Annotated in this window: 56 protein-coding genes and 8 pseudogenes (1 of these 64 running past the window's edge); 20 read left to right on the top strand and 44 right to left on the bottom strand. The window is 44.7% G+C overall.

All coding sequences use genetic code 11. The annotated features are described in order from the left end of the window. Positions 1 to 570, bottom strand: the beginning of a protein-coding gene (gene rlmD / locus JCM19039_RS11235) for a 23S rRNA (uracil(1939)-C(5))-methyltransferase RlmD (RefSeq protein WP_042427138.1). It extends 819 nt beyond the left edge of the window; the window shows 570 of its 1389 coding nt (coding positions 1–570); the start codon lies at positions 568 to 570; its stop codon lies beyond the left edge, outside the window. A gap of 64 nt (positions 571 to 634) precedes the next feature. On the opposite strand from rlmD, the gene JCM19039_RS11230 reads away from it, so the two are divergent. Then, the gene (locus JCM19039_RS11230) at positions 635 to 919 is read left to right on the top strand and encodes a hypothetical protein (RefSeq protein ID WP_052363722.1); all 285 of its coding nucleotides are present in this window, start codon (positions 635 to 637) and stop codon (positions 917 to 919) included. A 58-nt stretch (positions 920 to 977) separates the two neighbouring features. On the opposite strand, the pseudogene JCM19039_RS11225 reads toward JCM19039_RS11230, so the two are convergent. Continuing rightward, a pseudogene (locus JCM19039_RS11225) lies at positions 978 to 2107 on the bottom strand (glycerate kinase). 291 nt (positions 2108 to 2398) lie between these two features. Further along, positions 2399 to 3298 (bottom strand): diacylglycerol kinase, encoded by a 900-nt coding sequence (locus JCM19039_RS11220; RefSeq protein ID WP_042427135.1) that lies wholly within the window; start codon positions 3296 to 3298, stop codon positions 2399 to 2401. A 162-nt stretch (positions 3299 to 3460) separates the two neighbouring features. On the opposite strand from JCM19039_RS11220, the gene JCM19039_RS22005 reads away from it, so the two are divergent. Together JCM19039_RS22005 and JCM19039_RS11210 are read left to right on the top strand one after the other, a co-directional pair. Next, entirely contained in the window at positions 3461 to 4027 is a 567-nt protein-coding gene (locus tag JCM19039_RS22005; RefSeq protein ID WP_052398715.1) for a copper resistance protein CopC, read from the top strand. Then, positions 4027 to 5130 carry a copper resistance D family protein gene (locus tag JCM19039_RS11210; protein WP_042427133.1) on the top strand — a complete coding sequence of 368 codons (1104 nt, stop codon included), beginning with the start codon at positions 4027 to 4029 and terminating at the stop codon, positions 5128 to 5130. The genes JCM19039_RS22005 and JCM19039_RS11210 overlap by 1 nt, the downstream gene beginning before the upstream one ends. 85 nt (positions 5131 to 5215) lie before the next feature. Here JCM19039_RS11210 and gatB read toward each other — a convergent pair whose 3' ends face one another. The 7 genes and pseudogenes from gatB to JCM19039_RS11175 form a co-directional block, all read right to left on the bottom strand. Further along, a complete protein-coding gene (gene gatB / locus JCM19039_RS11205) occupies positions 5216 to 6649 on the bottom strand; it encodes an Asp-tRNA(Asn)/Glu-tRNA(Gln) amidotransferase subunit GatB (protein ID WP_042400087.1) in 1434 nt (477 codons plus the stop codon). A 13-nt stretch (positions 6650 to 6662) separates the two neighbouring features. Then, positions 6663 to 8101 (bottom strand): annotated as a pseudogene (gene gatA, locus JCM19039_RS11200) (Asp-tRNA(Asn)/Glu-tRNA(Gln) amidotransferase subunit GatA). A gap of 14 nt (positions 8102 to 8115) precedes the next feature. Beyond that, positions 8116 to 8406 carry an Asp-tRNA(Asn)/Glu-tRNA(Gln) amidotransferase subunit GatC gene (gene gatC, locus JCM19039_RS11195; RefSeq protein WP_042400082.1) on the bottom strand — a complete coding sequence of 97 codons (291 nt, stop codon included), beginning with the start codon at positions 8404 to 8406 and terminating at the stop codon, positions 8116 to 8118. A gap of 120 nt (positions 8407 to 8526) precedes the next feature. Continuing rightward, the gene (locus tag JCM19039_RS11190; RefSeq protein WP_042427130.1) at positions 8527 to 9726 is read right to left on the bottom strand and encodes a CamS family sex pheromone protein; all 1200 of its coding nucleotides are present in this window, start codon (positions 9724 to 9726) and stop codon (positions 8527 to 8529) included. A gap of 35 nt (positions 9727 to 9761) precedes the next feature. Then, positions 9762 to 11772, bottom strand: a pseudogene (ligA, locus tag JCM19039_RS11185) (NAD-dependent DNA ligase LigA). Positions 11773 to 11786: 14 nt separating this feature from the next. Next, entirely contained in the window at positions 11787 to 13985 is a 2199-nt protein-coding gene (pcrA, locus tag JCM19039_RS11180; protein ID WP_042427127.1) for a DNA helicase PcrA, read from the bottom strand. Positions 13986 to 13999: 14 nt separating this feature from the next. Continuing rightward, positions 14000 to 14701, bottom strand: coding sequence for a heptaprenylglyceryl phosphate synthase (locus JCM19039_RS11175; protein WP_042427123.1), 702 nt, complete (start codon positions 14699 to 14701; stop codon positions 14000 to 14002). 286 nt (positions 14702 to 14987) lie between these two features. On the opposite strand from JCM19039_RS11175, the gene JCM19039_RS11170 reads away from it, so the two are divergent. From JCM19039_RS11170 to JCM19039_RS27950, 9 genes and pseudogenes are all read left to right on the top strand, one after another. Then, a complete protein-coding gene (locus tag JCM19039_RS11170) occupies positions 14988 to 15347 on the top strand; it encodes a cupin domain-containing protein (RefSeq protein WP_042400074.1) in 360 nt (119 codons plus the stop codon). A gap of 114 nt (positions 15348 to 15461) precedes the next feature. After that, positions 15462 to 16013 (top strand): NADPH-dependent FMN reductase, encoded by a 552-nt coding sequence (locus JCM19039_RS11165; RefSeq protein ID WP_042427120.1) that lies wholly within the window; start codon positions 15462 to 15464, stop codon positions 16011 to 16013. A gap of 1328 nt (positions 16014 to 17341) precedes the next feature. Continuing rightward, positions 17342 to 18001: an MFS transporter gene (locus tag JCM19039_RS25510; RefSeq protein WP_052398714.1), complete on the top strand. Its 660-nt coding sequence runs from the start codon at positions 17342 to 17344 to the stop codon at positions 17999 to 18001. Continuing rightward, on the top strand, positions 17991 to 18530 hold the full coding sequence (locus JCM19039_RS25505; RefSeq protein WP_238545013.1) for a hypothetical protein: 540 nt from the start codon (positions 17991 to 17993) through the stop codon (positions 18528 to 18530). Before JCM19039_RS25510 ends, JCM19039_RS25505 begins: the two co-directional genes overlap by 11 nt. A gap of 296 nt (positions 18531 to 18826) precedes the next feature. Further along, entirely contained in the window at positions 18827 to 19531 is a 705-nt protein-coding gene (locus JCM19039_RS11150; RefSeq protein WP_042427114.1) for an MIP/aquaporin family protein, read from the top strand. Positions 19532 to 19558: 27 nt separating this feature from the next. Then, a pseudogene (gene glpK, locus JCM19039_RS11145) lies at positions 19559 to 21054 on the top strand (glycerol kinase GlpK). 153 nt (positions 21055 to 21207) lie between these two features. Beyond that, positions 21208 to 21498 (top strand): FAD-dependent oxidoreductase, encoded by a 291-nt coding sequence (locus JCM19039_RS27295; protein WP_307190229.1) that lies wholly within the window; start codon positions 21208 to 21210, stop codon positions 21496 to 21498. Continuing rightward, positions 21495 to 22862 carry a glycerol-3-phosphate dehydrogenase/oxidase gene (locus tag JCM19039_RS26510; RefSeq protein WP_307190228.1) on the top strand — a complete coding sequence of 456 codons (1368 nt, stop codon included), beginning with the start codon at positions 21495 to 21497 and terminating at the stop codon, positions 22860 to 22862. The genes JCM19039_RS27295 and JCM19039_RS26510 overlap by 4 nt, the downstream gene beginning before the upstream one ends. Then, positions 22862 to 23337, top strand: a pseudogene (locus tag JCM19039_RS27950) (glycerol-3-phosphate responsive antiterminator); the annotation flags it as partial. The gene JCM19039_RS26510 and the pseudogene JCM19039_RS27950, both read left to right, overlap by 1 nt. 107 nt (positions 23338 to 23444) lie before the next feature. Here the strand turns inward: JCM19039_RS27950 and JCM19039_RS11130 are convergent. Then, positions 23445 to 24931: pseudogene (locus JCM19039_RS11130) on the bottom strand (carboxypeptidase M32). Positions 24932 to 25078: 147 nt separating this feature from the next. On the opposite strand from JCM19039_RS11130, the gene JCM19039_RS11125 reads away from it, so the two are divergent. After that, the gene (locus JCM19039_RS11125) at positions 25079 to 26011 is read left to right on the top strand and encodes a Gfo/Idh/MocA family protein (RefSeq protein WP_042427111.1); all 933 of its coding nucleotides are present in this window, start codon (positions 25079 to 25081) and stop codon (positions 26009 to 26011) included. 912 nt (positions 26012 to 26923) lie between these two features. Here JCM19039_RS11125 and JCM19039_RS11120 read toward each other — a convergent pair. After that, positions 26924 to 27133, bottom strand: a complete 210-nt coding sequence (locus JCM19039_RS11120; RefSeq protein ID WP_042427108.1) for a hypothetical protein — start codon at positions 27131 to 27133, stop codon at positions 26924 to 26926. 14 nt (positions 27134 to 27147) lie between these two features. Further along, on the bottom strand, positions 27148 to 27363 hold the full coding sequence (locus tag JCM19039_RS11115) for a DUF2642 domain-containing protein (RefSeq protein WP_042427106.1): 216 nt from the start codon (positions 27361 to 27363) through the stop codon (positions 27148 to 27150). A gap of 179 nt (positions 27364 to 27542) precedes the next feature. Here JCM19039_RS11115 and JCM19039_RS11110 point away from each other — a divergent pair, with 179 nt between their 5' ends. Then, positions 27543 to 28019 carry a hypothetical protein gene (locus JCM19039_RS11110; RefSeq protein WP_042427103.1) on the top strand — a complete coding sequence of 159 codons (477 nt, stop codon included), beginning with the start codon at positions 27543 to 27545 and terminating at the stop codon, positions 28017 to 28019. Further along, the gene (locus JCM19039_RS11105; RefSeq protein WP_052398712.1) at positions 27982 to 28662 is read left to right on the top strand and encodes a glycosyltransferase family A protein; all 681 of its coding nucleotides are present in this window, start codon (positions 27982 to 27984) and stop codon (positions 28660 to 28662) included. Before JCM19039_RS11110 ends, JCM19039_RS11105 begins: the two co-directional genes overlap by 38 nt. Here the strand turns inward: JCM19039_RS11105 and JCM19039_RS11100 are convergent. From JCM19039_RS11100 to JCM19039_RS11000, 20 genes are all read right to left on the bottom strand, one after another. Beyond that, positions 28631 to 29719 carry a DegT/DnrJ/EryC1/StrS aminotransferase family protein gene (locus JCM19039_RS11100; protein ID WP_042427100.1) on the bottom strand — a complete coding sequence of 363 codons (1089 nt, stop codon included), beginning with the start codon at positions 29717 to 29719 and terminating at the stop codon, positions 28631 to 28633. The genes JCM19039_RS11105 and JCM19039_RS11100 overlap by 32 nt on opposite strands. Beyond that, positions 29716 to 31008 (bottom strand): nucleotide sugar dehydrogenase, encoded by a 1293-nt coding sequence (locus JCM19039_RS11095; RefSeq protein ID WP_042427097.1) that lies wholly within the window; start codon positions 31006 to 31008, stop codon positions 29716 to 29718. Before JCM19039_RS11095 ends, JCM19039_RS11100 begins: the two co-directional genes overlap by 4 nt. Before the next feature lie 72 nt (positions 31009 to 31080). Continuing rightward, positions 31081 to 31992 (bottom strand): glycosyltransferase, encoded by a 912-nt coding sequence (locus JCM19039_RS11090; protein WP_255343655.1) that lies wholly within the window; start codon positions 31990 to 31992, stop codon positions 31081 to 31083. A 25-nt stretch (positions 31993 to 32017) separates the two neighbouring features. Continuing rightward, entirely contained in the window at positions 32018 to 32209 is a 192-nt protein-coding gene (locus JCM19039_RS11085; RefSeq protein ID WP_042427092.1) for a hypothetical protein, read from the bottom strand. Between the two features lie 90 nt (positions 32210 to 32299). Then, the gene (locus JCM19039_RS11080; protein WP_052398711.1) at positions 32300 to 33070 is read right to left on the bottom strand and encodes an STAS domain-containing protein; all 771 of its coding nucleotides are present in this window, start codon (positions 33068 to 33070) and stop codon (positions 32300 to 32302) included. After that, entirely contained in the window at positions 33045 to 33710 is a 666-nt protein-coding gene (locus tag JCM19039_RS11075) for a B12-binding domain-containing protein (protein WP_042427089.1), read from the bottom strand. The genes JCM19039_RS11080 and JCM19039_RS11075 overlap by 26 nt, the downstream gene beginning before the upstream one ends. A 9-nt stretch (positions 33711 to 33719) precedes the next feature. Further along, the gene (locus JCM19039_RS11070; RefSeq protein WP_042427086.1) at positions 33720 to 34067 is read right to left on the bottom strand and encodes a hypothetical protein; all 348 of its coding nucleotides are present in this window, start codon (positions 34065 to 34067) and stop codon (positions 33720 to 33722) included. Further along, the gene (locus tag JCM19039_RS11065; protein ID WP_042400045.1) at positions 34064 to 34369 is read right to left on the bottom strand and encodes an antibiotic biosynthesis monooxygenase; all 306 of its coding nucleotides are present in this window, start codon (positions 34367 to 34369) and stop codon (positions 34064 to 34066) included. Before JCM19039_RS11065 ends, JCM19039_RS11070 begins: the two co-directional genes overlap by 4 nt. 151 nt (positions 34370 to 34520) lie before the next feature. Then, entirely contained in the window at positions 34521 to 35180 is a 660-nt protein-coding gene (locus JCM19039_RS11060) for an acyltransferase (RefSeq protein ID WP_042427083.1), read from the bottom strand. Further along, entirely contained in the window at positions 35173 to 36078 is a 906-nt protein-coding gene (locus JCM19039_RS11055) for a glycosyltransferase (RefSeq protein ID WP_052398710.1), read from the bottom strand. The genes JCM19039_RS11060 and JCM19039_RS11055 overlap by 8 nt, the downstream gene beginning before the upstream one ends. 73 nt (positions 36079 to 36151) lie before the next feature. Then, entirely contained in the window at positions 36152 to 36403 is a 252-nt protein-coding gene (locus tag JCM19039_RS11050; RefSeq protein ID WP_042427077.1) for a CotD family spore coat protein, read from the bottom strand. A gap of 66 nt (positions 36404 to 36469) precedes the next feature. Continuing rightward, positions 36470 to 37093 (bottom strand): serine hydrolase, encoded by a 624-nt coding sequence (locus tag JCM19039_RS11045; RefSeq protein WP_042427074.1) that lies wholly within the window; start codon positions 37091 to 37093, stop codon positions 36470 to 36472. Next, a complete protein-coding gene (locus JCM19039_RS26505) occupies positions 37090 to 37416 on the bottom strand; it encodes a serine hydrolase (RefSeq protein WP_081834468.1) in 327 nt (108 codons plus the stop codon). Before JCM19039_RS26505 ends, JCM19039_RS11045 begins: the two co-directional genes overlap by 4 nt. A 14-nt stretch (positions 37417 to 37430) precedes the next feature. Beyond that, positions 37431 to 38459 carry a hypothetical protein gene (locus JCM19039_RS11035; protein WP_042427069.1) on the bottom strand — a complete coding sequence of 343 codons (1029 nt, stop codon included), beginning with the start codon at positions 38457 to 38459 and terminating at the stop codon, positions 37431 to 37433. Positions 38460 to 38469: 10 nt separating this feature from the next. Next, positions 38470 to 39261, bottom strand: a complete 792-nt coding sequence (locus tag JCM19039_RS11030; protein WP_042427067.1) for a hypothetical protein — start codon at positions 39259 to 39261, stop codon at positions 38470 to 38472. Further along, on the bottom strand, positions 39258 to 39941 hold the full coding sequence (locus JCM19039_RS11025) for an ATP-binding cassette domain-containing protein (RefSeq protein ID WP_042427065.1): 684 nt from the start codon (positions 39939 to 39941) through the stop codon (positions 39258 to 39260). The genes JCM19039_RS11030 and JCM19039_RS11025 overlap by 4 nt, the downstream gene beginning before the upstream one ends. Beyond that, positions 39934 to 40320, bottom strand: coding sequence for a GntR family transcriptional regulator (locus tag JCM19039_RS11020; RefSeq protein ID WP_042427064.1), 387 nt, complete (start codon positions 40318 to 40320; stop codon positions 39934 to 39936). The genes JCM19039_RS11025 and JCM19039_RS11020 overlap by 8 nt, the downstream gene beginning before the upstream one ends. A 1278-nt stretch (positions 40321 to 41598) precedes the next feature. Next, positions 41599 to 41901 carry a YerC/YecD family TrpR-related protein gene (locus JCM19039_RS11010; RefSeq protein ID WP_042400019.1) on the bottom strand — a complete coding sequence of 101 codons (303 nt, stop codon included), beginning with the start codon at positions 41899 to 41901 and terminating at the stop codon, positions 41599 to 41601. Between the two features lie 51 nt (positions 41902 to 41952). After that, on the bottom strand, positions 41953 to 42981 hold the full coding sequence (locus JCM19039_RS11005) for a DUF3048 domain-containing protein (RefSeq protein WP_052398709.1): 1029 nt from the start codon (positions 42979 to 42981) through the stop codon (positions 41953 to 41955). Between the two features lie 49 nt (positions 42982 to 43030). Beyond that, a complete protein-coding gene (locus tag JCM19039_RS11000) occupies positions 43031 to 44773 on the bottom strand; it encodes an adenine deaminase C-terminal domain-containing protein (protein ID WP_042427056.1) in 1743 nt (580 codons plus the stop codon). 319 nt (positions 44774 to 45092) lie between these two features. Between JCM19039_RS11000 and JCM19039_RS10995 the strand changes: the two genes are divergently transcribed. Next, complete coding sequence (locus JCM19039_RS10995) at positions 45093 to 46487, top strand: hypothetical protein (protein WP_042427053.1); 1395 nt, start codon at positions 45093 to 45095, stop codon at positions 46485 to 46487. A gap of 137 nt (positions 46488 to 46624) precedes the next feature. Then, on the top strand, positions 46625 to 47566 hold the full coding sequence (locus JCM19039_RS10990) for an aldo/keto reductase family protein (protein WP_042427050.1): 942 nt from the start codon (positions 46625 to 46627) through the stop codon (positions 47564 to 47566). Positions 47567 to 47637: 71 nt separating this feature from the next. On the opposite strand, the gene JCM19039_RS10985 is transcribed toward JCM19039_RS10990, so the two are convergent. Further along, positions 47638 to 48282, bottom strand: coding sequence for a GntR family transcriptional regulator (locus JCM19039_RS10985; RefSeq protein WP_152549006.1), 645 nt, complete (start codon positions 48280 to 48282; stop codon positions 47638 to 47640). A gap of 161 nt (positions 48283 to 48443) precedes the next feature. Between JCM19039_RS10985 and JCM19039_RS10980 the strand changes: the two genes are divergently transcribed. The 3 genes from JCM19039_RS10980 to JCM19039_RS10970 all read left to right on the top strand — a co-directional run bounded on the left by JCM19039_RS10980 (position 48444) and on the right by JCM19039_RS10970 (position 51433). Then, positions 48444 to 49646, top strand: coding sequence for a CaiB/BaiF CoA-transferase family protein (locus JCM19039_RS10980; protein ID WP_042427047.1), 1203 nt, complete (start codon positions 48444 to 48446; stop codon positions 49644 to 49646). A 28-nt stretch (positions 49647 to 49674) separates the two neighbouring features. Further along, complete coding sequence (locus tag JCM19039_RS10975) at positions 49675 to 49842, top strand: hypothetical protein (protein ID WP_238545012.1); 168 nt, start codon at positions 49675 to 49677, stop codon at positions 49840 to 49842. Positions 49843 to 49921: 79 nt separating this feature from the next. Next, entirely contained in the window at positions 49922 to 51433 is a 1512-nt protein-coding gene (locus tag JCM19039_RS10970; RefSeq protein ID WP_042427043.1) for a sodium:solute symporter, read from the top strand. Between the two features lie 40 nt (positions 51434 to 51473). Here the strand turns inward: JCM19039_RS10970 and JCM19039_RS10965 are convergent, their stop codons facing one another. From JCM19039_RS10965 to JCM19039_RS25490, 10 genes and pseudogenes are all read right to left on the bottom strand, one after another. Continuing rightward, the gene (locus JCM19039_RS10965) at positions 51474 to 52232 is read right to left on the bottom strand and encodes an ABC transporter permease subunit (RefSeq protein ID WP_042427040.1); all 759 of its coding nucleotides are present in this window, start codon (positions 52230 to 52232) and stop codon (positions 51474 to 51476) included. Positions 52233 to 52304: 72 nt separating this feature from the next. After that, positions 52305 to 53120: an ABC transporter ATP-binding protein gene (locus JCM19039_RS10960; RefSeq protein WP_052398708.1), complete on the bottom strand. Its 816-nt coding sequence runs from the start codon at positions 53118 to 53120 to the stop codon at positions 52305 to 52307. Then, positions 53117 to 53317, bottom strand: a complete 201-nt coding sequence (locus JCM19039_RS10955; RefSeq protein ID WP_042427036.1) for a PLD nuclease N-terminal domain-containing protein — start codon at positions 53315 to 53317, stop codon at positions 53117 to 53119. The genes JCM19039_RS10960 and JCM19039_RS10955 overlap by 4 nt, the downstream gene beginning before the upstream one ends. A gap of 74 nt (positions 53318 to 53391) precedes the next feature. Further along, the gene (locus JCM19039_RS24405) at positions 53392 to 53532 is read right to left on the bottom strand and encodes a hypothetical protein (RefSeq protein WP_193744209.1); all 141 of its coding nucleotides are present in this window, start codon (positions 53530 to 53532) and stop codon (positions 53392 to 53394) included. Further along, positions 53522 to 53803 (bottom strand): YxlC family protein, encoded by a 282-nt coding sequence (locus JCM19039_RS10950; protein ID WP_042427033.1) that lies wholly within the window; start codon positions 53801 to 53803, stop codon positions 53522 to 53524. The genes JCM19039_RS24405 and JCM19039_RS10950 overlap by 11 nt, the downstream gene beginning before the upstream one ends. Beyond that, entirely contained in the window at positions 53803 to 54300 is a 498-nt protein-coding gene (locus tag JCM19039_RS10945) for a sigma-70 family RNA polymerase sigma factor (RefSeq protein WP_042427030.1), read from the bottom strand. The genes JCM19039_RS10950 and JCM19039_RS10945 overlap by 1 nt, the downstream gene beginning before the upstream one ends. A gap of 225 nt (positions 54301 to 54525) precedes the next feature. Then, positions 54526 to 55541 (bottom strand): annotated as a pseudogene (gene dmpG, locus JCM19039_RS10940) (4-hydroxy-2-oxovalerate aldolase). Between the two features lie 4 nt (positions 55542 to 55545). Next, a pseudogene (locus tag JCM19039_RS10935) lies at positions 55546 to 56435 on the bottom strand (acetaldehyde dehydrogenase (acetylating)). Then, positions 56422 to 57084, bottom strand: coding sequence for a GntR family transcriptional regulator (locus JCM19039_RS10930; protein ID WP_042427028.1), 663 nt, complete (start codon positions 57082 to 57084; stop codon positions 56422 to 56424). Before JCM19039_RS10930 ends, JCM19039_RS10935 begins: the two are co-directional and overlap by 14 nt. 406 nt (positions 57085 to 57490) lie before the next feature. After that, positions 57491 to 57671, bottom strand: a 181-nt coding sequence (locus tag JCM19039_RS25490) for a hypothetical protein (protein ID WP_238545011.1), incomplete at its 5' end; no start/stop codon positions are given.

Below are 57671 nucleotides of genomic sequence, written 5' to 3'. Positions count from 1 at the left end.
TATGGTATACTTTTTGAGTAATGATTTGACAACTTGAATGGCTTCATCATTGGGCGCTCCTTGGATGAGGCAGTGGTCCATGTCGACGATCTGATGCGAGCGCTTCGCATAAAATCCGGCAATCAATTCGCCGTCACGATTCGCGGCGACGGGTACTTGTGCTTTGTTTCGATAGCTCCACGGCTCGTCCATCGCGAGCGTCGGATGTACTGGAATTGTACTGTTGCCCATATACTTATGCAGGGCGTTGACGATCTGCTGGCGCTTTAGGTCGTTTTGTGCCGCTTCGGACAAGTGCTGCAGCTGGCAGCCGCCACAACGGTCGTATATCGGGCACGGCGGTTCAATTCGATGTTCACTCGTTGTCAATCGGTTCATTAGCTTTCCGAAGCCGAAGCCTTTGCCTGCTTTTACGACTTTGATTTCTGCTTCTTCGCCGGGAAGTGCATTCGGCACGAAGAGTGGATAGCCGTCAATTTTAGCGACACCTGCCCCTTCGTGGGTCAGATCTTCAAAGGTTACGGTCAGGCTTTCATTTTTCTGGACAGGTGCTTGTGCTTTTTTTCCCAAAGGTTTCACTCCACTAACTTTACGTCTTAGAGTTTAATTGTACACAATGAAAGGGGGAATTTCTATGACAGAGCAGTATTCACAACCGCAAACGAACAGCAAAGCCGTTACTTCTCTCGTACTCGGGATTTTGGCCGTTGCGATTCCTTATGCCGGCCTTGTAATTGGAATCATCGGACTTTTCATCGTGCGAATGGCCAACCAAGAGATCGCTCATACGGGTGAGGGTGGCAGAAATCTCGTGCTTGCCGGAAAAATTTGTGCCATTGTCGGCGTAGCGCTTTATGGTGCGATTATTCTATTCTTTGTATTTTTTATGCTTCTAGGTATGCTTCTTTCTTTTTTATGAGAATGACAAAATCCTCTGAGCAATTAGGCTTAGAGATTTTGTATAGAAGTAGTTATGACTATTTATGCCACACTCTTGCAATATTTTCCGCGGCATCTTCTAAATAGGAGGCGCCATTTGCCATCGCGTCTTCGAGTGACACTGCCCCGGGCACAATGCTGAAAACGGCGTCGATGCCGTGCTCATAAACATCTTTGTATCCCGTACCGAGCGCTCCACAGACGGCAATGACTTGCTTTCCTTCTTGCTTCGCCGCTTTCGCTACACCGATCGGTGTTTTGCCGTAGACGGATTGACCGTCAATCTTCCCTTCGCCAGTAAAAACCAAATCTGCCTTCTGGACGCGCGTATGAAAATCGGTCTCGGCGAGGACGAGCTCGATGCCTGGTTGTAAGGTTGCATCGAGAAAGGCCAAAAGCCCAGCTCCTAGACCGCCAGCGGCTCCTGCGCCGGGAATGTTGCTCACATCTTTTCCGGTCGCTTCGATTGTTCGCTCATTAAATACATCTAGGGCGTGGTCAAGCTGCACTACGGCTCGTTCGTCCGCGCCTTTTTGCGGTCCGTAGACGGCACTTGCCCCTTCGGGACCGAGCAGTGGATTGGTCACGTCACAGGCGACAATAATTTCTGTTTTCGCAAGTCTTTCGTCAAGACCGGAGATGTCGATTTTCGCGAGCTTTGCGAGTGCCCCGCCTCCACGATTGATCGCGTTTCCGTTCTCATCCAAAAGTTTTGCCCCTAATGCTTCAATCATTCCGGCACCTGCGTCATTGGTCGCGCTACCGCCAATGCCAATAATGATTCTTGAAACACCTCGATCTAGTGCCGCGCTAATCATTTCACCGGTACCATACGTGGATGCTTCATAGACGTTGCGGTCGGCTTTCGCTGTAATATGAATCCCGCTTGCTGCAGCCATATCCATGACTGCGGTAATTCCGTCTTCTGAAAGTGCATAATGTGCGGTTACGCTTTTAATATTAGGGCCTTCAACCTGCAGTTCAATCCTTTCACCCCCGAGATTGGCGGTTAAGGCTTCCATCGTCCTTCTCCGCCGTCCCCCATTGGAATGACATCAAATGTCGCTTCAGGATCCGCTTTTTGGAATCCTCGTTGTATTGCTGTAGCCGCTTCAAATGCGCTCATACTTTCTTTAAAAGAATCGGGAGCGATGACAATGTGAACCATAGATATTCGCACCTTTCGAGTAGGATGGTTTGTCTTGACGGACCCACAAAAAACTCGTATGATTTCAAGTAAGAGCGTTTCCCTTCTTTGATGAACAGTGTCACGTACATACGCTGTTGCTTCTTAAGAATGAAACTGTTGCAGGAAGGATGAATGGTTACAATGGATATGCCACATTGGTTTGTCATCGTAACAGTAATCTATTCGGTTGCTGTACTTGCATGGTCAGTGTTTAATATCAGAGTCGCAAAGAACTAGGAATAAAACACGACGGAGAAATCCGGTCGTGTTTTATTTTTCTTCTTGTTCAGGAACGAGCATTTCAAAATGGTGATGAAGGTTCACGAACTCTTTCGGAATCGTGCCTCCGTGCTCCCCGTCTAAGTTCAGCTGCATCTCGCCTTCGATCTCCAACTTAATTCGGTTCGCTTGGATATAGACAACTTTGTCCTCGTGGATATGTTGACCGGTTAAGGCAAGACTACCGATGCGGACAAAATCAGGCAAATTCGTCTTTTTCAACAATAGCAAATCAAACAATCCATCATCCAATCTGGCTTCTGGACTTAACTTCTCAAACCCTCCTACAGAATTGGAGTTGGCAATTAAAAAGAGCATGATCTCTCCTTCGAACAATTTTCCGTCATACTCGACTCTCGCTTGCCTAGGCTTTAAAAAGAAAAGCTTCTCAAATCCTTTTACGTAATACGCCATCTGCCCGAGCATCGTTTTTAATCGGCTCGGTGTATCATACGTAAGCTCGGTCAGACTCCCACCAGCGGCAATGTTGACAAAGTATTGGTCTCCTGCCTTACCTACATCAAGTGGAGAGACATGAGCTCCGGTGAGCACGTCACAAATTTCTTCAATATCCAATTCATTCATATGAAACGCACGGGCAAGATCGTTCGTCGTTCCAGCAGGGATTAAACCGAGACGCGGGCGCGTCTCTAATTCAGCAAGTCCGTTAATGACCTCAAAGATCGTCCCGTCACCACCAGCTGCAATGACGAGGTCGTAGCCATTTTTTCCGGCTTCAAAAGCCGCGTCTTTCGCACACCCTTCTTTTTTTGTTTGGTGCGCGGAGGCGACATAACCTGCTTGTTCTAAACGATCAAGGATATACGGTAAATGTTTCTTTAATTGCTCTCGACCTGACGTCGGGTTATAAATGACTCTCGCATTTTTCAAGGTTCATTTCTCCCATACAAATAAAATCCGTCAAAAAGACGTAACTGGAATAGTTCTCGTTTTCTTTTATACTATGTATTGTATAGGAGAAATGATAGACAGGCAAAGTCTGATCGGTCTCCTCATCGGATTTATATATCTTTACAGGGGGTTTTTAACAGTATGAAATCATTCAAAGCTACGTTTGTTGCCGTATTACTCGTTTTTGGTTTAGTAAGTCTAAGCTCACAAACGCTCGCCCACTCATACGTAGACACAAGCACACCTGAAGATGGTGAAACAGTCGAAGAGACAGTGGATACGATTACGATGCATTTCGATGCGGGTATCGAACCCGCGACTACTGCCGTAGTTACGGATGCAGATGGAAATGAATACACCATCGGCTCGGAAGAATTTGAAGGCGATGATTTTATTGTCCATCTGGACGAGCCTCTTCCTAGTGGTGACTATACTGTCGCGTGGCAAGCGCTCGGTGCTGATGGCCATGGAACAGAGGGAGAATTCAACTTCACCGTTGATGCTCAAGAAGAGGAAGAAGTTGTAGAGGAAGAAGAGCCGGAAGTGATTGAGGAAGAGGAAGCAGATCTAGAAGTCGAAGAATCGGCTGAGACAGATGTAGAGGACGAAGAAACTGATCAAAACAGTGGTCTAGTAATTGCCATTGTTGTCGCCGTTCTCGTCGTAGGTTTTGCGGTGTTCTTTATGTCTCGTCGCAATAAATCATAATGACTGTCATTATCGCAAACATCGTCTTGTTCATCTCACTATCGGTATGGACAGGGATCCATCTAGTAGAGGCTCTCCCAAAGCGAAAACGTCCATCGTTAACGATTTCGAGAAAATGGCCACTGATCATCGGTGTGATGATCATTATTGCCAGTAGTATTCCAGCGTTTCTCGTTGCCCAATCAACCGCTGAAATGTTCGGCGAACCGCTTGTGAGTACACTTGGCTCTGTACTGCTAGAATATCGAATCGGACAATCAGCTGTTGTCGTCTTCATCCTGATTGTCGTCACACTACTTGCTCGTTTCACATTGGAAAAGCGCCCACACTTGATGTGGATCCATTTAATTCCGACATTCGGGTTGTTTGTAGCGAGTAGTTGGAGTGCTCACGCTGCGTCACTTGCCGACACGGGCTTTTTTCTAAATGTCTTCCACCTTATGGCTGCTTCTATTTGGGCAGGGACACTGCTTACTGTCGGTTTTTTCGCCTCAAAAGAGCGTGACGGCAATTGGCTTCAATTCTTTCGATGGTTTACGCCTTTTGCGATCGGTCTCGTCCTGACGATGATTGGAACGGGCATTGGAATGATGATGATGATTACGCCAGACTATACCGATAGTTGGCTACTTGATTACGGACAACTGCAAGTGCTTAAACATCTGCTTTTCATTCCACTCGTGTTTTATGGGTTTGCCCATGGCTTTCTCATGAAAAAGAAATTGAAGCGCGGGCTTGCGGAAGAAAAAATCGTCCATTCCGTCCGAATGGAAGCGGTCTTACTCATCGCCATTTTCATTGTAACCGGTGGAATGATTAATCAAGAACCTCCGCACGTTGTCGCCGAAACGCTTGCATATACCGAAATGGCGGCACCAGCTGAGTCCTTGATTACGACGAATTTTGAGGTAGGTGAGGAGATTGTATGGACACTTACGCTTACGACCGGACTTCTAATATTAACGGGGATTTTCATTCTCGGTTTATTCATTGATCATGCTGGAAATGCCAGGTCGCCGCTCGCTGTCCCCATTTACGTATTTCTGTTCGTTATATGCATTTACAGTGCCATCATGTTTGGCGCAGTCAAGATCCCCGCCTAGACACTTTTTATCGAGGCACATATCGTATAAAAGAGGGGCAAAACCCCCGACGCTTTTCAATAAGCGTCGGGGGTTTTCATATTGGTTATCGAGCTTCGATGCCTTCTTTAATGAGCTTATTTATGACTTGTGGGTTGGCTTTCCCTTTCGTTTCTTTCATCGCTTGACCGACTAAGAAACCGAAAGCTTTATCCTTACCATTTTTGAAGTCTTCAATGGATTGTTCATTGTTATCTAGAATCTGCTCAACAATCTTCTTGAGCTCACCTTCATCCGAAATTTGTACAAGCCCTTTATCTTCAACGATCTTCTTCGCGTCGCCGCCATTTTTCATCAGCTCCGTGAAGACTTTCTTTGCGATTTTTCCAGAAATCGTACCGTCTTCGATTAACTGAATCATGCCTGAAAGCCCTGCAGGTGTCATTTGAATGTCATTCAGTTCAACACCTTCTGCGTTCAAATAAGCGTTCACTTCACCCATCAGCCAGTTTGCCGCTTGCTTTGCATCTGCACCTTCAGCAACCGCGGCTTCAAAGAAATTCGCCATCGCCTTCGATTGCGTTAATACGTCGGCATCGTATGCAGGAACATTCCAATCGTTCATGTACCGCTCTTTACGTGAATCAGGAAGCTCAGGAATGTCTTGTTTGACACGGTCGATCCACTCTTCATCAATAAACAGACGCACAAGATCCGGTTCAGGGAAGTAACGATAATCGTCAGACCCTTCTTTAATTCTCATGAGCACTGTTTCTTTGCGGTCTTCATTCCAACGACGAGTCTCTTGCAAAATCTCCCCGCCAGAAAGCAGTTCTTGTGCTTGACGCTTTTCCTCAAACGCCAACCCTTTTTGTACGTTTGTGAACGAGTTTAAGTTTTTAAGTTCTGCTTTTGTTCCAAACTCGACTTGTCCTGCTGGTCTTAAAGAAATGTTCGCATCACAACGAAGTGATCCTTCTTCCATCTTACAATCCGATACTTCTGTGTATTGGAGTATCGCTTTTAGTTTTTCTAAATACGCGTACGCTTCATTTGGCGTGCGAATGTCTGGCTCTGACACAATTTCAATAAGCGGCGTGCCGACACGGTTGAAATCAACGAGTGAGGCATCATCATAATCATCATGCGTCAACTTCCCCGCATCTTCCTCTAAATGAATGCGTGTAATACCGATTCTCTTCTTGTAACCATCTACTTCAATTTCAATCCAGCCATTTTCACCAATCGGCTTATCAAACTGTGAAATTTGGTAGGCTTTTGGGTTGTCTGGATAAAAGTAATTCTTCCGGTCGAATTTCGTCTCTTCGGCAATGTCACAGTTTAGGGCGACGGAGGCTTGAACGGCAAAATCAACCGCTCGTTGATTGAGTACCGGTAGCACACCAGGATGACCGAGACAAATCGGACACGTTTGCGTGTTCGCCGGTGCACCAAACGCTGTAGAACAGCTACAAAAGATTTTCGTATCAGTTTTTAATTCTGAATGGACTTCAAGTCCAATAATCGTGTCGAATTTCATATCGATTCCCTCCCTATAGCTGCGGCTTTTCTTTCGTAAATTGTGTGGCCTGTTCATACGCATAGGCCACTTTGTACAACGTGCGCTCTTCGAACGGTTTAGCGATAAGCTGTAAGCCAACCGGTAAGCCATCGGAGAAGCCGCAAGGAACTGAAATGGCTGGGTTACCTGCAAGGTTTACAGGATGGTCAGCAAGTCCTTTAAATACATCGTTAACGGGTCATCGGTATTCTCTCCGACTTTAAACGCGGTTGTCGGCACGGTTGGTCCTAAAATCACGTCATAGCTGTGGAGAATTTGCTCATAGTCCTCCCGAATGAGTGTGCGAACCTTTTGTGCTTTCTTATAGTACGCATCATAGTAACCAGAGCTAAGGGCAAATGTTCCGAGCATAATGCGGCGCTTCACTTCATCACCGAAGCCTTCGCTTCTTGATTTCTTGTACAAATCGAGAAGATCTGTGCCTTCTTTTCGAACACCGTAACGAACGCCATCAAAGCGGGCAAGGTTCGCGGAAGCTTCTGATGAAGCGAGCAAATAATAAGCGGCGACAGCGTATTTGGAGTTTGGCAATGACACTTCTTCCCAAGAAGCTCCAAGCTCTTCAAGTTTTTGTAACGCTTCTTGGATGCGCGCTTTAACGCCCTCATCGACACCTTCACCGAGGTATTCTTTCGGTACAGCTATTCTCAAGCCTTCAACGCCGCCGTCGATTCCTTTAGTATAGTCGGCCACATCCATATGGGCAGATGTCGAGTCGAGGGGGTCATGACCTGCAATTTGTTGAAGCACATAAGCATTGTCTTCAACGGTTCTTGTAATCGGACCAATTTGATCTAGGGAAGAGGCAAACGCAACGAGGCCAAAACGTGAAACACGGCCGTACGTCGCTAAGCCCACGACACCACAAAAAGAGGCCGGTTGGCGAATGGAACCACCTGTATCTGATCCAAGAGCAAACGGAACTTGTCCTGCGGCTACCGCGGCTGCTGATCCCCCGCTTGACCCTCCAGGAACATGATCGGTGTTCCAAGGGTTCCGCGCTGTCACGTATCCAGAATTCTCATTAGATGAACCCATAGCAAACTCATCCATGTTCAGCTTGCCGACAGAAACGATATTCGCATCGTTTAAACGGTTCATGACCGTCGCATCATGGACGGGCTCAAAGTTATCAAGCAACTGGCTCGCACACGTTGTACGCAACCCTTTCGTAACAATATTGTCCTTAATCCCGGCAGGAATACCATACAACAGGTGATCTGCGTCTTGCTTGTCCAATTCAGCTGCTTTTGCCATCGCACGCTCTTCATCTAGCGTAAGAAATGCATGGATTTTATCATCAGTTGCTTTAATCTGGTCAAAAGAAGCCTTTGTGAGCTCTGTTACCGTTACTTCTTTATTTTTTATCTTCGTATGTAATGAAGACAATGTTTCATCAAAGAAACTCATCGCTTGTTCACTCCTTATTCGAGGACAGACGGCACTTCAAATTGCCCGTCTTTTTGTTTTGGCGCATTCTTTAGTGCATCTTCACGATCTAATGAAGGTTTCACTTCATCTGCTCGCAAAACGTTTCTCACATCCATTACATGTGTTGTCGGTTCTACATTCTCCGTATCTAATTCATTGAGCACTTCAGCGTACTCAATGATCTTACTCATTTGTTTTGTGAAATCTTCAATTTCATCTTCGTTAAACGTAAGTCTGGCAAGATCAGCAACATGCTGAACTTGTTCTTTTGAGATCTTAGACATCTCTTCACCCCCGCGTTGGCTTATCATTAGAAAAACTTGGCAAAGCGCCAAGTTTTCGCTAAACATTCTTAAAGTATACCAAACACATACTAGAGCAAGCAATTGCTTAACCCTCGTCAGTTAATCGTAAATATACACATCAACTTCTTCGCCTGCTGGGCGCCTAATTAATGCTTCTTGCTGATCGTTGCTTCTTACCTTCGCGACAATATCAACATTGGATGAGAAGCGCTCATCAATTAAGCTTGCCACTTGTTGAGTAACAGCGATCGTTTCCATCTTACTTTGGAAACGAATCGGAACCGTAATGGTTAGTTCTCTCAGCTCACTGTTTTGATAATATCCGATGGCGGTAGCGCCAATATGATCATCGAAGTAGCTGTTTAACTCCATATGAAATTCGTTAAATCGGTCTGCGTCACCCGTAACTGCATCAGACGCCGCATTAGATGGGAAGAAGTGATGCGTCTCATCCAGCTCGGTCCAACCTCCAAGGCTACTGCCCGGATCGGCAACCGCATAGCTGACAAATTCCCCTGGCGTTGTTGATTCGCGAACAGCTTCATGATAGACGGCCACAACAATTGGCATTTCATCCAAGTTGACGCCATCGGTTCCGTCGTGAGATTCACGTAGCCGTTCAACGACTTCTTCAGATATTCGGTCTCTTGCCGCATCCAGCTCTTCCTCTGATAACTCTTCATCAAATGGACCGTGTAGGCCTTCTTCATCTTCAACGGTAAATGTATACACCGAGTTTAACGAGATGGCAACCGCTACCCCTGCTACAGCAAGGTCACCTTCACTCGTTTCTCTCATAAAATTATGTTCGGTTAAGTGAGATAACACTCTCGGTGCATTACGCTCTCGCTCAACGAGTGTTTCCCCTTCACCAAGAGGTGGGTTTAAACCGTTAGGGTTTTCCATATTGCCATCTTCGTCTTCGGTTTCATCAAGGCGACGCAACCAGCTGTTAAGCACGTTCCGCTGAATAAATTGACCTTCTTGAATAAAATATTCTTCAGGTGAAAATGTTTCCGAAGCAATCTCACTTAAGCCCACTTCTAATCGTTCAAGGTCGTGGCGATTATGAACCATCGCTGTCCCAAATCCTCTTGCATGCCCCGGCTCATAAGATCCGTCGCGAAAGATCGTTCGATAATAGTTCGATAAGCTTGGGATTTCCCCACTCACTTCCGCCGAGTTTTCCGCCTCTTCCGCTTCTGTGTCTGCCTCTTCCTCTGGTTCTAGAAAAGCCATACATCCTGCTAAGAACATGAGCATCATCGCAAAAAGTGGGATGATGAGCGCGTTTCTCATACCTAGCAGCTCCTCTCCGTATTCATTTCATTGACCTAGTCATCTTGAGAAAGAAATTCAGCTGTTTCTTCCTCGTTCCAGACAGTAACCCCTAAGTCTTGAGCTTTATCAAGCTTTGATCCAGCGTCTTCCCCTGCAATTAACAAATCCGTCTTCTTACTTACACTAGACGTTACTTTTCCACCATTGGTTTCAATTAATTGTTTCAACTCGTCTCTTGTCCATCGTTCTAACTTTCCGGTTAGTACGATCGTCTGATCAGCAAATCGACCGTTCTCCACGTCCGTGGTCGCACCAGTGAACTGAACATTCACGCCCGCAGCTTTTAACTTTTCGAGCAGATCGAGGGCTTCAGGTTGGTCAAAATATTGAACAACCGCATCGGCCATCTTTTCTCCAATCTCTGGGACGTTTGCGAGCGTTTCAACATCCGCTTCTTTCAACGCATCCATAGATGAAAAATGTCTTGCCAATGTCTCGGCAGCTTTCGCACCGATAAAGCGTATGCCAAGACCAAAAAGAAGCTTTTCCATCGAGTTTTGCTTAGACGCTTCTATCGCTATAAGAAGGTTGTTCGCTGATTTATCCCCCATCCGCTCCAGCTCAATAAGCTGTTCGTACGTGAGTGCATACAAATCGGCGACGTCTTGGATGAGCGAATGACGAAACAATTGCGTAATCACTTTTTCACCTAGACCATCAATATTCATTGCCGTTCGTGATACGAAATGAATCAATCCTTCTCGAACTTGTGCCGGACACTTTGGGTTAATGCAACGAAGTGCAACCTCTTCTTCAAGATGAACGAGTTCACTCTCACATTCTGGGCAGTGCGTCGGCATGGTAAATTCGGTTTCTGATCCGTCACGTTCATCCTCTAATACCCGGACAACTTCTGGAATGATGTCTCCTGCCTTTTTAATGACAACTCGATCCCCAATACGTATATCCTTCTCACGAATCAAGTCTTCATTGTGCAACGACGCACGACGGACGGTCGTCCCCGCAACGACGACAGGCTCCAAATGTGCGGTTGGAGTGACTGCCCCTGTTCTCCCAATGGAAAGTTCGATCCCGGTTAACGTCGTCATTTTCTCTTCAGCTGGGAATTTAAACGCAATCGCCCAACGTGGGCTTTTTGCTGTAAACCCGAGCGTTTGCTGCTCCGTTAATGAATCTACTTTAATGACAATCCCATCCGTTTCATAGGGGAGCGACTTTCGTTTTTCTGACCATCGGTTTACGTAGTCAATCACTTCATCAATGGTTGCATACGTTGCTGTTTCCCTGTTCACTTTTAACCCGAGTGATTCCATATACGAGAGAGCTTCCGAATGACTGGTTAACCCTTTGCCACGATCGTTCGCTATGGAATATAAAAAGATGTCTAAGTTACGTTTCGCCGCCACTTTCGGGTCCAGCTGCCTCAGTGAACCTGCTGCCGCATTTCTCGGGTTGGCAAACAGCGCTTCATCGTTCTCTTCTTTTGCTTTGTTCAGCGCTTGAAAGGACCGATGAGGCATATACACTTCCCCGCGCACTTCAAGGTTCGCCGTCTCTTTTAAACGAAGGGGAATCGAGCCGACCGTCTTCAAGTTCGTCGTTATGTCTTCTCCTGTTGTGCCATCACCACGAGTGGCTCCTCTAACGAACTTCCCGTCCTCGTACGTGAGGGAGACCGCAAGTCCGTCAATTTTCAGCTCACACACATACCGGCTGATCATTTCCTGACCCTTGTTTTACGCGGCGGTCCCAATCTCTTAAGTCCTGATCATTAAAGGCGTTCCCTAAGCTGAGCATCGGGACTTCGTGGCGAACTTTCGTGAATCCAGCGAGAGGCTCACCACCGATGCGCATCGTTGGTGAGTCTTCGGACTGATAGGCAGGATATTCTTGTTCCAATGAAAGCAACTCTTGCAGAAGTACATCATAGTCAGCATCAGGAATTTGTGGATCATCTAATACGTGATACTTATAATTATAGTCGTGCAATTGATCGCGCAACGCTTCAATCTTTTGCTTCGGGTCTTCATTATGAGAAGCCATGCACGTCTTCCTTTCTACGATTTAGTAATGGGCGCAAATTTAGCGACAAGCCGTTTAATTCCTTCATTAGGAAATGCGATGTCAAGTTCTTGATTTTCCCCTTCACCTTTCACAGATACAACCGTCCCTTGCCCCCATTTGCGATGTTGGGCCTTATCTCCGACCGTCCACGCTAGCGCGTCACCACCGGTTTGCGTTGTCGCTTTTAGACGTGTTCGTCTCTGTTGGTGAGCATTCCTACTACGCGGTTGCTCCACTTTTTCCGGCTGTTCTTCAAACAACTCCGTTGGCACTTCATTAATAAACCGAGAGCTTGGGTTCATTTGCGTACGCCCATACAACGTGCGCGTGGACGATCTAGACAAATACAATTCCTCTTCTGCCCTCGTCATTCCCACATACGCCAACCGTCGTTCTTCTTCCATCTCTTCTTCCTCAAACAGCGACCGGCTGTGCGGGAAAATGCCCTCTTCCATCCCAATGAGAAAAACGACCGGAAACTCAAGGCCTTTCGCAGCATGAAGGGTCATCATCGTCACCGCTCCACGATCCCCTACTTCCGGCTCATCGAGACGGTCAATGTCTGCTACAAGTGCCAGATCGGTGAGAAATGCGATTAACGATTTATCATCGTTTGTTTTTTCAAACTCCTGCGCAACGGTGAGAAATTCATCAATGTTCTCTAAACGACTTTGTGACTCCAACGTATTCTCCGTTTTTAATGCTTCACGGTACTCCGATTTCTCAAGTACTTGTTCGACGAGCTCAACGACGGAAAGATAGTCTTGTTGCTGAATCCAACCATCTAGCATTTCCGCAAAGCTTCGTAGTTTTTTTGTTACAGCAGCGGACAGGCCGATATGTTCAGCTTCCATTAGTGCTGTATGCATGCTCATCTCCTGACTCACTGCATATGAAGCAACACGATCAACGGTCGTTGCGCCGATGCCTCGTTTCGGTACATTAATGATTCTCATGAGACTAATATCGTCATTTGGGTTCGCAATTACACGTAAATAAGCGAGAACATCTTTAATTTCTTTACGGTCATAGAATTTTGTGCCGCCGATCATTTGGTACGTAATATTCGACTTTACGAACATCTCCTCAATCACACGTGATTGCGCATTCGTCCGATACAAAATTGCAAAGTCTTGATAAGAACGGTCTTTATCCCGAACGGCTTCCTTAATTCGATCAACAACATAAAAAGCTTCTTCCCGTTCATCCATCGTTTCTTGCAATTGGATCTTCATGCCGTCATCATTTTCTGTCCATAGGTTTTTTGCGCGACGGCCTCCGTTGTTTCGAATCACTTCGTTAGCAGCCGTTAAAATGGTTTTCGATGAGCGATAGTTCTGCTCTAGCAAAATCACACGTGCATCACTGTAATCTTGCTCGAATGAAAGGATGTTTTTAATATCTGCACCCCGCCATTTATAAATCGACTGATCAGAGTCCCCAACAACACAAAGGTTTCTGTAACGCTCAGCGAGCAGCCTTACTAGTTCATATTGTGCGCGGTTTGTATCTTGATACTCATCGACATGAATGTATTGAAATTTGCGTTGATAATAGCCAAGCACCTCTGGCACTTCATTAAACAGTCGGATCGTCATCATAATCAGATCGTCAAAATCAAGCGAATGGTTAATTCTCAGTCGCTTGCTGTACTCTAAGTACACATCTCGAGCCACTTCCTCAAGCGGTCCCTCTGCTTTTTTTGCATACTGCTTTGCAGTAATCAATTCATTTTTTGCGCCGCTAATCATGCCGAGCAACGTGCGAGGAGGGAATTTTTTGGAATCAAGATTCTGATCCTTTAAAATCTGCTTGATGACAGACTGCTGATCCGTACTATCTAAAATAGAGAAGTTCCGGTTTATCCCGATCCGGTCGACATCTCTTCTAAGAATTCGTACGCATAATGAGTGAAACGTTGACATCCAAATGTCATCTGCCACACCACTCACTAATTTACCGACCCTCTCTTGCATTTCTCTTGCAGCTTTATTCGTAAACGTAATCGCAAGAATATTCCAAGGAGCCAATCCTTTTTCACGAATTAAATAGGCAATCCGATGCGTAAGCACTCGGGTTTTTCCACTTCCTGCTCCTGCCATAATGAGCAGTGGGCCTTCGGTCGTTGTGACAGCTTCTGACTGTTCTTTATTTAATCCAGTGAGTAGCTGTTGTACGCGATCGTCATACATCGCACTTCCCCCCCTTATGCTTTCAGTTCACGGACAGCTTGGACCGTTTTTAACGCTTCTTCTTTGTCTTCGTAAATCGCATTTCCAACGACAATCGTGTCCGCAAAGCTTGCCATCTTTCGCGCCTGCTCTGCATTTTTAATGCCACCGCCATAAAAAAGTTGTGCCTGGTTCAATGTCTCACTCACTTTTTTGACGACGTGCTCACTGCCATAGGTTCCACTGTATTCTAAATAAAAGATCGGCATTCGAAGCACAGTATCTGAAAAACGGGCAAAGGCTTCAATGTCGTCGATGTCAAGCGCTGTATCTGAGTTCGTTCGCTTTGCTGCACTTGAATCTCGATTTAAGATGCAATACCCTTCTCCAATCACATCTGCCATATCGAGTAGTGGACCATGAGCTTTTAATGCTTGTTGGTGAAGGCCACTAATAAAAGCGGGATTGTGAGAATTTAACACTACAGGGATGAGGTAAGCATCAAACCCCGGAGTTAAAGCTTCTAATTCCGTTACTTCAAGAACACAAGGGACTGAATACCTTCGAATTGCTGCTAAACATTCTGTCACATTATCGATGGTAATCCCATCGCTGCCACCGACAATTATTGCATCTGTCCCTGACTCACATATATCTGCAAGCCATTCTTCTGAAAATGAGCGCGCCGGGTCTACTTTAAACACATGACGCCACGTTTTTATCTCTTGTTGAATCATTACGAAAGCCTCCGCTTCGAGCTTTGCTACCCCGCCCTGTGTCGATATCGATTCTCTCGAACTCTCATCACGTGAGTAACCGTGTTATCTATCCTTGTGTTGTTCATTTATTACATTCCTCAGCCTTTCATTATAGCAGAATTCCACTACATTCTTAATAATTATGCAGAAAAAACTTCTGGTAATCCTCCCACCAATATTGTTGCAGGATTTGCGCGGGTTTTGTCGAATGATTATAACGGAGCCAACCCATCCCTTTCTATAGAAAGGAGCTTTAGTTCATCACATGCAAATTGTAACGTGTGACTCCTCTGTCGGAAAAGAAATGACAATGGACGATTCTTCATTTATTTTAACACCAATCATCCGTAATGCTGCGCATATTCGCATGGCCATGCTCACATTAGAAGCCAATCAAACCATTCCAGAACACGAAGCCAATCCCGATCAACTGTTTCTCGTCGTTCAAGGAAGTGGTTGGGTTAGCGGTTCTGACGCCACGCCAACGGAAATTCGAGCTGGACAAGCGGCCTTTTTTGCTGAAGGTGAAAAACACGCCTCAGGCACAAATGATGGAATGGTCGTTCTATCTATTGAAGGGATTGATCTTCACAACACGATCCCCCTCCTCTATTATTCAACCTAGACTCCTTTTGTAAGGAGTCTTTTTCGTGCATTCAAACAGACAACTGGATTTTTCATTCATATCGGTGTAAAATACACGATTGAATTTACGATAGGTTATTGGAGGATATTAATCATGAAAATTGCAGTTATCGTAGGTAGTACAAGAAAAGACTCCTACAACATGCACGTGTCAAAATATATGAAGGAACGCTATACAGATAAAATGGATATGAATATCCTAAACATCGCCGACCTTCCCTTGTACAATCAAGATACAGAAAACACACCGACGGACGCGGTCGTCAACTTCAAAGCAGAAGTGAAGTCAGCGGATGCCGTTCTTTGGGTAACACCTGAACACAACGCGACGATTCCTGCCGCTCTAAAAAATGCCATTGACTGGCTGTCCCGAGTTGACAAAGTAATGATCGGGAAACCTTCATGGATCATCGGAGCTTCTATGGGAAACTTAGGATCGGTAAAAGCCCAAGCCCACTTGCGTGACATTCTCTTTGCGCCTGGCCTTGCCTCACCTGTACTACCTGGAAATGAAGTTTATATCGGTGCGGTACACACGAAATTAGATGAAAACGGACAACTTACAGATGAAGGGACCGTTCAGTATCTCGATACGGTTGTAAGCAATGTAACGAACTGGATCAAAGGATTAAACACGGAGCAATAATTTTAGAAGAAGGGGAAGGGGCTGTATGTACAGCCCCTTCCCTTCTTTTGTTTTAATACCCTAGTGTGCGTTTTTCCTCTCATCAGTTCCATTAATGCAATTAAATGACGAATGACCTTTTATCGACAGTCAGGTCTGCCATAACAACATCAGTTGGCACTAACGTCCCCACGATGTAGGGTTAGTTGGCTAACTTGATCACAGATGGAGCCCACATGGGTACAGGTGGCTCTACGACGGAAAACGCAGCTTGTTATCGACATGAATCATGCCGAGCTCTGATCGGTTTTGCTTCGGCACCTGAGGTGCCGATGGTTGCCAGCCCTTCAGGTTTATGCGGGTAAACACTTGGTTTTTCCCACCGATGAAAAAGACTTGCCCATCATAGAGGACAAGAGCAGTCAATTCCACTTGCCCTTTTAAGTGACAAATCCCCTCTCGAAAGAGGCAATTTAAGGAGCCAAACGTCTTATAAATGTCTTTTTGTGACCGCTCGAGAAGTTTGTGTGACAATCTAAGCTAAGAAAAACAGATTTAGCTCAATCAAATGCCTCAAAAGTTCATATTTGAGGCATTTGAACCTCAGCTGTTTTGGGTGGAACGGCGGGGATGTCTCACTACCGAAGTGGCCGTTATAGTTCGGAGTACAACGCTCTGCCATTAGTGATTATTAAGTACACAACCCCATTCAGGAGGATCAAAAACTCAGCATATCTATAGAAGTTGAACGAAAAAATGTCTTCAAAAACCAATGGGAAACTTCGTAAAGTGGAAACTGTGCTCGAGTTGCGAACGAACTGTTCTCAAGTTGGGGGAAATCCCAGGAAAAGCGATAGATTCTCCTAAACTAGGGACAGAATGAGCAAACTCGGTAACAGATTACCGGGTCATGTGTACATCCCTGCGCCGAATTACCCACAAGACATCGGCGCGCGCCGACAGGGTGCTCGCTTATGGGCATTGCATCCGCGCTCCAGTTGGAACAAACTGCGCGCAAAATAGCACCTAGCACACCGCTATCCCTCCAACCCAACACCCAACAGCGCAAATCAGGAAAATCTTACGCTCATTCTATATAGACCGTTTTTACTAAGATCAGACACGTAGTCATAAGGACAAGTCATACAATAGCCTGTTCAGTTTCTGCACCCGCACACACTGGAGATCGATTGGCTTTTGGCAGCCTGTTTTACTCCTAACGCTTACTTTCGCAATAAATTAGTGACCGTTTGTCCACATAGGCTGCAAATCGTTCTTTTATGCGTAAAGTATAGATGTTCAGACAATTAGTAATCGTTTACAATAACCGTATGAAGGAGGAGACCGACATGAACACAGAACGCCCGCTACATCAACCCACTCCCTATCAATCAGAACGGTTTGTACTTTTACTTGGCATTATTCTCATAGCCTCAACATTGCGGACACCTATGACTTCTGTCGGCCCACTTTTGCCATTCATTCAGGAAGGATTAGGGCTTTCTAATGCAGTGGCCGGAAGCATAACTACAATTCCTTTGCTCGCATTTGCGTTATTGTCCCCTTTTGCTCCACGTATTGCTGAGCGCGTTGGGGCAGAGCGCCTTGTGTTTGCTGCACTTCTATTTATTGCAATCGGAATCGGTGTTCGTTATTTTATGTATGTACCTGCACTGTTTATTGGCACGGTGTTTATCGGTGCTGGCATTGCTGTTGGTAACGTGTTGCTACCTGGAATTGTCAAAAAGAACTTCCCGCTACATATCGGCCTTGTGACTGGACTTTATGGAATATCCATGAATATTGTAGCCGCGATTGGCTCTGGAGTGAGTGAGCCGATCGCTCGCGCTGGACTGAATTGGAATGGCTCTCTAGCCATTTGGGGATTTGTTGTTTTCTTCGCCCTCGTCGTTTGGGGAGTTCAACTGTCCAAAAATAAAAATCAAACCGATCGGTTTTGCCATCCGCTCAAACCCCATTATGGCGGTCTCGTCTCGCTTGGAGCGTAACAGCTTTTATGGGGATTCAATCGCTGCACTATTACACAATGATGACTTGGTTGCCTCAACTTCTTGCCACACACGGCTACACGCCAACGTCTGCAGGTGGATGCTTGCCATGATGCAAGGAGCCATCGTCCCGATGACCTTTATCATCCCTGTCCTCGCTGGTCGCATGAAAGACCAACGAATCATTGGTATCGGTATTGGAGTATGTTTTTTGCTCGCTAACATCGGTTTATATACTGGCGTTCTAATTCCTGTATGGGTCATCTTAATGGGAATTGCTTGTGGAAGCGGGTTTGGCCTCAGTATGATGCTGTTTGCGTTAAGAACCTCTACGAGTATCGGAGCGTCCAAGCTTTCTGGAATGGCACAAGCATTTGGTTATCTGCTCGCCGCATTCGGACCAATGGTTTTCGGCGTCACGTACGACTTCTCTGGCAGTTGGCAAGCACCGCTTCTCATTCTCGCTACGTTGTCCATATTCATTGTATTCGTCAGCTTACGAGCAGGGAAAGGACAAATCAACAACTAAATAAGAATTTTTCTTTACCCAGTTGACCCCGATGACAATGCAGAAATAGTGTTCTAGGAACATCTTAAACTGAATAAAGATAGATTGAACAGCTCGTTCACGGTGTCCCACAATTTCCTAATATTTCAATATTGAGTACTACGAATGCGTTTACAAGTATACGTTCGCCGTGTACAATGGGGGCAAGTTAATGTAAACAAGCTGATGAGCTCATGAGAGCAGCTTTTTTGACGGAGTCCCTGGATGACGTGAAAAGAGCTGCTCTTTTTTTATTATTCGCTTAAGGAGGATGAGAGATGTTAGAAATCATTGCAGAATTTATGGGTACGATGATCTTGATTATTTTTGGTGCTGGTGTCGTTGCTGCTGTGAGTTTGCGTGGATCAAAAGCGGAAGGTGCAGGTTGGATTGCTATCGCTTTAGGCTGGGGGTTTGCGGTTACGCTCGGTGTATACGTATCAGGAACCGTGAGCGATGGCCACATTAACCCCGCTGTAACCTTAGCTTTTGCTGCGATTGGTGACTTCCCGTGGTCGCAAGTTCCTGGCTATATTATCGGGCAAGTTGTCGGAGCGTTTGTCGGAGCAGTCATCGTCTTTTTCCATTACTATCCGCATTGGAAAGCAACCCCAGACCCGGGTACGAAACTTGGGGTATTTGCGACAGGCCCTGCCATTCGCCACTTGCCGTCCAATGTTGGAAGCGAATTCATCGGAACTGCAGTACTTGTGTTTGGTTTACTTGCAATTGGGGCAAATACATTTACAGAAGGTTTAAACCCCATTGCGGTCGGTTTACTCATCGCTGCCATCGGTTTGTCTCTTGGCGGTACGACCGGCTATGCGATCAACCCTGCACGTGACCTCGGTCCTCGGCTAGCACATGCGATCCTTCCCATTGATAAAAAAGGACCGTCAGATTGGGCGTATGCTTGGGTACCCATACTCGGGCCGATCGCTGGCGGTATTGCTGGTGCATTTTTATTCGTACTCATTTTCTAAATTTGATAATTCAAGGAGGAGAACACTTTGACGAAAAAACATATTCTTGCCATTGACCAAGGTACAACGAGTTCAAGAGCAATACTTTTTGATGACCAAGGGGAGATGGTCCAAACTGCACAACGAGAGTTCAAGCAATATTTCCCTCATCCAGGTTGGGTCGAACACAATGCAAATGAAATCTGGACGTCAGTATTAGCTGTCATTGCTGAAGTTTTTTCGGAATCGGATATCACCCCACAAGAAGTTGCTGGCATTGGCATTACGAATCAGCGAGAAACAACAGTCGTATGGGATAAACATACAGGCAAACCAATTTATCACGCTCTTGTTTGGCAATCACGACAAACCGCTTCCATCTGTACAGAGATGCGGGAAGCCGGATTAAACGACACCTTTAGAAAGAAAACGGGATTACTACTTGACCCCTATTTCTCAGGTACAAAAGTAAAATGGATTTTGGACAATGTCGACGGTGCTCGGGAGAAAGCCGATCGAGGAGACTTACTATTCGGGACGATTGACTCATGGCTCATTTGGAAACTTAGTGGTGGAAAAGCGCACGTTACAGACTACACCAATGCTGCCCGGACACTCATGTACAATATTCATGATCTTCATTGGGATGATGAGTTGCTCGAACACCTAGACGTGCCAAAGAATATGCTACCAGAAGTGAAGTCTTCATCAGAAATCTATGCAGAGACGGTAGATTATCATTTCTTTGGAGAAAATGTGCCAATTGCCGGAGTTGCTGGTGACCAACATGCAGCCCTATTCGGTCAAGCTTGCTTCGAAGAAGGCATGGTGAAAAATACGTACGGTACCGGTTGCTTTATCTTAATGAATACAGGAGAAACTGCTGTTGAATCTAAAAATGGGCTGCTTACGACACTCGCTTGGGGAATTGACGGCAAAGTTGAATACGCGTTGGAAGGCAGCATATTTGTTGCAGGTTCTGCAATCCAATGGTTGCGCGATGGTATTCAAATTATCGAAGATGCCCCCCAAAGTGAAACGCTTGCGACGCGAATTACTTCTTCAGACGGCGTGTATCTCGTTCCCGCTTTTGTCGGACTCGGCACCCCGTATTGGGACAGCGAGGCACGGGGCGCAATGTTCGGCCTCACTAGAGGGACGGAGCGTTCACATATTGTACGGGCGACGCTCGAGTCACTCGCGTATCAAACGAAAGATGTGATGAGTGCGATGGAGAGCGATTCTGGCATTGAATCGAAGAAACTTCGCGCTGACGGGGGTGCCGTTGCGAACGATTTCTTAATGCAATTCCAAAGCGATTTGCTCGACGCACCGGTTGAAATTCCTTCTGTTACGGAAACGACAGCGCTAGGTGCAGCATACTTAGCTGGTCTTGCCGTCGGCGTATGGGAAAGCAAAGAAGACATTGCCAAGAAATGGAACATGGACCGCTCATTCTCCCCGAATATGGAGCTAACGAACGAGACGATCTCTATTCTGGCTGGAAGAAAGCCGTCGACGCCACCATGACGTTCAAGCCGTAACGCTTTACGAATGATCATTCATCACGTACAATAAAAATAACAAGTTAATGAATATATCTTTGAGACGATGAGGGGATTACAGCATTTCAAGTGGACACAGTCTGCTTGATTTCGTTGTAGTCCCCTTTTATTGTCTTGACTAGGAGGCATCCGTTGAATTTCTCATCACGAAATAGAACGCACATGCTTCAAGAACTACAAGCAAAAGAACTTGATGTGCTCGTCTTAGGCGGCGGGATTACAGGAACTGGAATTGCGTTAGATGCACAAACAAGAGGATTGGATACTGGACTCATTGAGATGCAAGATTTCGCGGCTGGAACGTCAAGCCGTTCGACCAAACTCATCCACGGTGGTCTGAGATATCTCAAACAGTTTGAAATTAAGCTCGTAGCAGAAGTTGGCAAGGAACGTGCATCGTATACGAAAATGCTCCTCATGTGACCGAACCGGTCCGTATGATGCTTCCCTTTTATAAAGGTGGAACGTTTAATTCGTTGTCATCATCCGTCGGGCTGTCCGTTTACGACCGGCTCGCAGGTGTGAAAAAAGCGGAACGGCGTACGATGATGAGTGCTAAGAATGCACTCAAGCAAGAAGGAATTCTAAAATCAGAAGACCTAAAAGGGGCCGGTATGTACGTTGAATACCGAACAGATGACGCGAGACTCACAATGGAAGTCGCAAAAAGTGCAGCCGAGCGTGGTGCGCACCTCTTAAATTATGTGAAAGCTGAGTCCTTTATTTATCGGGATAAAAAAGTCATTGGCGTCCACGCCACAGACGTTACAAATGGCAGCAGTGTTAAAATCTATGCGAAGAAAATCATTAATGCAACCGGCCCATGGGTCGATACGCTGCGTGAACAAGACCGATCGCGAGAAGGCAAGTCGATTCACTTGACCAAAGGAGTCCATCTCGTCTTTTCAAAAGATCGTTTGCCTTTGCAACAAGCCATCTACTTTGATACCCCCTTTGCCGATGGCCGGATGATGTTTGCAATCCCTAGAGACGAAAAAGTATATGTCGGCACGACCGACACCGATTACGATGGAGACCAAAAAGAGCCTGGTGTCACTGCTGACGACATGACGTATATCGTTAATGCAGCAAATGCGATGTTCCCTGGGTTTCACTTGACCAAATCAGATATTGAATCGAGCTGGTCAGGCGTGAGACCGCTCATCCATGAAGATGGCAAAGATCCGTCTGAAATCTCGAGAAAAGATGAGATTTTCCATTCAGAAAGTGGGCTAATGACCATTGCTGGAGGGAAGCTCACTGGCTATCGGAAAATGGCCGATACGATCGTGACCCTTGCAGCTGACGAAATTGCTCAAGAGACAGGCAAGTCATTTCGGAGTTGCCAAACGAAAGAGCTCGTTCTCTCTGGAGGAAATGTCGGAGGTTCGAAAGGCTTCCCTGCATTTAAAGAGAAAATAACCAATGATGTAAAAACGCTCGAATTGAGCGAAGCATTTGGACAGGAGCTCGTCACCCGTTACGGCTCAAATGCACCCGAAGTGCTAAACTATATTAGAAACGCGTCGCCGACTGAGCACCTCCCTAAAGAAGTGCACGGAATGCTTCTATACAGCCTAGAACATGAAATGACGGTTACTCCGGTTGACTTTTTATTACGCCGAACTTCTTATCTGCTCTTTGATATTCACCGTGCAGAACACGTTATGGATGGGGTTGTTCAGACGATGGCAGATCTTCTGAACTGGACGGATGAAAAGAAAAAGCATTATGTGGATGACCTCAAAAAGCAATATGACCTTCTCACCTTAAGGAGCATCGGGTAATGTTTAACGGGCAAGAGATTCTCCCAGCTGTCAACTCGATGAAAGACTTTGAATCGGTAATGAAAAAAGAAGAAAACTATTTCGTTGTGCTGGATGTACATTTATCCATGCTCGCAACGATGAAAGAGTTCTCATTGAAAGCAAATAAAAAGATGCTCTTGCATGCTGATCTCGTGCAAGGGTTAAAAACGGATCGATATGCAGCTGAATATATTTGCCAAGTCGTCCGTCCAGCTGGCGTTATTTCTACTCGGGCAAACATGCTCAAAACAGCCAAGAAAAATGGCTGTTAGCCATCCAACGTGTGTTTTTATTAGACACGCTCGCCTTGCATACGAGTTATCAAACGACACGCACCGTTGAGCCTGATGTGTTAGAAGTTCTGCCTGGAATCTTGCCCGACTACATTCAAAAAGTGCGAACAGACACGAGCATCGATGTCATCGCTGGAGGACTCATTAGTACACACGAAGATGTCGCCTCCGCCATCCGTGCCGGAGCGAAAGCTGTCACCACATCCAGAAAAGATTTATGGTAAAAAACGCCAGCTTTGCCGGGAATGGCAAAGCTGGCGTTTTTTTATTAAGCGTACAATGTTTCGTATTTATTCTTCAAGTAGGCGATCAATGGCTTGGCATCTACTCCGGAACCGGTCGTATCCCGAATGATTTCGTCAGGTTTTTTCATGGCGCCGTGTTTGTGAACGTGTTCGGTCATCCATGCTCGAATTCCCTCTAACTCACCGGTTTCCAAACGCTCTTCAAAGTCAGGTATGTCAACGAGCAAGCGCTCATGAAGCTGAGCCGCGTATACGTATCCTAACGCATACGATGGGAAATAACCAAACATCCCTGATGGCCAATGAACGTCTTGTAATACCCCTTCAGCATCAGTAGCTGGAACGATCCCGAAGTAGTCTTTCATCTTCTCATTCCAAGCTTTCGGAAGATCTTTTACTTCAAGTTCTTCAGAGAACAATGCTTTTTCCAGCTCATAACGAACAATGATATGCAAACAATACGTTAGCTCATCGGCTTCGATTCGGATGAACGACGGTTTTGACTCGTTAAGCGCAAAGAAAAACTCGTCAAACGACACATCGTCAAATGTTCCTCCTGCATAGCGTTGCAACACAGGATAGTTGCTCGCCAAAAGCGCTCATTTTGTCCGACAAACTTTTCCATAAATAATGATTGTGACTCATGAATGCCAAAAGAACTGGCCGACCCTGCAAACGTTCCCGCTAACGTTTCGCTAATGTTCTGCTCATACAGCGCATGGCCACCTTCGTGAATCGTGCCTAGAAGTGCGACACGAAAATCATGTTCATCGTACTTCGTCGTCACACGTACGTCCCCACGATTAATTCCCGTCGCAAACGATGAACCGTTTCATCCAAGCGTCCTGCATCAAAGTCATAACCAATCGTATCCAAAAACGCCAAGCTTAATTCCCTCTGCTTCTCTTTAGGAAAATGATGAAACAACACGCCAGTATTCGGTTTGTTTTTTGCATCATTCACGTGCTGAATGAGAGGGATTAACTTGTTTTAGCTCTTCAAACAGCGGGTCTAACTTCTCAACGGTCATTCCTGGCTCAAAATCATCGAGCAAACGATTGTACGGATGCCCTTCGTATCCTAAGTATCCAATCATCTTTTTCTTAAAAGCAACAATTTTCTCAAGATACGGCTTGAATCCCTCGAAATTATTGGTCTCTTTTGCTTCTTCCCAAAAAGCTTCCGACTCCGACCGTAACATCACATACGCCTTGAATTCATCAGCTGGAATCTTTTTATAAGCATCGTGGTCACGTCTAAGTTGTTCAGCAGATTTCTTCGTAATCGCTGTAACCTGATCATCATTCTCAACCGCTTCGAGTAAATTCGTCACTTCCTCTGACGTAATCATCTTGTGCATTTCACCTGATAGTGTACCGAGTACTTCCGCACGTTCACCTTGACCTTTCTTCGGCAGCCCTGTTCTTGAATCCCAATGCAACAAAGCGGTGGCTTGACCGTAGTGGTTTAGCTTTTTCATGTAATCAAGAAACGCTTGCTCTCTCGACATGTAGATCACCTCTTCACGTAATACTGCTATTCTACTATTGTTTGAAACAATTGTCTCATTTTTTTCCGGTACATTATGTTTGTCCATTCATTCCAGTATTGTTTGCATATTATACCGAGAAACGATTGTAGAAAGCGAGGATACGATATGAAAATAGGTGTTATTGGTGCTGGCAATATGGGCGAAAACCATTTGCGCACGTATGCTTCCATGCCTCGCCATTGCGAACTGATTGGCGTATATGATGTGGATCAGTCAAAGCGTGACCGAGCGGCTGAACAGTATATGATTACGTCATTTCCCTCTCTCGAATCGCTCCTTGAGTCAGTTGATGCGGTTAGCATTACGGTGCCGACCCCGTATCATTTTGAAGTCGGAATGACATGCATTGAGTACGGAATTCATATGTTGATGGAGAAACCGATTGCCTCGACTGAAGATGAGGCAAAAGAACTCCAGAAAGCAGCGATGAAAGCGGAAGTTACATTGCAAGTCGGACATATCGAACTGTTCAATCCCCTCATCCAAACATTAAAAACCATCTTGTTGAAAGAACAACTCCTATCAATTGAGACGCACCGGATGGCGCCGTTTGCAGAAAACACAAGAAATGTGGATGTTGTTCATGACCTTATGATTCATGACTTATACTTGATTCACGAACTTACAGGCGAATCTTTTGACCATTTGCATTCCTTTGGTATCGCTGAAACGAATCCTTCTCATGCGTCAGTGCTAGCGAAGTCGAAACAAGGAACGATCATTGAATTGACGGCAAGCTTTCGCTCAACAAAGAAAGTGCGTACGATGCAAATTCTAACGGATAACAATCATATTTTTGCAGACTTACTTCAAAATACGATTACCGTTACAAAAACAGCTGAACCTGGAGGGGCAACCTACCCGAAAACAATTTCTGAGAACATTTATATTCCATCGTTTTTGCAACCATTAACCCTTGAACTATCAGACTTTATCACAAATGTCGTGAACAAGCGCACACCAACTGTGACCGCACAACATGGTATTGAAGCACTCAAACTTTCAAACAAAATTAGTAATGAAATTAAAAACAATTAAGACCGCTCAGCATTGTGGTCTTAATTGTTTTTTTGCCGTGTAAACTTCGCTGTGTCTCCTTCACCGTGAATACAGAAGAAGCAAGGATTGTGTGATTTGTGGATTTTCTCAGCTTGGGGAGATGATCCTCATATCTGACTTATCCCTAGGCTGGTGTGGGTTTTACACTACATAAATGTCAAAAACGAGCGATCCGCCGGCACCTTCGGTGCCGGAGCGAAACTGAACAGTCCTCGGCATGACTCATGCCGACATCTCGTAGGTGATAGCTGTCTAAAAAGAGCAAATGGGAGACCGGGATTTTCATTAAAGAGTACGCACCACTTCCCTAGTGGCACTCTTTTCGGACGCACAATCCCATATACTGGAAAGCTATGTCCTTAACAGTACTCTCTAAGGACACACAAAACCTGATGCTGCAAATCTCTGTCCGTACAGTCACTCTCAACCTACATACTGGAAACCCCTGTCTCTAATCCACGAATTAGGTAGACAGCAATTGTACATATCCCCTTATGACTTCTTGCCAAATAAGATTTCTTATATGGGCAGATACAATTCGCTCACGCGGCACTGTACGATTACCGATGATTTTTTTATCGACTTTTTCAATGTCTTCTTATTTCCACGCAGTTTGCAGGCGGCCCTTCAAATCAATTAGAGAATTTCTTTAGTCCACCTCATATTGCCACTGTTTTCACTAGAAAATGGGCGACCTGGATCGATTATACTGCGCATACATGTCATTGCAACACAAACGGTAGCTTGTTCGGTTGCTGCACCCGTACCTCATTAATGTATATGGGATGCTTGTGATCCAAATCGCGCCCTCACACCTAACCTCACTAGAAGTAGAAGATCAGTGATCTCAAGTTTATCTTCATGAGCATCTTGTGCTCACTTGATCTTGTTTTAGATTACAGCGTCGACATCGCGGAAGAAGTTAATTTCATTTGCATTAATAAATTGTCTAGTAATGCTATAGCCGTCATCAGCGTCGATGACGACAAGGCTAAAATTCACATTTACGAGCGTGCCTTCGATCAAACTGTTATCAGTAGCAATTTGAATCGGTGTCCCGATCCGATTTTGCAATTCAAAAATAAATAACGGTCCAAACATAAGAATCCTCCTTTTTATTCAATCACGTCAGTTATGACTTCAATTTTCGTAAATCTTACGAACGCTAACGCTCCGTCTGTTTCTTGGATCACAACATAGTCGCTATTTACTTCTAAAACCGCCCCAATTACAATCCCAAATTGCGTTGTAATTTGAACATTTTCATTGATTAAACTCGCCAGTAATTGATACAGAGAAGTTGAATTGATATTGTTCACATTTATGGTCAAGGTCTACTCCCCCTTTTCTACAATATCTATACAGTAGATGCACGAACACATGATTATGAATGTGTGTACAACTTGGTTTTCCAAGATCAATCGTTCACCTATCATTTTTCATCCAAGACGAGCGAATCCAACAAGGTTGTTTGAAACATTCTTTTAAATATAGATTAGGAGTGAGTACCTTGAGCTACACGATCATCTCGAATCCGATGGAACTCATTACGAGCCCAAGTACTTTGGAAAAACAATATATCGTTCTCATCCCTACGTTTGAGCGGCTCATTCATAACAACATTGATTCCCTCGTAGATAGGATGGGTGACCACGACGTCCTCGTCATGCAAACGGCTTCCACACAACAACTATGGCCTCTTGTCCTTCGATCTGAACTGTTAATGACCCACCCTCTTCCTACAATAGACGAGTTGCCTTTTGAAGATGCCTTACTAGCAAAATGGCTTTGCCGTATTCCGACTTCTAGTGTGAAAAGAACGGCAGACCGGTTAACGAGAACGAGCACCCAATTCAATACGACGGAACAAAAAATTAAAACAATCAGTCTTAACAAAATTCACTCCTCCAAAAAGCAAACCGTTGCCAACGGTGGGAGTCATGCTCTCGGTGCTAAATGCAGAACGTTGGATTCGGAATGCGCTTAGTTCAATTGCTGATCAAACGGTACGTGCCGACCATGTTTTTGTTGTTGATGACGGATCTACCGATAATACAGTACGTGAAATATTAAACATGACCGAACGTTTCCCTTCATTCACGCTACTTCGAAAAAACGTCAATATTGGAAAAGCACGGGCGCTAAATGAACTCCTCCACTACGTTGATTGCACGTGGCTCATTGAATTGGACGGAGATGATTGGTTGGATGCGGACGCCATTGAAAGGACGAAAGAGATTGGTCAGCAATTGCCTGAACGTACGGGTGCCTTTTATGGGAATTTACGCTATTGGAAAGGCGAAGGTATGATGTCTTACAAACGTCATGTAAAAGGTTTTCCTGTGCACAGTTCCGATGATTTGCTCGGTTATCCTCTGCCTTTAGGACCGAGAATTTACCGCACAACTTCATTACTCTCACTCGGAGGCTATCCGGTCATTGATTTTGAACAAGGACGGCTCTATGAGGACATCAGTTTATTAAAAAAGTTTCTAGCGACCGATTCGCTTCATTATGTGGACTGTACCTTTTATAACGTTCGCCAACATAAGCAATCCATTACGAAAAAAATCATTCCAAATGGAATGATTTCAAAGACTACTTGTAATACGCGTGGATCGTTTGAATAATATATTCTTGGTCACTAAACGCCAGCTCTGGAGAAATCGGGAGTGCCATAATCTGCTCGGCTGCACGTTCTGCTAGTGGGAAATCGCCTTTTTTATACCGTAAGTGTTGTAGCGCTTCTTGTAAATGTAACGGTATTGGATAGTAAACTGCAGAGGAAATACCACGTTTCGCGAGATGATCCATTAAGGAGTACCGATCTTTTACTTCAAAACAATATTGGTGAAAAGAGTGCAAGTATGGGTCTGGTACTGAAGCGTAACGCTTTAGCTCTTCGGAATAGCGCTTGGCAATGACGGATCTCTTATGCAAAAACAGATCTAAATGTTGAAGTTTGACGAGTAGAACTGCCGCTTGCAATTCATCAAGTCGGCTATTGATTCCGATCGAGCGGTGTTCGTATTTTCTAACGCTACCGTGATTTCGTAATTCTAACACGCGGTCATACACGTCTTGGTCATTCGTAATGACCATGCCCCCATCACCAAATCCACCTAGATTTTTAGATGGAAAGAAAGAAAAACAACCCACATCGCCAACTGTACCTGCTCTTTTTCCGTGATCATCTTTCGTGCCGATCGCTTGGCACGCATCTTCAATCACACGAAGGTTGTGTTTTTTTGCGATACTCATAATCGCGTCCATATCACAAAGCTTTCCGAATAAGTGTACAACGAGTATCGCCCGTGTTTTAGGCGTAATCTTTGCTTCAATCTGAGTGGGATCAATGTTATACGTCAACGGATTGATATCCACAAACACCGGTGTGGCACCTGCCTCTTCAATCGCTTCACCACTGGCAAAGAAAGTAAATGGCGTCGTAATGATCTCATCACCTGCCCCAATTCCCAGTGCCTTTACAGCCAAGTAGAGGGCATCTGTGCCATTCGCAACACCAACAGCATGTTTTACGGGATGATACTGCTCCATTGCTCGCTCAAGTTGCTCACACTTCGGTCCTAGAATGTACACCCCACTCTCCATTACTTCTTGCACTTCTTTGTGTAGTGCATGTTTTAACAATTCATATTCCTTTTTTAGATCAACCATTGGAATCATTGCTTTGCCCCTCCAATCGCATCAAACCCCATACCGAGTTCAGCAAATTGAGACGGGTCCAGCACATTTCTACCGTCAAACACGAACGGCTTTTTGACAAACTGTGAAAAATCCAAACTACGGTATTCATCGTGATATGCTTGGAGAATGATGATGTCTACCATTTTCATTTCCTCATTTGTTAGTTCGAGTGGCTCTACGTTAAACGTTCGCATTTCCTCATCAGAAAAATGTGGATCATGAACGAATGATGCGGCCCCTCTTCCCTTCAATCCTTCAAGCAATTTCCAAGCCGATGACTTCTCTGTTTCTTTCACATTTTCACGGTATGATAACCCAAGAATCAACACATTTTTGCCTTGCAACTTGCCGCTTTGTGACTCGATTCGCTCCAAAGCATAGTCAGCCATTTGATCATTTTTCTTTCGGGAATGCTGAACAATTCCTTCATCTAAACCTCTTGAAATAAAGAAATATGGATAGATCGGAATGCAATGACCACCCACACCGACGCCTGGTGCATGAATGTGAGAATACGGCTGGGTATTGCTTGCTGCCGCTGCATCTCTCATATTCACATTCATCTGGTCCGCATAAATAGCGAGCTCATTGGCAAGCGCAATATTCACATCGCGGTATACGCACTCTGCAACTTTTGCAAATTCAGCCGTGTCTGCATTTTCCACAGGCAACACGTCACATCGGAGTGCAAGCTTGTAAAACGTACTCGCGTTAATGAGACTTGCTTCATTAATTCCACCAACTATTTTCGGATACTTTTTTAAATCACGAATAATTGTATTTGAGTAGACACGTTCGGGGCTGTATGCAAGATAAAAATCAGCCCCAGCTTGCAAACTGGATGCTTGTTCAATCATTCTGCCAAAACGCTTTCTCGTATCTCCCGTAGGTAACGTCGTTTCGTAAATCACTGTCGTTCCCTTTTGTATACCTAATCCGATCTCTCGAGTTGCAGCATCAATGTACTGATAATCCACATCGTGATCATCATCAATGAGCACTGGAACGATCACAACGACTGTTGACGCCTCCTGGACAGCTTCTCTAGTTGAAGACGTTGCACGAAGCTGTTTGTTCACATAAGCCTCATGCACAAGCTCCTGTAAACCCGGTTCATTCTGGATGTGACTTTCCCCTCGGTTTACTGTATCAACGACGTTCTGATTCACATCTGCACCCACTACTTTATACCCGTTACTTGCATAAACAGCGGCCAGCGTAAGCCCGATTTTACCGAGTCCGATGACCGCTACAGTATTTTTATTCATTCATATCACCCTCTTCACTTACAATATGTGAAGAGCATGCACGTGGTTTGGACATCTCTAGAAAAAAGGTGTCTATACTAATAGCGTTTCATATAGTGTGAGTAACCGCCGCTCCATGTGTTCCCAACTCATCAAACGCTGCATGTAGCTGCGTGCATTTTCACCCATCCGTTGCAATTGGTCATCACGAACGTTTAGCATGCCATTCGTGTAATCGATCGCCGTCGGGTTCTCCATTGGGATAACGATCCCACATCGTTCTTTTTCAATCACTTTTCTCATCTCTAAGCAATCGTTCACGATGACAGGCACGCCCGCATCTAAAAAGCTAAAAAACTTATTTGGCAATGAAAAATACCGGTTCATTGATCGTTTCGTATTCATATCAATCCAGCCGAGGTCGACATCTTCAAGTTCAAAAGGGATATGATCGTAATCAACCCAACCGGTCATCTCAATTCGGTTTTGTAGATGAACTGGAACGAGCAGTTCGGTTTCATGTCGCGGTGCTCCACCGATTATTTTGATGGAATACCCCGACTGTTCAGCAACATCGACGAGCTTTTGCCAGTTTCCTTTGTCTTTAGTAACCATACCTACGTAACCGATCGTTCGATGTGAGGTTTTCTTTTTGTGCACAGACGTAGTGAATGGTGGAGCGTTTACAATCACTTCAATTGGCCCTTTAAAAGATAGGTTTTTGTAATATTCCGATATGGAAGGGGATACCGTAATAATTGCATCCGTTTCTTCAAGCATTTGCCGTAACCATGCTTCTTTTTGTTCACGTCTACGGATGCTCGTTAGTGAACGGTGATCGACGAATAGTTCATGGCTATCAAAAACTAAACGAGCACCAGACACTGCACGCTTCATAAAAACTGCCGCATGAAGTGACTCCATTTCATGGGCATGATACAGATCGGCACCTACATTAATTCCTAGTCGTACGAGTGAAGATCGGGCGTCTTGTTGTGTCTCAATTCAAAAGACCGGTGTTGGTCATCTTTTAGGCGGTCCGGCACGTAGGGATAATCGTTATCTCATCAATGAGAAAAGGCACTCCTTCACGTTCTGCAGCTTGAGACGGTGAAAGAATCGTGACATTGTAACCCGCTCGTGCAAGACTTTTTGCTTCGCGGTGAAAAATCCGAGCATCTTTGATCGGGTGTTCAGTGACGACAAAACAGACCGTCTTCATTTGCTCCCCTCGCTTTTATCCGTTTCCAATACGGTATGCGCTCATAACGTAGCCGACACAGTCAATTGCGCATAACAAAAAGCATGAACGTCACGAAGTCACATCCATGCTTTTTAACGCCCGCTCAAGGGAATGAATAAAGCTAATGTTCCATTTTTGCACTTCATATTGTTTAAAAGACCTTGCCACCTCTTGATTGACACCGGCGATGAGCAACTCACATCCCATAATGGCGAGGGACTTAAACATTGACTTTAAGGCTCTTACTCCGTCATTCGTCACTTCTCCAGAGGCTGTAAAATCAAAAATAATCGTGTCGGCGCTATCTTCATAGATTTCTTGAAGCAATTTGACTTCAATGGACTGTATTTTTTCTCTGTCCAGCATACCGAACATGGGTACTAACCCAACTTCCTCACTTAATGGAATAAATGGGGCAGACAGACGGCGGTTTTCTTCTGCGAGCAACTCGAGTCGTTCTTTTTCATGCATGAGCTCGATGTTCGTGTCTTGAAGTCGAGCACGAAGCTTCGTTAATTGCCCGAGCACTCGGGAAAACGCTTCGTCTTTTTTAATCACAAGAACTTCAGCATGAAGCTCACTTTCCCATCCTACATAAACATCTACGAGTACGAGCTCTCCATTACTCGTAAGCATGTTCACTTCAAGACTCACTTGCTCATGCTCAGGCCTGAGCCATTCCCTAACCTTTTCTTGACTTTCTACGTCAACGAGCGCTAAAAAGGAGCGTTCAAGACGGAACACTTCTTCTGCTTCCATAGAGCGCTCGAGAATCTCGAAATTCTTATCAATTTTAAAGGTAGGTAATGGCAAGTTACGGTTGGTCATTCGTTCTTGCATGTGCCTTCCCTACTTTCCCGTTATCAAGCCAACCATCCAGTTGCCGTAAACTTCCAATCACCTCGACTTGATCTAGTTCCGTCGCCGATAATTGATACTCATAAGCTACACGGCCGCCAATGAGAATAGACGGTCGATGGTTCAAGGTGAGCAATGAGCGAACGTACTCATGAAGCACGGGCAATCGGTACAAAAGTGCAATAGAGAGCACAATCACATCTGGTTTCCATATCGCAGCAGAAGACTGTAAATGATTTAACGGCAAGTTAGGACCGAGGTTCCGGACGTTCCATCCTCGGTCGCGAAACAGAGAACCGACCATTTTTAGACCGATGTAATGCTGTTCGTCCTCGACACCACAGAGAAGCACTTTCCGATTTGTAAGACTGGATTCTTTACGATCAACCTGTTCTATAGCTGTAAGGATAAAATCAACGGTTGCGGTGGCTAAATGTTCATCAGCCACCGAGATTTCATTTCGCTCCCAACGCTTGCCGACAAGATACATCGAGGGCGTAATCAATTGCTCAAACACATCTATTTTCCCCATCGCCTGCAGTGCATGCTGAATCATCGACGTTGCTTCTCCTTCATCACCGTCAAGCAATCGGTCTGCCAGTTTTTCAATTTGAGCTTCCACACGAACACCTCATTGTAAAACAGCTTTTCCTTGCGCTAAACAATCCATAAAAAATACCTCTTGCTCCTCCGGGACACTCCCACTCAAGTGGCGTTCCAACCGTCGATAATTGTCAATGATCAAGTGTGTGCCTACATTACGACTCGTAAGCACCGTATTTAACCACGAGGTGTATTCAACAAAGAAATGAGGCTGCTTCATTTCATAGGCGGTCAACAGATGGTTAAGATGGTGAACGTTGTCTTCTTCTGTGCGAGCGCGACCATGATCACCGAATTTTTGCCATAAAGACGGGTACTCCTCATAAATTTCTTCCGTAATACGAAAAGCAATTTGTGATTTTTGGGTGTCATTCATGTCGCGACCACTGAAAACATTCCAACACGGGCAGTGATCGACGCCAGTTCCTGGTCAGGGTAGTTCTTCTCTAGATCATGAATTTCCTTATATTCATCACTGGATACCCAGCGAATATAGTCTTCCTTTGAATCCCAAATGAGATGAACCGTCAATTCTTCCGGCTTTTTATCATTTTGGAGGAGATGAAACGATTGAAATCCTTGAGCTTGATCAACTTTTCGTGAGCGTTTCTGATAGATGCCAATCACTTCATCCGTTTTTTCTTTTGGGACGGTGACTGTCGAAGTTACAATATACATCGATGTCCCTCCTTCTCATATACAGTATCGTAAGTTTACCATAATATAAGGCTTTCCTAAAGAATAACGGGGCTGAACAACATCACACTAAAACATAAGTATCAAGTCCCCATCAATTGACGGGCGACTCGTTTTCAACCGATCTACAATTTTACCGGATCGGTTTTGCAGGAACACCAGCAACAGTAGTATGTGCACGAGCGTCTTTCGTCACAACCGCACCTGCCCCTACGATCGCTTCTTCTCCAATCGTAATTCCAGGTAGCAACGTCGCATTGTTGCCAATTTTAGCCCCTTTCTTAATCGTCGGGCCCTGCATCTCATACGGTTTTGCGCCCATATATTTATCGTTGCTCATTGATACGCACGGTCCAAGAAATACATGATCTTCAATTGTCGTATCCCCAGTCACATAAGCACCCGTTTGTATCGTACAATGGTTCCCAATAACCGTATTCAACTCAACAATGGCCGATCGCCCGATCACTGTTTCATTACCAATCCGGACATTTTCCCTTACACTAGCCAAGTCTCCTAAAAAACAATGTTTGCCGATTTGACTACCTGCATACAAGGCAACGAGGCTTCCCGTCTTTGTGCCTGAGTGTATAACAAGTCGATCGGCGTTTTCATTTGACTTTCGCATTCGGCTATTGCCACCGGGGCGAATGCCGATCACATTGTTTGCACCAATCACTACATTGTCTTCGACGGTCACATCCTCATAGATCACTGTATTGTCACCGATCACAACGTTCTTCCCGATGACCGCTCCCTCTTTTATGACAACATTCGTACCGATTTCACTCATCTTTTTTTGTCCCCTCTTTTATTAGCTGATAGAGCTCATTCACCCTTACTTCTAGCGAATGATTCCCTCGCACCCAACGATATGCCTCATCAATGATTTTCATTCGAGCTTCTACATTCGCCAAGTAATATAACGTACGCGATTTTACGGTATGCGTATCAGCAGGTACATAATGTTGCCACGGAATAAATCCGAGTTGACGAATATCTTTGCATTCAGGTGCGACTAACAAGGTGCCACTTGCAGGGATTTCAAAGTATTTCTTCACTGGGTATTCATATACAGACGGGCAAGCAAAGCTAATCTTCGCCCTTTGCAACTGCTTAGCATAACCGACCCCAGCAACGTGATCGCCCACGTTTTTATACCCTGGATGAGGGAAATGAACAAAGGCAGGAACGTGTTGGATCTGTTCGAGGGTGTGCTGTCTAAATGGATACGTTTCGCTAACGGCCCCCGTAAGCAAAAGGTCGATGTCTTTTTTATTTTCTCTAGAAAATACGTCTGTATTGACGAAATGAGGAAGCCATTCAAAGGAAACATCGGGATAGAAACGTTGGAATCCTTCGGAGACGACAGAAAACACTTGATCGAACTGTTGTCTTAACAAATAATTTTTTCGAACTTCAGTAAAGCGGTGCACATCATTCACAATGATTCCACACGGTATTGAGATTTGATTCAGTCCCGTAACCTTCGGCGTAAACGTCGGTCCAATATCATTCACTACCAAAATATAATCGGGCTCGAATGTCACTTTTGACAATATCCACTGAATATGCCCAGACGTTCGCCACACGGCAAATTGTTCACACTTCTCATTTAATGCTTGTTCAATATAGGAATAATTTCGGTCGACGTATTGAGACGTATCCACACCGATGTACAACACTTTCACCTTACCCCACCTTTTAAAAACAAAATCACACGATGTAAAAAAACGATGCCGAAGCATCGTTCATGTCGTCCACCTACCAAGGAAATGGGCGTCGTCCCGGACGTGGGGGTGGTCCCATTGGTGGTGGCGTATGCGAGTGTTTCACTTCCGTTTGCTGCGCGTAACTGTGCGTTTCTGGATGTGCAGGAACGTATTTATACACGTGATTTTTCACATGTTTTTGTTCGGTAGTGAACACTTCTGGCACGATAAATTCTTGTCCTGGCGGGTACATGCCCGGAGGCGGAACGGGATGATGTGGGTGACGGTTTCTTCTTGGGAACATAATCGAATCCCTCCAACAGCTTTGTCGTTTACTCCCACTGTATGTGTCCGTTTATCGATGCGTCATTCATCCGCCGCCTATTTTTTTGTATATAGCTTCTTTGATTTGCTCACGCAAAAACGTGAGATTATAGCTTCTTCCGAAATGTACACGATTTGTCAAGAACACGACACGTAGTTTCTCTACCGGATCACACCACATATTTACACCCGTAAAGCCTGTATGTGAAAATGTTTGACCCGACATTTGCCATCCGAGTCCGGTAAAACTAGTCTCAATAAGTGACTTGGAAATGATCTCGTTACGAGGAGTTTCATAAATGGCTAAGTACTTTTGCAAATCTTTCGCTGTGGAGAAAAGGCCTGCATGACCACTAATGCCACCCATCTGTTCTGCCTTTTCATCATGAACAATGCCTCGTTTATGTGTGCCGTGCCTCTCATCGTACTCGGTAGCAGCGATATTCTTTTTTGTTTTCGGGTTGAACGACGTACAATCCATACCTAGCGGCTGTGTCACCCGTTCATAGAAATAAGATTCAAACTCGTTGTTGAGTATTTTTTCACACAGGAAGTAAAGCAGCATCATGCCGAGGTCACTATATACTCGTTTAACACCAGGCTCAACGTGCACGGGTTGCTCCAACAAATCTTTAACCATTTCTGATCGTGTGTAGCCTGCATACTTCAAAGAGTGATCGGCGCCCAGCCTGACGTGTGATTAAGTAAATGCCGGACGGTCACACGTTCGTGAGGAAATGTTGGAAAAACGTCTCGAACGCACGTATCCAGTTGAAGTCTGCCCTCATCCACGAGCAAAAGAGTGACAGGCAGCATCGCTGTCACCTTCGTGAGTGAGGCAATATCAAACCGTGTATTTGTTTCCATCTGTTCTTCTTTAGGAAAAACAACTTGGTTGCCATACGCTCGATGGCACACTTCGATGCCATTATGCACCACGGACAAAACAGCACCTGGAATGTGTCGATCTTGAATCGCCTCTTGAATCATCATCGTGCCCCCTCGTCTTATTGTATCGTCATGTATCCGTAATAGATGTCTAGACTCGACTCGTCCTCTGGCACGAGGTCAGCGCGAAATGCCAATTGTCCAGAAGATGCTTCAAATACTTCAACGATCGCTGATTGGTTATCTTGTTCAGACAGAGAAAACAACTGATCATTTACGACCGTAACGAGCGGATTGTCAACGTGTTTGATCGTTACGACCTCTTCAAATTGTCCGTTACTTTCCTTCCATAGCGTTCCTTCGGATAATAAGTAGAACGTATCTTCCCCAGCGTAAAGGGTATGGACGCTCGTTGCTTCTTCTGGAAGTTCAAGTTCTGCCTTCACTTCACCATCCACAAGGTCATATACTAAAGCCATCCCTTCATCAGTGAGTAGAGCCGAACGAGAATGCGTCGTCTCCATTCCCAATCCGTATTGAGAGAAAGCATGACCTGGGCGTTGTTGATGATCAATCACTTCTTGTTGATTCACGTCAATCGTTAGGTGATGGTTCTCGTCTTCCACTCTTGCCAAGATGTACAAATGCCCATTCTCAACATATAGATTTGTAATATCCCCCCATTCGTCCAAAGGAAGGGACGGAATCGTTACTCTCCAATCATCTTCGGATTGTTTATCGACAAATTGCACACGTAACTCGATCCCTTCTGAATCTGGAAAATGTTCAAACTGGGCGCCTACAAGAAAATGGTCATTTTCAAAGATTGGACCGTAAAAATATTGCAAGGCTTCATGCTCATCTCGAACTGTACTCTGATGCGCTGCACGTTGGTAATCAAACATCATTGACCGAGAAGCGTTATATTGTGTACCCGTGTTCGGATGAAAAATAAACCCATCGGTGAATTGATTGCCTTCAACTCTACCGGTATAACTAAGTTTCTCTGTAAAAGAAGAATCTCCTTCGATATTTTCTAATTGAAAGCTTGGCATATTACTAAACATGGTAGCGGTTTGAACGTAGTGAAACATTACTCCACCTACAGTAAAAACTGCGATTATTATCGTAACAAGTGCGCGGTTCATCGTTTTCCTCCTAAACGGTAACTTTTCTTAATAATAAGAATCTCGAAACGAATAAGCTAACGGCGCAAATGCCGAGAGTAACCCCAAGCATGACTAGTAATAATTCAATACCGTTTACACGTACAACGAAATGAGACGCTACTCCATACAACATGAACGCTGCAACGACATAAGCGGCCCCTATGCCAAGCCCGATAAATCCAAAAGACCTCTCAAACAAAATCGCTGAAAATAGCACACAAACAAGCGTAATTCCTAATCCATACACAACGAAGAAGTCAAGTAACGTCGGCGGATAAACAATAGCTAAAGCTGAGTTCAAACTATGGAATAAATAAAAAGGTTCAATTTGCCCACCATAAAGAGAGTTCGGGAGCACCCACTCAAACAGCCCCATTTGCAACGGTAATACGAGACGGTATATGCTTACGACAGCGAGTGTTACCAGCACAATTGTCACGAGCTTCGCTGCAAACACATTCATCCGGCTACTCGGAAGCATGAGTAGACGTTTCATAAACGTGCCTTGACCAAACCAATCCCGATACCAAACGATGAAAATGTATAGCCCGATCGTAATCACCGGCAATGCGAGCGACAAGCTGTAAATCCCATGTTCAAAAACATTGATAAAAGTAAAAGTTATAGAGGGTATCATTTCTCCTGATTCGATTTGCCCTACCCAATAGCGAGGTAACAGCAACGTGAGGGCAAATTGTGTAATAACGACAATGGCGACGAGAGCGAGAAACAGAAAACGAATTCGGTTCAATTCAATAAATAACAAACGTAAGAAGCTCATCGGTACACCTCTCTCATTTTATCGAGCAGAGACTTTTGCTCTTCCTCACGCAATGACTCTACATAGAAACTATCGACAATTTCACCATCGTTCAGGAGTACAGCTCGGTCAACGATCGCTTCAATCTCTCCAACTTCATGTGTCGTAAGAAGGATCGTTTTGCTTTCTACAAATTCACTCGTTAATAGATCAAGAATGCTTTCTCTCGTTAAAGCATCAATCCCTGATAGAGGCTCATCCATCAAAATGTACGTGCATCCGGCGGCGAGACCGAGCATTAAGTTCACTCGCATCTTGTAGCCTTTTGATAGATTTTTAAGCTTTTCACTTTTGTCTAGCTTAAGGTATTTCACGAGGTCTTCGGCTTTATCTGTTTCCCATTTCGGATAGTGTAGTTGCGTAAATTCCATTGATTCTGCAACCGTCATCACCCTCGGCATCGAAAGATCGTCTGTAATAAATATCACATCTCGATTGGTCGCATGTGTATACGGTTTGCCAGCAAAACTCACGGTTCCTTTCGAAGGAGTTAAGTTCATAATCGCCTGCAAAATCGTCGTTTTCCCTGCACCGTTTAGTCCAATCAAGCACGTAATTTCATTCGTATTCGCATGAAAAGACACAGATCGAACGACTTTTTTTCTACCGAATGATTTCGTCATTTGTTCGATTTCAATCATCGCTCGCGCTCTCTCCTTTACGATGTATTTGTAATTGAATTCGGGATACGATTTCATCTAATGGGAGCTGCAACGGTTCAACTTCATCGAGAAAATTAGAAATTGATTCATGTAGCAGCTCTTCACGCACGCCTTGCAAGATGTGCGCATCTGTCGTCACTTTACTCGGCACATTTCGTTCTGTTTTAATCAACTTCTGTTCCTCCATTTCTCGGTACGCGCGTTGCACAGTATTCGGATTAATCTTTAACTGCGAAGCCAGTTCTCTTCGGGAAGGAATCTCCTCACCAGCAGTGAGAATACCCTTCGCAATACTCAACTTAAAATGCCTAACGACTTGCAAGTAGACGGGGTCACGAGTATTAAACGATATATTCATAGGCATTACCTTCCATCTATAAGTGTGTGTATTAATTAGTTCATACACTTGATGTATGACTGTACTATACTCTTAATACAGATCATTCGTCAAGCGTTGCATGTAAAAAGTTAAGTTGGGATAGGCAGACAGCGTGCACATGAAAAATAGTCATCTTGTTTGCTTTCGTATCGGTACCGGGCAATCACCTTATCAATCTGTGTTGCTGAAATGATTCAATATACATGCATGAGAGCCAAAGGAGAAACTGCCATTCCAACCATTCATCATAAGTAATGTAGTGGTCACTTATTTTCTAATGAAATCAGTCGTTAGGACGTGACGTATATATAGTGCACTAAAGAATTGATAGTGTAACTTCAAACTTCCGTTCCAATCGCTAGGCTCAACAAATGCTACGATCTTTTCTATTACAAAGACGACCGCTCGGTTTATCTTCGGCACCTCCGGTGCCTATAGTTGCTAGCTCTTGAGGTTTATATGAATAAACAGGTTGACGTTCGGTGTAGAAACGTACGTTCACAAGTCGCCCAGTATGAGGAAAACTGCAGTATTCTGAAGCGATCTAGATAAGTTGAACTAAAGAATTTCTTCAAGAACCAATGGTAGCTTGGGAAAGTGGAAGCTGTGCTCGAGTTGGATGAAATCTCAGGAAAAGCGGTATATTCTCATAAACTAGGTAACAGAATGAGCAAACTCGGTAACAGATTATCGGGTCACGTGCACATTCCCGCCCCGAAGTACCCACAAGCGGTTGGCGCGGTTCGCGCCGAACCGCGTCCGATTTATCTTCGGCAGCGCTCAGGCCGATAGGGTGCTCACTTATGGTCATTGAATCTGCGCTCCAGTTGGAAGAAACTACGCAGGAGTTTAGCGGAGTGAGCCCCAAATATCGTTAAACTAGGCAAACTTGCGCGCAAAATGGCACCCAGTACCGCGCTCCCCCTCCAACCCAACAGCGCACATTAGGAAAACGATTTAGAACAATATATTCCAGCATATACCAAATACATTCAGGCGCAGAACCCGAACGATCCACTGTGTATCTCAAAATGATTGCCAAACGTCTACACTCAGTGATAACGGTCCAGATCGTTTAGAACGTGATCTGGCTGCTACATTCCAACATACCTCAATCTCGAGCGTGCACAGCACAAGAACGTTACCTTCGCACAACCGAACAATTCTTAAGCACACTCGCAATTACCATGCTAAAAACCGGATGCCTCCAATGAGACATCCGGTTTTAAACGATTTTAGTACAGCTTCTCACACTCATTAAGAGTGGTTTTCACTATGGACACGATCAAGCGTCATCTGATAACTATCATTACCGTAATTCAAGCAACGTTTCACACGACTAATCGTCGCTGTGCTTGCGCCAGTTTCGACTTCAATCTTATGGTAAGTACTTCCTGATTGTAACATTCGGGCAACTTCTAAACGCTGAGCTAAAGATTGCACTTCATTTACTGTGCACAAGTCATCAAAAAACTGATAGCATTCTTCGAGATCTTTCAATGATAATACCGCTTGAAAAAGTTGATCCAACTCTTTTCCTCTTAATTTATCGATTTGCATAGAGATCACTCTCTTTCTTTAGTAAGGTAAGAAATATGCGCACAAGCACATTTACTCGTCCTGAATCGTTACAGAATCTAGTGAATCTACGATGTTTATCCATGTATTGCCTTTAATCAATTGCTCCCCGTCAGGAACAATCCGGCCATCAACGTTTGTCCAATTCACTTCCTCGTACTTTCCGTCCTGCAACAATAAGCCCGCACCACCTGCTAAGACATCAATTTCCCGTCTGCCTGCATCATCAATGATCGAATGCCGAGCTTCTACAACCATCACATTCTTAGTGCGATACGCCTCTCCAGTTGCTTCGTCGACCAAAGGCTCCCCGTCGCTAAAACGGATATACTCCCGGTCCTCTGCATCAAATTGATATTCCGCTGATGATCGTCCCATATAGGAGATGGTTACACCAGATGCAGCGTTCCCGTCAATCGCTTCATCACGAAATGAGAGGGGCGGTGTGTCAAGAGACATCGGAATCCCGGCCTGCTCCGCATGAGCTAAAAGTTCATCGTAATGCACATAAGAGTTGTGTGGAGCCGGGCGCGTAGCGACTCTCTCAAAAAGACCTCCATCATAGTGCATCCCATTAACCTCGTACAAATCGTCAGCTTGAATTCTCGCTTCGGCTCCTGGGCTAAACCCGTGTGCAACAAAGAGTGAATCAAATCCTGAAGATAGATCAATAAATACTTCTCTAGCACTTCGAACAGGACCAATCGTCTCCGGATGCTCGCTATGATAGATTGCAATGAAACGGGTAATTGAAGCTTCTGTTAGCACTTCGTACACGATGTCTGCTTCTTGCAAACCTGTCAGAGGCCGTGCATTCCGATCGTTGGAAACGACAACTGCCAACGGTCGAGTCGTTTCTACCTCGTTTGTCCCGATCCCGCTAAGTGGATGCACAAATGGTAGCTCAGCTTGTTCAACTTCCACAGCTTCACGAGCAGGGACTTCATTAAAGGGCTTGCGCTCTAGATCATCGCCTTCTTGAAGCGACTCGGGCTCAGATTGGCACGCTGTTACAATCAAAAGCATGAGCAACGGGACAACCATACGTTTAAAACGGTTCAAATCACTCATCCTTCCACGGAGTGAGTAAACACTTCTTCACTTTACTATTTTAACGCATTATCGTTGGAAAAAGCACGCTTTTCTTATGCACATCGTAAATTCCTTTAGACGTCATTCTAACATATGGCAAGTGCGTTGATGAGAAAAAGAAGATGCTATATAACGGATCGTCAAACGAATATCCCGCCTCTTTCATCACGTTTTCAAACGCTCGATGTTCCTCGATCAATGTTTCCATCGGTTGGTCAGACATGACACCGTAGTAAGGGAATTTCCAGTTACAAACATTCTCTTCGCTTTGAACAATGGAGATGCCGCCGCCTTGTTCCTTTAATTGCTCGAAGGCTTGTTTCATGGCTGACTTCTTCTTTCCAATCAAAACGACATCACCTGTAATGGAATATGAGGTAGCCAATCCGTCTAAATTCGAAGCAAACCCTTTTATGATCGTATTCATGCGCCATTTGCCTTCTTTGTCAAACATCGCAAAAAAGCATTCATCATGATCGGGGCTTAATTCATCAACAGCTCCGTCAACATCAATATGGTAAGGCTTCAACAGAACAGAGTTTACTAAGTGAATGCCCATCGGCATCGAAAAGTGCAAATCATCGTCTTGTAGATCCCAGTTCAGCGGCTTCCACGGCTTCGTGTAATCGCTCCAAGGAAATGGCTCGTTCGTATACACGAGCTCTTTATCTCGTACGATCCATTCCCCTTTTGCCAAAACACTCACAGGTGCTGGATTCGTAACATCTTCAAGGAAATTAAGGTGAGCCAACCGGCCAGGCGCAATCATTCCGTGGTGAGCATCAATGCCATAGTGTCTCGCAACATTGTAAGAGGCCATTTCGTAAGCCGCAATCGGGTCAATGCCTCCTTCAATCGCAATTCGGAGCAATTGATCCATCACACCAGGCTCATAAAAGCTCGGATTTCCTCCATCCGTCGTCAATAAGAAACGGTTAAAGTTCGTAATTCCCGCATCCACGATTTCTTTAACGAGGAGCGGCAAATCTGGTCGCAATGAGGAATGACGTAACGTCGTCGTATAACCTGCGTCTAATCGCTTCAACACTTCTTCACCAGAAATGGCCTCGTGGTCGCTCGTGACCCCTAAAATCGCTAACTGTGCCAACGTACGTTCTGAAGCACCTGGAAGATGACCTTCGATCCGCTTATTTCTCTTTAGTACTTCTTCCATCCAATGCAGAAGTGTATCATCTCCTGAAATAACTTTTGGCCAACCTGTTAACTCGCCTCCTTGAACGACGAGCGGGTGGTTTAACCACTCTTCAAGCGCCTGAGGGGTAAACACGCTATGCTCATCTTTCGTTTCGGTTTGCGAGTCGATTCGACAGGACCAATAGATCGATGAAGGCCCTTTATTCATTTCCGTAACGAGAGTAAGCGCTTTCTTTTTTTCGAGATTCATCATGAGGATGAGGTTATCGTTGAAGATCGTGCTCGTTCCTCTTTCAAGCGCATAATTCGCAAACGTTTCTGGGTTGTAGCCAATAAACGGATGGGCATGGTGCTCAATATATCCTGGTACAATCCATTGTCCAGCAGCATCCGTCCACTCCGTACCTTCTGTTTTTGTCGGTAAGGCGTCTCCGACGTACACGATGCGGTCAGCGTAAATCCAGATGTTTGCGGTTGTCCATTGTTTACGACCACTGTTTAAAAATGTCGCATTTGTTATCACTTTTGAAGGTGCCCGCTCGCCGCGAACAACACTAATTTGATTTCGTTTTTCACGTTTGTTCCAAAGTGAGTGATGAGGGTGCATGTGAATCACCTGCTTTATCAATGATATTCGTGCTTTAACGATACGAATCAACTGTATCCTTTGTCCCTTTATTCTACCACAGTTTTTAATGCCGATCGGGAAACTCCGTGACAACAATGTAACAATCGTGCCTGTTGGGCTCATTATAACGTATATCCAAGCGTAACGGTTGTTTTATGTCAGAATTTATTACAAAGTCCAAATTCATGTGAAATTGGTAGGAATCCGTTTCATTTCGCCAATCACCTCTCCCATTTGCACCATCGTCTAGACCGATGCGTAGAATAGTCTAATCTTGTGCGAAGGAAGGGCGTGTACTATGGAAATCATCTCCTCACATTGGATTTATTTCGCCGGGATTCTCATCATCATCTTAACGATGCTCATGAGAAAGAATGTTGTAGTGCCTGCCATATTAATGACCTTTCTCATCGGTCTCATTTATACAGGCTCTCTCTCCACGGGTTTACAAACGATCTTTAACGCCAGCCTCGTGGCCGCCGGAGAGCTTTTTAGCATCTTTTTAATCATTGCCATCATGACTGCTCTTCTCCAAGGGCTTGAAGTCGTTGGAGCGAATGAGCAAATGATCAAGCCATTTGGGAAGGTCATGACGAATGGGCATATCTCCTACCTTGTCATTATTCTCGTTACGTATGTGATTAGCTTGTTCTTTTGGCCAACACCAGCTGTCCCCCTCGTGGGCGCGCTACTATTGCCTGTCGCAATTCGAGCCGGTTTACCTCCAATAGCGGGGGCTGCCGCTATTGCCATTGCCGGTCAAGGGATGGCGCTATCAAGTGACTATATTATCCAAATCGCTCCAATGCTTAGTGCAACCGCTGCTGGGGTAAGTGGTCAGGCCGTAGCGGACCGTGCTCTTCTTTTATCCATCATTACAGGAGTCGCCGCCCTTACCATTGCCTACCTCATGATCCGTAAACAGATACAACAAAGAAACGATCGGCACTTAGAAAAATGGATGGAAGGAAAACGAATTGAAAAACGTACAGAAGCCACTCGAAAAGGAAAAGCATTCGCCATCATTGTGCCCGTTACATTCGCCGTCGTCATCTGTTATATGCTCTACACGACGTTTTTTACCGACCTCAGCCTTGAAGGGGGAACGGGTGCTGCGCTCATCGGCGGGGTTGCCTTGTTATTACTCATCGCTGCGAGTGTTTTCTATAAGCCGAGGCAAGTGTTTGAAAATGTGAGTGACTGTATGGTCGATGGGTTTTTATTCGCATTTAAAGCGATGGGACCCGTCATCCCGATTGCCGGCTTTTTCTTTCTCGGTAGTGATGAATTTTCAGCAAGCATAATCGGCACCGAAACGGCACCTGCTTTTCTTTTTGACCTCGTACAATCCGGGCAACACTTAATTCCAGAACACGCCGCTTGGACTGCATTTGGCATTCTCATCATCGGCATGATCACCGGACTTGATGGGTCAGGGTTTTCTGGCCTTCCGCTCACAGGTGCACTGTCTGGCGCTTTAGGTCCCGTTGCTGGAGTCGACCCTGCTACGCTAGCAGCGATTGGTCAAATGGGTGCCATTTGGGTTGGTGGCGGTACGCTCATCGCTTGGTCGTCCCTCGTTGCGGTTGCCGGTATATCAAGAGTGAATGTCCAGACACTTGTACGGATCTGTTTTATCCCTGTCATTACAGGTTTATTATTGAGCACCCTTTTCGCTGTTTTATTCCTTTAAAGAAATGTACGTCCACATCACAGCTTACGTTTCATCAGGAGAGATGAATGTGAGCTGTTTCTTTTTTTATTAAAACACTCTACCCCTTCGTTTGCCGTGTTATGATGAATCAAATTAACGTGAATGGAGGAATTACGATGCAATATCGTCATTTAGGTTCAACCGGAGTTCGAGTGAGTGAAATTAGTTTAGGGAGCTGGCTCACCTATGCCGGTTATGTGGACGACCGCGCAGCTGAACAGACGATCCATACTGCCTATGATCTAGGGATTAACTTTTTTGATACAGCCAATGTGTATATGAAAGGGGAAGCGGAGAAGCTGGTCGGTAATGCCTTGAAATCATATGATCGTTCGTCGTATGTACTTGCTACAAAAGTATATGGAGAAATGGGACAAGGGGTAAACGATCGTGGTCTTTCTCGAAAACATATTATCGAGCAGTGCGAAGCAAGCTTAAAGCGATTGGACCATGATTATGTTGACCTTTATTATTGCCATCGCTTTGACCCTTCAACACCTGTCGAGGAGACAATTCGTGCGCTCGATGACCTCGTCCGCCAAGGAAAGGTCTTGTACATCGGCGTAAGTCAGTGGACTCCAGCACAGATGAGTGAAGCCCTACACATCGCTGATCGCAAGCTGCTAGACCGATTCGTCGTTAATCAACCGCTTTATAACATGTTGGATCGATCCATTGAAGACGAAGTCATCCCACTTGGCAAACAGCACGGTTTTGGCCAAGTTGTCTACTCCCCTCTAGCTCAAGGTGTGCTAAGTGGAAAATATAAGCGAGGTTCCGACATTCCAAAAGGTAGTCGGGCAGAAGAAAACTTTACATCCATTCAACGATTCATGGCCGATGAGCAATTAGACACCGTCCAAGAACTGCAGACCATTGCTCGTGAACTCGATCTTACTCTTTCACAACTTGCTCTCTCCTGGATTCTTCGCAAAGATAATGTATCCAGTGCGATCATTGGCGCCAGTCGCCCTGACCAAGTTGAAGAAAATGTCCGTGCAAGTGGGGTTGTGCTCGAACAAAACACCTTAGAAAAAATTGACGCATTGCTCGGATAGACCGCATTAAAACATCCTCTATTCTTTCTTCAGCTCAGCTTACATCGCCATTGATGTAAGCTGAATGTTTGCTACCCCTTTTCCCGCTCGAGTTGTTCAAGAACGCGATCTCTCCCTTGGTAGATATGTTCATGCATTGCACTTCTTGCTCGCGCACTGTCTTGATCTTTAATCGCAGCGATAATCACTTCATGAAGATGAAACGATTGTTCCAATTCACGCTGTTGAAACCAAAAGAATGAATGAAAGACAAGCGGTAACACGACCACTTTTCTAATCAGGTCCTCCGTATGAGGATCTTGACTTGCACGGATGACCGCCTGATGAAACTGGTGATTCTTCTGTAAAATCGCTTGAATATGTTCGATCTTATTATCCTCTTGCTCTGTAATCGTCGAATAGAATGCTGCATTCGCAGCATACATGTTGTCAAGATCTTCGTCCGTGCGGTGGATGGCACTTAAACTTGCCGCATACCCTTCGAGTAAAGACCGCACATCATAGATTTGGCGAATATCTTTTCTTGAAAACGAACGCGCGACATATCCTCGACGAAGGGGCGTGATTAAGCCATCAAACTCTAGCTGTTTGAGAGCACTACGAATCGGCGTCCGACTCACTTGAAACTCCTCAGTTAATGCCTCCTCTGTCAAACGATCCCCTGGTTTATACTTACCTGTAATTAATGCTTGTCTCATTTTTTCATATACACTCAACTTCAACACCTCTATGTTCATTGTACAGAAATGTCAAAAAACCACAAAGTGATTATTTTGTATACAATAAAGCGTTTTCATAGTCATTTATAGAATATATATTGACGTATTGTATACAATGATGCTATTGTTTTTGTAATATTCGATCAGGAGTGATAATCATGAGCGACACATCAATGCCTCTTAAAGGAATTCAAGTGCTTGAACTCGGGACGTTACTTGCTGGCCCTTTTGCTGGGCGCTTACTTGCTGATTTTGGGGCGGAAGTGATTAAGATAGAGCCTCCGGATAAACCTGATCCGATGAGGCAATGGGGAAAAGAAAAAGATGGTGTTGGATTATGGTGGCCCGTTCAATCTCGTAATAAAAAGTCAATCACTTTAAACCTTCGCACAAAGGAAGGGCAGCAAGTATTCAAGGAATTAGCCGAAAAATCTGATGTGATTATTGAGAATTTTCGATCTGGAACGATGGAAAAATGGGGATTAGGTTACGACACGTTAAAAGAAATCAACCCTGGATTAATCATGATGAGAACGACGGGCTACGGCCAAACGGGCCCGTACAAAGACCGCGCAGGGTTCGGTAGCATTGGCGAGGCTATGGGCGGCATTCGGTATGTAACGGGGTTTGAAGACCGCCCTCCCGCTCGAGTTGGCATCTCTATTGGTGATACCCTTGCAGCATTATTCTCAACGATTGGTTGTTTAACCGCACTCGTTGAGCGTCAAACATCTGGCCAAGGACAGATCATTGATACAGCCATTTATGAATCGGTATTTTCCGTTATGGAAAGTATGATTCCTGACTATCTCTTAGCTGATTATGTGCGGGAACGTACTGGGAATATCTTACCCGGTGTTGCCCCTTCCAGCATTTATCGTACGAAAGACGACACGTACATTGTTATTGGCGCAAATGCCGATGCGGTGTTTACAAGACTCGCAAAAGCAATGAATCAACCTGAACTTGCCAATTACAAAGACTACGCTTCTCATGTAGCACGGGGACGTAACCAAAAAGAGTTGGATGCTTTAATCGAACGTTGGACGAAAGATCTTGATGCATCGGATGCGCTGCAAATATTAGAAGACCACGGTGTGCCTTCGGGTCTCATTTACAGTGCAGAAGATATTGTGAAAGATCCTCATTATGCCGCACGTGACATGATCGTCACGACGAAACATCCCGTACTCGGAGATTTCCCTATGCCAGGAATCGTGCCGAAACTAAGCCGTACACCAGGCCAAATTCAACATGCGGGTAGTGTCACACCGGGAGAAGCGAACGAAGAAATCTATGAATCACTGTTACACATAACGAAGGAAAAGCTTGCACAACTACAAAAGCAAGGCGTAATCTGATTTCCCATTATGTGAGGAGGGATTTCCAATGAAAGAACCTATTCAAAAGAAATGGATTTGGGTCGGATTTGTTTTACTCATTGCGTTTAATGCCCCGTGGTATTTACCTGAGGGCATGATTGAACCTTATATTCTTGGCATCCCTTTCTGGCTCTCATTAGTATCTTGCTTTCTCTCATCTTGTGTGCCTATTTAAGCTGGGTTTGCATCGCGCATTGGAATCTCATTGAAGATGAAGAGGAGGAAGAAGCCGAACGTGAGAGGAGGCAATCATCATGACATTGCAATTTGGCGGTACGGATGCACTCATTATTCTAAGTGCCTATGCTGTATTAATGATTGTCATCGGTTGGCTTGCTGGAAGAGGTAAGAAACTCGGAAAAAGTGTAGGAGACTACTATTTAGCAGGTCGGAACCTTGGGTTTATCACGTTATTCTTCACGCTCTATGCAACGCAATATAGCGGCAATACCATCGTTGGCTACGCGCCGACGGCTTACCGAGAAGGATTTTCATGGATTCAATCCGTTCCGTTCATGACTGCGATTATTGGTGTGTACTTAATCTTTGCGCCAAGATTGTACGTCATTGCCAAACGAGCGAAGTTTGTAACACCGACGGATTGGATTAGCTATCGCTTCGAGTCTAAAAAAGTTACGATTGTTGCCATCCTCCTCATGCTTTGGGGCTTAGGAAATTACTTACTTGAACAACTCGTCGCCATCGGCCATGCGGTTTCCGGTTTAACAGGCGGCGCGATTCCATATGGGTATGCGGTTATTGGTTTCATCCTTGTGATGCTTATCTACGAATGGCTAGGTGGAATGCGCGCGGTTGCGCTTACCGACGTGTTGCAAGGAATCATCTTGCTCGTAGGCATTATCGTTGTCTTGATAGGAGCAATGACGTTAGCCGGGGGGAGTTTAGGTAACATTTCTCAATCAATTGCTGCTACAGAACCTCAGAAGATTGGGGTGCCAGACTTGCAAACGAACATAAACTGGATCAGTATGATTTTACTTGCTGGTATCGGCGCTGCCGTGTATCCCCATGCCGTTCAACGAATCTATTCAGCAAGAAGTGAACGAACATTAAAGCGTTCGTTTGCACGTATGGCTTGGATGCCACCGATTACGACTGGCCTCGTACTTGTTGTCGGAATTATTTGTATTGTGTTGTATCCAGGGATGGACACAGGTGAGTCTGAACAAGTCATTGGCGTACTCGCAAATGACATCGCCTCCATGAATACCTTTTATTATTGGATGATGATCATCTTCTTTGGAGGCATTGTTGGAGCGATCGTGTCAACAGCGGATTCGGTTTTACTTAGCTTCTCGTCGATGGTTTCTCATGACATTTACGGAAAGTACATTAACCCGAACGCTTCAGATGAACGAAAAGTAAAAGTCGGGAAATTCGTAGGCGTCATTGTCGTTTTTTTACTCTTATGGATTGCTTGGAATCCACCAGGGACGTTATACCAAATCTTCGTACTCAAATTTGAATTACTCATTCAAGTTGCACCGTGCTTTTTATTAGGCATCTATTGGAAGCGTTTACGATCGACACCGGTGTTCTGGGGAATGGTCGTCGGAGCGGCAATTGCAGGATTGATGACATTAACAGGGAACAACACTCTTTACGGTATTCATGGGGGTATTGTCGGGCTTGCCGCCAACTTTACCATCTGTATCATTGGATCACTCATCATTCCTGTTTCAGATAGCTATCGAACAAAAATTAAAAATAAAACGTCTCTGGAAAACAACGGAGTGAACATGTGATGCGTCTTTTCTTGCGTGTGGGGAACTTCCCCACACGCCTTTAAACTAACCAATCTGTTCTCTTCATATATTGTGCTGCCCCGTAAACGAGTAGACCCATCGTGATGAGCGTTAAGGCAATCGGCATGGTACTACCCTCATGTTCAAATTGAACCGCAAGGTCAACAAGTGTTGCGGGTAGCCACAAAACTTGCTGGTGGAATAATGAAGAAATGATTTGCAAAAGGAATATGATGCCTAAAGCAAGGCCCCCAGCTACGATTTGGCTTTTCATCAGTGCACTAAATGTGACAGTAACTGAAACTACAAACATTAACCATAACCAATACGTAAATATTGAAAACAGCAAGGCACTCATTGAAAGCGTACCAAACAATTGAATAATGTAAACGAGAGTAACAGCGATTCCAGCAAGAAAACTTACCGTCGTTACCGTGAAAGCCGTCATGTATTTAGCGAGTAGATAGGTTGTATAGCTTACGGGTTTAATGAGCAACCAGACTGATTCACCATTCATTCTTTCCCGACTAAGCGTCCCCATAAATGCCAGCACGAGAATGAACGTGCCAATTTGTGAATATTGGCCGAGTGTTTCAGCAAAGACCATCTCCGCAGTTGGTGTTGGAATAACAAACATTGCTCCATCTGGTAAACCTCCGAATTGTTCTAATAAATCGGATAAATAATAACTAGTTAACGGCTGCATGATTCCTAAAAGCACAAATAGCAGCGGCAACCAAATGATCCGATAGCTTCTCATCGTCTCTATCCATTCTTTTCTTAACAACACTCCAATCATCGGTTCACCACCCGATCAAAAAATTCGTCTAACGTAGGATGAGCTTCGTACATTTTTTCTATGACGACTTCTTCATCCAACAAACTTTGAAATATTACTTTTTGTTGCATTTGCTCGCACAACGGCTCTTTTTCCAACCGTTTCAATTTGTACTTCGGGATGATAAAGACGCATGTAATCTTCCCATCGATCTAGCGGTGATTTTGCTTCAATGACCCAATCACCACTGCTATGGCTCTTAAGCACGGTCTCTAATGAATCATGCAAAGCGATTTCACCCCTATGAATCATAAGAACATCATCTGCAATCTGTTCTGCATCATGAAGAATGTGGGTTGAATATACAATTGTCGTTGACTCGCTCAATTCCACAAGCAATCGTTGCATGTCGCGTCGACCTTCAGGGTCCAAAGCACTCATCGGTTCATCGAGCATTAGCAATCGAGGTTGATGAACGATTGCCTGAGCAACTCCAAGCCTTTGCTTCATGCCCCCGGAAAGTTGGGACACCTTTTTATGAATCGCATCGGCTAATCCAACTTCTTGAAGCGTAATTTCAGCTTTTTGGGTGGCGGCATGCTTTGGCTCACCAGTAAATTCGGCAGCGAAACCAACGATTTCAATGACGGTCAGCCACTCAGGAAATTTAGGGTATTGAGGCAAAAAGCCAATCACAGACCTTACATCCTGATTTCCACCATATCCTTCGACATGAACGGTACCTGCGGTTGGCGATAAAAGACCGGCCAACACATGGAGCGTCGTCGTTTTTCCTGCACCATTTGCGCCGAGCAAAGCGGTGATTTTGTTCTCAGAAAGAGAAAAGTTCAAATTTTTGAGGAGGGTCTGGTTTCCAACGGTATAACTTACATCATTAACCGCAATCATCGGTCACTAACCGTTCTTCGTTTCCCAAATAAGAAGTACAAGATGGGTCCGACTGTATTTACGAACAAGATAATTAGAAGCCATCCCCATTTTGGTAATGACACGTGCTCTTGGCGATAAAGATCGGTAAAGGCAATTGCTTTTAAGACGAGTTCAATAATAATAAATGGTGCAATGAGTAACATGAAGTCATTCATAATTTTTTCTCCTTTGTCGATATGGAATCCAAATGTTTGTGTACAACAAGTAGGCAATGAGCGGCATCGGAAGCTCAACATCCCCCAAATCCCCAAAACCAGTACATTCGACCGTTACGCCTTGCATTGATAAATAGATAGGTGCCTTGAGTTAAAAGTGCTATGAATAGGATCGTAAGTAGCCAAATCGGGATTTCTAATAGATCATGACTCATCGTACGCCCCCTTCCTTCTCGCAACGAGTCCGAGCAATACAGTGAAAATAATGGTCGCTTGGATTGCCAGGAATACATACGGTTGTTTGGTCATCAATAGGATCGTACCTGATGCAATGAAAAGCGCAATGAGGATAAAAACAGCCAATTCGAAGCGTTTCTTCTTACGAGTTTCACGGACGAGCGCGTGCATTTCAATTGGTGAAGGCTTTTGTTTCGGTTGTACACGGTGCAACTGATGCAGTTGCTCTTTCAATTTATTCTCATCCATTATTTAGCTCCTTTCTCAGACTGATCATCGTTATGCACTCTTGACTTTGCTGTTCCCGAAGGGATTCCAACGATTTTGGCAATCTCATCATATCCGTATCCATAATAATGTTTCAAAATGAGTGGAATCCGTTCTTTCGGTTTGATATTTTCAAGCGCTGATGTGACAGCTAGCCAATCGGCTGTCGGTTCCTCCCTCATTTCCCATTCCAATTGCCTATCGTTTGTATATCGCTTCCGTCGTTTCTCTTTTCGAAGCTCATCGCGCCAAAGGTTCGTTCCAATTTGGATGAGCCACGTTGAAAACGCAGCTTTCTTTGGATTGAATTGCTTTATTCGCTCAATCGCCTTTATAAACGATTCTTGCGTAAGATCTTCAGCCATCTGTGGATGAAGGGTGAGCTTTAGAAGATAATGATAGACGATATCATAATGATCAAGTAACAACTGTGTGAGCGCCAATTCATCGCCTTTTTTCGCTCTTTTTATTTCATCCATCCCACCCCTCCTTTCTTGCTGTTCATAAGTCATACGCTTAGCATCGTCAATTCGTTCATTTTTTTTACAGAAAAAAGAGAAGTAGCTTTACAATCGCTACTTCTCGTCTCTTGTATTGCTTATACTGGCGTTAAACAAAGAACTGCTCGGCTTTCTCGCGCTGTTCTTCTTTGGCGTGGTCTTAAGGTCACAATTCATGACCGAGTAGAACCTGCCCCAATTATATTATACTGTTGCCTTCGCTTTTTCTTTCGCTAGCTCTTGTGCAACCCCTATAATCCAATCTTCTTGGCCACCCACTGCACCCATCTCACTTAATCTCGTTAAGATGTCACGAGGGTCTACATCGTACTCTTTTCCTGCTCTTTCAGCAAAAAGTAGGAAGCTTGAGTAAACACCCGTATAACCAAGCGTTAAACTAAGCGGATCGATTTGTACGGGTCGCTTCATCATCGGCTTCATCACATCTTCTGCAGCATCCATTGATTGATACAAATCAACGTTGTGATCAATCCCCATCTTATTCATGACGGCGACAAGTTGTTCGGTTGCGGTATTACCTGCACCAGCTCCCATTCCTGCCAAACTCGTGTCAATTCGGTCAGCGCCCTCTTCAATGGCAGCAATGGAATTGGCAACCCCGAGAGAAAGGTTATTATGTCCGTGAAACCCAATTTTTGCGCTCAAGTTCTCTTTAAATAAACGGATACGTTCACGCACTTCATTCATCGTTAACGCTCCAGCTGAATCGGTGACATAAATCGTGTCTGCACCATAATCTTGCATTTTCTTTGCTTCTTCTAGCAAGTTTTCTGCTGATGTTCGATGCGCCATCATTAAGAAGCCGACCGTGTCCATACCCAACTCTTTGGCGGCACGTATATGTTGTTCCGAGACGTCTGCTTCTGTACAATGCGTTGCAACGCGAACGACCGATGCTCCGTAAGAGTGAGCACGCTTTAAATGTTCAATCGTCCCAACTCCCGGTAAGAGCAATACAGCAATTTTCGCTTGTTTCGCATGTTGAACGGCCGTTGTGATGATCGTTTTTTCATCTTCTTTAGAAAATCCGTATTGAATCGAACTGCCACCGAGTCCATCTCCGTGCGTGGCTTCAATAATATCCACACCCGTCTCATCTAACGTTTAGTCAGTTGAGCAATTTGTTGTTTGGAGTATTGATGAGAGAGGGCATGCATCCCATCTCTTAGCGTCACATCATTAATGATTATTTTTTTCATTGATCTAGTACTCCTTTACCATCATATGATCTGCCATGAGTTCCCCTGTTTTTACTGCAGCTGAAGTAATGATATCCAAGTTCCCTGAATACGTCGGGAGGAAGTCACCATTTCCTTCAACTTCAACAGAAACGGTTACGATTTTCCCTTGAATTACTGGATCGGCTTTAAAGCGGTACCCAGGTACGTACGCTTGAACTTTCTTCAACGTCTCCTCTAAGGAAGCAAGAATGTTCTCAGTGTGAGTATCGGCATCTTCAGAAAGTTGCATATGAATTGTATTTCTCATTAACACTGGAGGATCGGCAGGGTTTAAAATGATAATCGCTTTTCCTTCTTTCACGTTCGCCACTTGTTCGATCGCACGTGCTGTTGTGACTGTAAACTCATCAATGTTCTGTCTCGTTCCGATGCCAGCACTTTTACTTGAGATGGAGGCGACAATTTCAGCGTAGTCCACACCAACAACATCTGAAACCGCTTTTATCATTGGGATCGTTGCTTGCCCGCCACACGTCACCATATTCACGTTGTCTAGCTCAACGACGGAGTTTGCATCCTCTTGAACAGCCGGTACAAAGAAAGGGCCAATTGCAGCAGGTGTAAGGTCAATCGCCCGCTTCCCCATTTCTTTTAGAATCGGCGCGTTGCTTTGATGTGCTTTCGCCGATGTGGCTTCAAACACGATGTCTGCGAGTTCAGGTTCTTCTTGAAAACCTTCGATACTCGTATAAATCGGTTTAAGTCCGTGCTCTTTCGCTAGTGCCAACCTTTTGAGTCCCGGTCAATACCGATCATCGCTGTCGGCTCCAACGTTTCACTTCGGAGCAACTTGTACATTAAATCTGTACCGATATTTCCAGAGCCAATAATTGCACATTTAACTTTTGCCATTGTTATACGTCTCCTTTATCTGTTCAATTCCTTCAATGCAATAATCCATTGCTTCAAGCAAATGCTCGTTTAGCAATTGTTTCGCGCGCGCTAAGTCATACTCATGAATCGCATCAACAATCACCCGATGCCTCTCGACAACCCGCTCATGATTGGGCGCTGATACAACACTTGTAATGTCAACGAGGGTTGCAAAAATCCCTTCTAAAGACTTCCATAATTGAAGCAGCGTTTTGTTGCCACTCAGCTTCATGATGAGCATGTGGAAACGAACATCCGCTTCTACTTCGTTCGTTGTGACTTCCATATCGTGTATGCACTGCCGAAGTCGCGGAACGATCTCTACAACCTCGTTTTTATTCGCTTGAGAAAGCGCATGGGTCTCTAGTAAAATTCGGCTGTCGTATAATTTCCGTATGTCTTCCTCAGTAAAGCCGTTGACGATTGTCCGACCATTTGACCTTTTTGTAACAAGATTCTCACTCTCAAGCTTTGCAAACGCCTCGCGTATCGGTCCTCGACTCACTCCTAATTGCTTGGATAACTCTGCCTCAACGAGCGCATCTCCTTGCTCGTATGCTTGCAAGAAAATTTGTTTTCGAATGGTTGCGACTACTTGTTCACTTATCGTCTGTTTTTCAATGCGCATTGTGTACCTCTTTAAATATTCTGAAATGTTAACTGTTTACTATTTTACGAGTGAATATTTAAATTGTCAATACTTCTCTATATAAGTTGAACTAAAGATATTCACTGAACCTTTGTTCGAAATTGGCCTTTACGGGAAAACGCCTAGCTATTGCTATTGATTTTCACCTCGTTTCACTTCGACAACTTCGGTGTCGATCGTTGTTCGTCACTACAAGGGTTCCCGATAACACGAAGAAGGTTTGCCGAAGGGTAACAAGATGTGACCGATGGTCATCACTTGGCGCAAGGAATGTTATGACCTGTCAGTTATGTGACCATTCAGCTCAAACCGGCCACTTTCAGCCTCAACTGTCACGTATATCGCGATTTGTGACCGTTGACTCCGTTTATGTGTGGATCCACGTTTAAAATGATGATTTTTCTTTCCCAAGTGTCACATAAATGAATATATGGGGCATTTGGACTTCTTTCCACACCGTAGCCAGTAGGCAGAAGAGCAAACCGTGTTGCCCTTGTGCTCTGGAGTATAAAGAAAAAACGGTGGACGTCGTTTGGCCACCGATGTTGCACTTGTGCTCTGGAGTA

Source organism: Geomicrobium sp. JCM 19039 (genome assembly GCF_000698145.1).
Classification (GTDB): domain Bacteria; phylum Bacillota; class Bacilli; order Bacillales; family Marinococcaceae; genus Geomicrobium_A.
Note: the sequence above shows the minus strand (reverse complement) of the source record. Positions and strands in the feature narration are given on the sequence as shown.

Coding starts and splice junctions, on each gene's coding strand:
- JCM19039_RS11230 (WP_052363722.1), top strand. CDS start 635: ATGACAGAGCAGTATTCACAACCGCAAACGAACAGCAAAGCCGTTACT.
- JCM19039_RS22005 (WP_052398715.1), top strand. CDS start 3,461: ATGAAATCATTCAAAGCTACGTTTGTTGCCGTATTACTCGTTTTTGGT.
- JCM19039_RS11210 (WP_042427133.1), top strand. CDS start 4,027: ATGACTGTCATTATCGCAAACATCGTCTTGTTCATCTCACTATCGGTA.
- gatB (WP_042400087.1), bottom strand. CDS start 6,649: ATGAAATTCGACACGATTATTGGACTTGAAGTCCATTCAGAATTAAAA.
- gatC (WP_042400082.1), bottom strand. CDS start 8,406: ATGTCTAAGATCTCAAAAGAACAAGTTCAGCATGTTGCTGATCTTGCC.
- JCM19039_RS11190 (WP_042427130.1), bottom strand. CDS start 9,726: ATGAGAAACGCGCTCATCATCCCACTTTTTGCGATGATGCTCATGTTC.
- pcrA (WP_042427127.1), bottom strand. CDS start 13,985: ATGTATGACGATCGCGTACAACAGCTACTCACTGGATTAAATAAAGAA.
- JCM19039_RS11175 (WP_042427123.1), bottom strand. CDS start 14,701: ATGATTCAACAAGAGATAAAAACGTGGCGTCATGTGTTTAAAGTAGAC.
- JCM19039_RS11170 (WP_042400074.1), top strand. CDS start 14,988: ATGCAAATTGTAACGTGTGACTCCTCTGTCGGAAAAGAAATGACAATG.
- JCM19039_RS11165 (WP_042427120.1), top strand. CDS start 15,462: ATGAAAATTGCAGTTATCGTAGGTAGTACAAGAAAAGACTCCTACAAC.
- JCM19039_RS25510 (WP_052398714.1), top strand. CDS start 17,342: ATGAACACAGAACGCCCGCTACATCAACCCACTCCCTATCAATCAGAA.
- JCM19039_RS11150 (WP_042427114.1), top strand. CDS start 18,827: ATGTTAGAAATCATTGCAGAATTTATGGGTACGATGATCTTGATTATT.
- JCM19039_RS11125 (WP_042427111.1), top strand. CDS start 25,079: ATGAAAATAGGTGTTATTGGTGCTGGCAATATGGGCGAAAACCATTTG.
- JCM19039_RS11120 (WP_042427108.1), bottom strand. CDS start 27,133: ATGTTTGGACCGTTATTTATTTTTGAATTGCAAAATCGGATCGGGACA.
- JCM19039_RS11100 (WP_042427100.1), bottom strand. CDS start 29,719: ATGATTCCAATGGTTGATCTAAAAAAGGAATATGAATTGTTAAAACAT.
- JCM19039_RS11095 (WP_042427097.1), bottom strand. CDS start 31,008: ATGAATAAAAATACTGTAGCGGTCATCGGACTCGGTAAAATCGGGCTT.
- JCM19039_RS11085 (WP_042427092.1), bottom strand. CDS start 32,209: ATGAAGACGGTCTGTTTTGTCGTCACTGAACACCCGATCAAAGATGCT.
- JCM19039_RS11080 (WP_052398711.1), bottom strand. CDS start 33,070: ATGCAAGAACGAATGACCAACCGTAACTTGCCATTACCTACCTTTAAA.
- JCM19039_RS11070 (WP_042427086.1), bottom strand. CDS start 34,067: ATGAATGACACCCAAAAATCACAAATTGCTTTTCGTATTACGGAAGAA.
- JCM19039_RS11065 (WP_042400045.1), bottom strand. CDS start 34,369: ATGTATATTGTAACTTCGACAGTCACCGTCCCAAAAGAAAAAACGGAT.
- JCM19039_RS11060 (WP_042427083.1), bottom strand. CDS start 35,180: ATGAGTGAAATCGGTACGAATGTTGTCATAAAAGAGGGAGCGGTCATC.
- JCM19039_RS11050 (WP_042427077.1), bottom strand. CDS start 36,403: ATGTTCCCAAGAAGAAACCGTCACCCACATCATCCCGTTCCGCCTCCG.
- JCM19039_RS26505 (WP_081834468.1), bottom strand. CDS start 37,416: ATGATGATTCAAGAGGCGATTCAAGATCGACACATTCCAGGTGCTGTT.
- JCM19039_RS11035 (WP_042427069.1), bottom strand. CDS start 38,459: ATGAACCGCGCACTTGTTACGATAATAATCGCAGTTTTTACTGTAGGT.
- JCM19039_RS11030 (WP_042427067.1), bottom strand. CDS start 39,261: ATGAGCTTCTTACGTTTGTTATTTATTGAATTGAACCGAATTCGTTTT.
- JCM19039_RS11025 (WP_042427065.1), bottom strand. CDS start 39,941: ATGATTGAAATCGAACAAATGACGAAATCATTCGGTAGAAAAAAAGTC.
- JCM19039_RS11020 (WP_042427064.1), bottom strand. CDS start 40,320: ATGAATATATCGTTTAATACTCGTGACCCCGTCTACTTGCAAGTCGTT.
- JCM19039_RS11010 (WP_042400019.1), bottom strand. CDS start 41,901: ATGCAAATCGATAAATTAAGAGGAAAAGAGTTGGATCAACTTTTTCAA.
- JCM19039_RS11000 (WP_042427056.1), bottom strand. CDS start 44,773: ATGCACCCTCATCACTCACTTTGGAACAAACGTGAAAAACGAAATCAA.
- JCM19039_RS10995 (WP_042427053.1), top strand. CDS start 45,093: ATGGAAATCATCTCCTCACATTGGATTTATTTCGCCGGGATTCTCATC.
- JCM19039_RS10990 (WP_042427050.1), top strand. CDS start 46,625: ATGCAATATCGTCATTTAGGTTCAACCGGAGTTCGAGTGAGTGAAATT.
- JCM19039_RS10980 (WP_042427047.1), top strand. CDS start 48,444: ATGAGCGACACATCAATGCCTCTTAAAGGAATTCAAGTGCTTGAACTC.
- JCM19039_RS10975 (WP_238545012.1), top strand. CDS start 49,675: ATGAAAGAACCTATTCAAAAGAAATGGATTTGGGTCGGATTTGTTTTA.
- JCM19039_RS10970 (WP_042427043.1), top strand. CDS start 49,922: ATGACATTGCAATTTGGCGGTACGGATGCACTCATTATTCTAAGTGCC.
- JCM19039_RS10965 (WP_042427040.1), bottom strand. CDS start 52,232: ATGATTGGAGTGTTGTTAAGAAAAGAATGGATAGAGACGATGAGAAGC.
- JCM19039_RS10960 (WP_052398708.1), bottom strand. CDS start 53,120: ATGATTGCGGTTAATGATGTAAGTTATACCGTTGGAAACCAGACCCTC.
- JCM19039_RS10955 (WP_042427036.1), bottom strand. CDS start 53,317: ATGAATGACTTCATGTTACTCATTGCACCATTTATTATTATTGAACTC.
- JCM19039_RS24405 (WP_193744209.1), bottom strand. CDS start 53,532: ATGAGTCATGATCTATTAGAAATCCCGATTTGGCTACTTACGATCCTA.
- JCM19039_RS10950 (WP_042427033.1), bottom strand. CDS start 53,803: ATGGATGAGAATAAATTGAAAGAGCAACTGCATCAGTTGCACCGTGTA.
- JCM19039_RS10945 (WP_042427030.1), bottom strand. CDS start 54,300: ATGGATGAAATAAAAAGAGCGAAAAAAGGCGATGAATTGGCGCTCACA.
- JCM19039_RS10930 (WP_042427028.1), bottom strand. CDS start 57,084: ATGCGCATTGAAAAACAGACGATAAGTGAACAAGTAGTCGCAACCATT.